The 56031-nt window shown below is 70.0% G+C and carries 59 protein-coding genes and 2 pseudogenes (1 of these 61 only partly in view); 33 read left to right on the plus strand and 28 right to left on the minus strand.

Annotated features, from left to right (window positions below; translation table 11 throughout):
• The first annotated feature begins 1099 nt into the window (after positions 1 to 1099).
• The 6 genes from ACSURM_RS38890 to ACSURM_RS38915 all read left to right on the plus strand — a co-directional run bounded on the left by ACSURM_RS38890 (position 1100) and on the right by ACSURM_RS38915 (position 4489).
• The gene (locus tag ACSURM_RS38890; RefSeq protein ID WP_436961406.1) at positions 1100 to 1858 is read left to right on the plus strand and encodes a hypothetical protein; all 759 of its coding nucleotides are present in this window, start codon (positions 1100 to 1102) and stop codon (positions 1856 to 1858) included.
• Positions 1855 to 2328, plus strand: a complete 474-nt coding sequence (locus tag ACSURM_RS38895; protein ID WP_436961407.1) for a helix-turn-helix domain-containing protein — start codon at positions 1855 to 1857, stop codon at positions 2326 to 2328. Before ACSURM_RS38890 ends, ACSURM_RS38895 begins: the two co-directional genes overlap by 4 nt.
• A 320-nt stretch (positions 2329 to 2648) precedes the next feature.
• Entirely contained in the window at positions 2649 to 3131 is a 483-nt protein-coding gene (locus ACSURM_RS38900) for a hypothetical protein (protein WP_436961408.1), read from the plus strand.
• A 193-nt stretch (positions 3132 to 3324) separates the two neighbouring features.
• Positions 3325 to 3573, plus strand: coding sequence for a hypothetical protein (locus ACSURM_RS38905; protein ID WP_436961409.1), 249 nt, complete (start codon positions 3325 to 3327; stop codon positions 3571 to 3573).
• Positions 3574 to 3616: 43 nt separating this feature from the next.
• Positions 3617 to 4057, plus strand: coding sequence for a RapZ C-terminal domain-containing protein (locus ACSURM_RS38910; RefSeq protein ID WP_436961410.1), 441 nt, complete (start codon positions 3617 to 3619; stop codon positions 4055 to 4057).
• A gap of 51 nt (positions 4058 to 4108) precedes the next feature.
• Positions 4109 to 4489, plus strand: a complete 381-nt coding sequence (locus tag ACSURM_RS38915; RefSeq protein WP_436961411.1) for a hypothetical protein — start codon at positions 4109 to 4111, stop codon at positions 4487 to 4489.
• A gap of 187 nt (positions 4490 to 4676) precedes the next feature.
• Here the strand turns inward: ACSURM_RS38915 and ACSURM_RS38920 are convergent, their stop codons facing one another.
• From ACSURM_RS38920 to tpg (ACSURM_RS38940), 5 genes are all read right to left on the minus strand, one after another.
• Entirely contained in the window at positions 4677 to 4934 is a 258-nt protein-coding gene (locus tag ACSURM_RS38920) for a hypothetical protein (protein ID WP_436961412.1), read from the minus strand.
• Positions 4924 to 5166 carry a hypothetical protein gene (locus ACSURM_RS38925; protein ID WP_436961413.1) on the minus strand — a complete coding sequence of 81 codons (243 nt, stop codon included), beginning with the start codon at positions 5164 to 5166 and terminating at the stop codon, positions 4924 to 4926. Before ACSURM_RS38925 ends, ACSURM_RS38920 begins: the two co-directional genes overlap by 11 nt.
• 189 nt (positions 5167 to 5355) lie before the next feature.
• Entirely contained in the window at positions 5356 to 6183 is an 828-nt protein-coding gene (locus ACSURM_RS38930) for a restriction endonuclease (RefSeq protein WP_436961414.1), read from the minus strand.
• Positions 6184 to 6449: 266 nt separating this feature from the next.
• A complete protein-coding gene (locus tag ACSURM_RS38935; RefSeq protein WP_436961415.1) occupies positions 6450 to 7235 on the minus strand; it encodes a hypothetical protein in 786 nt (261 codons plus the stop codon).
• Positions 7236 to 7338: 103 nt separating this feature from the next.
• Positions 7339 to 8031, minus strand: a complete 693-nt coding sequence (tpg, locus tag ACSURM_RS38940; protein WP_436961416.1) for a telomere-protecting terminal protein Tpg — start codon at positions 8029 to 8031, stop codon at positions 7339 to 7341.
• Between the two features lie 131 nt (positions 8032 to 8162).
• On the opposite strand from tpg (ACSURM_RS38940), the gene ACSURM_RS38945 reads away from it, so the two are divergent.
• Both ACSURM_RS38945 and ACSURM_RS38950 read left to right on the plus strand, forming a co-directional pair.
• Entirely contained in the window at positions 8163 to 9158 is a 996-nt protein-coding gene (locus tag ACSURM_RS38945) for a hypothetical protein (RefSeq protein ID WP_436961417.1), read from the plus strand.
• Between the two features lie 136 nt (positions 9159 to 9294).
• The gene (locus ACSURM_RS38950; protein ID WP_436961418.1) at positions 9295 to 9894 is read left to right on the plus strand and encodes a DinB family protein; all 600 of its coding nucleotides are present in this window, start codon (positions 9295 to 9297) and stop codon (positions 9892 to 9894) included.
• A 410-nt stretch (positions 9895 to 10304) separates the two neighbouring features.
• Here the strand turns inward: ACSURM_RS38950 and ACSURM_RS38955 are convergent, their stop codons facing one another.
• Positions 10305 to 11153 carry a helix-turn-helix domain-containing protein gene (locus ACSURM_RS38955; RefSeq protein WP_436961419.1) on the minus strand — a complete coding sequence of 283 codons (849 nt, stop codon included), beginning with the start codon at positions 11151 to 11153 and terminating at the stop codon, positions 10305 to 10307.
• Positions 11154 to 11162: 9 nt separating this feature from the next.
• Positions 11163 to 11402, minus strand: a complete 240-nt coding sequence (locus tag ACSURM_RS38960) for a hypothetical protein (protein ID WP_436960774.1) — start codon at positions 11400 to 11402, stop codon at positions 11163 to 11165.
• A 691-nt stretch (positions 11403 to 12093) separates the two neighbouring features.
• Between ACSURM_RS38960 and ACSURM_RS38965 the strand changes: the two genes are divergently transcribed.
• Together ACSURM_RS38965 and ACSURM_RS38970 are read left to right on the plus strand one after the other, a co-directional pair.
• Positions 12094 to 12609: a hypothetical protein gene (locus tag ACSURM_RS38965; protein ID WP_436961420.1), complete on the plus strand. Its 516-nt coding sequence runs from the start codon at positions 12094 to 12096 to the stop codon at positions 12607 to 12609.
• Positions 12610 to 12796: 187 nt separating this feature from the next.
• Complete coding sequence (locus tag ACSURM_RS38970; RefSeq protein ID WP_436961421.1) at positions 12797 to 16186, plus strand: tetratricopeptide repeat protein; 3390 nt, start codon at positions 12797 to 12799, stop codon at positions 16184 to 16186.
• Between the two features lie 267 nt (positions 16187 to 16453).
• Here the strand turns inward: ACSURM_RS38970 and tpg (ACSURM_RS38975) are convergent, their stop codons facing one another.
• Complete coding sequence (tpg, locus tag ACSURM_RS38975; RefSeq protein WP_436961422.1) at positions 16454 to 17011, minus strand: telomere-protecting terminal protein Tpg; 558 nt, start codon at positions 17009 to 17011, stop codon at positions 16454 to 16456.
• Between the two features lie 6 nt (positions 17012 to 17017).
• The gene (gene tap, locus ACSURM_RS38980; protein WP_436961423.1) at positions 17018 to 19237 is read right to left on the minus strand and encodes a telomere-associated protein Tap; all 2220 of its coding nucleotides are present in this window, start codon (positions 19235 to 19237) and stop codon (positions 17018 to 17020) included.
• 127 nt (positions 19238 to 19364) lie between these two features.
• Between tap and ACSURM_RS38985 the strand changes: the two genes are divergently transcribed.
• A complete protein-coding gene (locus ACSURM_RS38985; protein WP_436961424.1) occupies positions 19365 to 21197 on the plus strand; it encodes a zeta toxin family protein in 1833 nt (610 codons plus the stop codon).
• Here the strand turns inward: ACSURM_RS38985 and ACSURM_RS38990 are convergent.
• Positions 21161 to 21310, minus strand: coding sequence for a hypothetical protein (locus ACSURM_RS38990; protein WP_436961425.1), 150 nt, complete (start codon positions 21308 to 21310; stop codon positions 21161 to 21163). The genes ACSURM_RS38985 and ACSURM_RS38990 overlap by 37 nt on opposite strands.
• Positions 21311 to 21372: 62 nt before the next feature.
• On the opposite strand from ACSURM_RS38990, the gene ACSURM_RS38995 reads away from it, so the two are divergent.
• Entirely contained in the window at positions 21373 to 21630 is a 258-nt protein-coding gene (locus ACSURM_RS38995) for a hypothetical protein (protein ID WP_436961426.1), read from the plus strand.
• A gap of 7 nt (positions 21631 to 21637) precedes the next feature.
• Here the strand turns inward: ACSURM_RS38995 and ACSURM_RS39000 are convergent, their stop codons facing one another.
• Positions 21638 to 21997, minus strand: a complete 360-nt coding sequence (locus tag ACSURM_RS39000) for a hypothetical protein (protein ID WP_436961427.1) — start codon at positions 21995 to 21997, stop codon at positions 21638 to 21640.
• Between the two features lie 4 nt (positions 21998 to 22001).
• Complete coding sequence (locus ACSURM_RS39005) at positions 22002 to 22211, minus strand: effector-associated constant component EACC1 (protein WP_436961428.1); 210 nt, start codon at positions 22209 to 22211, stop codon at positions 22002 to 22004.
• A 247-nt stretch (positions 22212 to 22458) separates the two neighbouring features.
• Between ACSURM_RS39005 and ACSURM_RS39010 the strand changes: the two genes are divergently transcribed.
• Together ACSURM_RS39010 and ACSURM_RS39015 are read left to right on the plus strand one after the other, a co-directional pair.
• Positions 22459 to 22806 carry a hypothetical protein gene (locus ACSURM_RS39010; RefSeq protein WP_436961429.1) on the plus strand — a complete coding sequence of 116 codons (348 nt, stop codon included), beginning with the start codon at positions 22459 to 22461 and terminating at the stop codon, positions 22804 to 22806.
• 345 nt (positions 22807 to 23151) lie between these two features.
• On the plus strand, positions 23152 to 23886 hold the full coding sequence (locus ACSURM_RS39015) for a hypothetical protein (RefSeq protein ID WP_436961430.1): 735 nt from the start codon (positions 23152 to 23154) through the stop codon (positions 23884 to 23886).
• Positions 23887 to 24087: 201 nt separating this feature from the next.
• Here ACSURM_RS39015 and ACSURM_RS39020 read toward each other — a convergent pair.
• Positions 24088 to 24357, minus strand: a pseudogene (locus ACSURM_RS39020) (DUF523 domain-containing protein); the annotation flags it as partial.
• Positions 24358 to 24393: 36 nt separating this feature from the next.
• Here ACSURM_RS39020 and ACSURM_RS39025 point away from each other — a divergent pair.
• The 3 genes and pseudogenes from ACSURM_RS39025 to ACSURM_RS39035 form a co-directional block, all read left to right on the plus strand.
• Positions 24394 to 24954, plus strand: a pseudogene (locus tag ACSURM_RS39025) (5'-nucleotidase C-terminal domain-containing protein); the annotation flags it as partial.
• A 93-nt stretch (positions 24955 to 25047) separates the two neighbouring features.
• Positions 25048 to 25350: a trypco2 family protein gene (locus ACSURM_RS39030; RefSeq protein WP_436961431.1), complete on the plus strand. Its 303-nt coding sequence runs from the start codon at positions 25048 to 25050 to the stop codon at positions 25348 to 25350.
• Between the two features lie 66 nt (positions 25351 to 25416).
• A complete protein-coding gene (locus ACSURM_RS39035; protein ID WP_436961432.1) occupies positions 25417 to 29985 on the plus strand; it encodes a trypsin-like peptidase domain-containing protein in 4569 nt (1522 codons plus the stop codon).
• A gap of 48 nt (positions 29986 to 30033) precedes the next feature.
• On the opposite strand, the gene ACSURM_RS39040 is transcribed toward ACSURM_RS39035, so the two are convergent.
• Positions 30034 to 30297, minus strand: a complete 264-nt coding sequence (locus ACSURM_RS39040) for a hypothetical protein (RefSeq protein WP_436961433.1) — start codon at positions 30295 to 30297, stop codon at positions 30034 to 30036.
• 745 nt (positions 30298 to 31042) lie between these two features.
• On the opposite strand from ACSURM_RS39040, the gene ACSURM_RS39045 reads away from it, so the two are divergent.
• The 3 genes from ACSURM_RS39045 to ACSURM_RS39055 all read left to right on the plus strand — a co-directional run bounded on the left by ACSURM_RS39045 (position 31043) and on the right by ACSURM_RS39055 (position 32923).
• Positions 31043 to 31537 (plus strand): hypothetical protein, encoded by a 495-nt coding sequence (locus ACSURM_RS39045; protein WP_436961434.1) that lies wholly within the window; start codon positions 31043 to 31045, stop codon positions 31535 to 31537.
• A 620-nt stretch (positions 31538 to 32157) separates the two neighbouring features.
• Positions 32158 to 32529 carry a hypothetical protein gene (locus tag ACSURM_RS39050; protein ID WP_436961435.1) on the plus strand — a complete coding sequence of 124 codons (372 nt, stop codon included), beginning with the start codon at positions 32158 to 32160 and terminating at the stop codon, positions 32527 to 32529.
• 13 nt (positions 32530 to 32542) lie between these two features.
• A complete protein-coding gene (locus tag ACSURM_RS39055; protein ID WP_436961436.1) occupies positions 32543 to 32923 on the plus strand; it encodes a hypothetical protein in 381 nt (126 codons plus the stop codon).
• A 100-nt stretch (positions 32924 to 33023) separates the two neighbouring features.
• On the opposite strand, the gene ACSURM_RS39060 is transcribed toward ACSURM_RS39055, so the two are convergent.
• Positions 33024 to 33398, minus strand: coding sequence for a PIN domain-containing protein (locus ACSURM_RS39060; protein WP_436961437.1), 375 nt, complete (start codon positions 33396 to 33398; stop codon positions 33024 to 33026).
• On the minus strand, positions 33395 to 33649 hold the full coding sequence (locus ACSURM_RS39065) for a hypothetical protein (protein WP_436961438.1): 255 nt from the start codon (positions 33647 to 33649) through the stop codon (positions 33395 to 33397). Before ACSURM_RS39065 ends, ACSURM_RS39060 begins: the two co-directional genes overlap by 4 nt.
• 119 nt (positions 33650 to 33768) lie before the next feature.
• Between ACSURM_RS39065 and ACSURM_RS39070 the strand changes: the two genes are divergently transcribed.
• The 4 genes from ACSURM_RS39070 to ACSURM_RS39085 all read left to right on the plus strand — a co-directional run bounded on the left by ACSURM_RS39070 (position 33769) and on the right by ACSURM_RS39085 (position 35413).
• A complete protein-coding gene (locus tag ACSURM_RS39070; protein WP_436961439.1) occupies positions 33769 to 34221 on the plus strand; it encodes a hypothetical protein in 453 nt (150 codons plus the stop codon).
• Between the two features lie 32 nt (positions 34222 to 34253).
• On the plus strand, positions 34254 to 34631 hold the full coding sequence (locus ACSURM_RS39075) for a hypothetical protein (protein WP_436961440.1): 378 nt from the start codon (positions 34254 to 34256) through the stop codon (positions 34629 to 34631).
• A gap of 44 nt (positions 34632 to 34675) precedes the next feature.
• A complete protein-coding gene (locus ACSURM_RS39080; RefSeq protein ID WP_436961441.1) occupies positions 34676 to 34855 on the plus strand; it encodes a hypothetical protein in 180 nt (59 codons plus the stop codon).
• 81 nt (positions 34856 to 34936) lie between these two features.
• Positions 34937 to 35413 carry a transcriptional regulator gene (locus tag ACSURM_RS39085; protein ID WP_436961442.1) on the plus strand — a complete coding sequence of 159 codons (477 nt, stop codon included), beginning with the start codon at positions 34937 to 34939 and terminating at the stop codon, positions 35411 to 35413.
• A 208-nt stretch (positions 35414 to 35621) separates the two neighbouring features.
• On the opposite strand, the gene ACSURM_RS39090 is transcribed toward ACSURM_RS39085, so the two are convergent.
• Together ACSURM_RS39090 and ACSURM_RS39095 are read right to left on the minus strand one after the other, a co-directional pair.
• On the minus strand, positions 35622 to 36353 hold the full coding sequence (locus ACSURM_RS39090; RefSeq protein WP_436961443.1) for a restriction endonuclease: 732 nt from the start codon (positions 36351 to 36353) through the stop codon (positions 35622 to 35624).
• A complete protein-coding gene (locus tag ACSURM_RS39095; protein ID WP_436961444.1) occupies positions 36350 to 36520 on the minus strand; it encodes a hypothetical protein in 171 nt (56 codons plus the stop codon). Before ACSURM_RS39095 ends, ACSURM_RS39090 begins: the two co-directional genes overlap by 4 nt.
• A 193-nt stretch (positions 36521 to 36713) precedes the next feature.
• Here ACSURM_RS39095 and ACSURM_RS39100 point away from each other — a divergent pair, with 193 nt between their 5' ends.
• Positions 36714 to 37955, plus strand: coding sequence for a hypothetical protein (locus ACSURM_RS39100; protein ID WP_436961445.1), 1242 nt, complete (start codon positions 36714 to 36716; stop codon positions 37953 to 37955).
• Between the two features lie 96 nt (positions 37956 to 38051).
• On the opposite strand, the gene dnaB is transcribed toward ACSURM_RS39100, so the two are convergent.
• A complete protein-coding gene (dnaB, locus tag ACSURM_RS39105) occupies positions 38052 to 39398 on the minus strand; it encodes a replicative DNA helicase (RefSeq protein WP_436961446.1) in 1347 nt (448 codons plus the stop codon).
• 89 nt (positions 39399 to 39487) lie between these two features.
• Entirely contained in the window at positions 39488 to 40168 is a 681-nt protein-coding gene (locus ACSURM_RS39110; protein WP_436961447.1) for a hypothetical protein, read from the minus strand.
• A gap of 194 nt (positions 40169 to 40362) precedes the next feature.
• Between ACSURM_RS39110 and ACSURM_RS39115 the strand changes: the two genes are divergently transcribed.
• Entirely contained in the window at positions 40363 to 41586 is a 1224-nt protein-coding gene (locus ACSURM_RS39115) for a hypothetical protein (protein WP_436961448.1), read from the plus strand.
• Between the two features lie 33 nt (positions 41587 to 41619).
• Here the strand turns inward: ACSURM_RS39115 and ACSURM_RS39120 are convergent, their stop codons facing one another.
• The 8 genes from ACSURM_RS39120 to ACSURM_RS39155 form a co-directional block, all read right to left on the minus strand.
• Positions 41620 to 41844 (minus strand): hypothetical protein, encoded by a 225-nt coding sequence (locus ACSURM_RS39120; protein ID WP_436961449.1) that lies wholly within the window; start codon positions 41842 to 41844, stop codon positions 41620 to 41622.
• 163 nt (positions 41845 to 42007) lie between these two features.
• Complete coding sequence (locus tag ACSURM_RS39125) at positions 42008 to 42580, minus strand: hypothetical protein (RefSeq protein WP_436961450.1); 573 nt, start codon at positions 42578 to 42580, stop codon at positions 42008 to 42010.
• Positions 42581 to 42655: 75 nt separating this feature from the next.
• The gene (locus ACSURM_RS39130) at positions 42656 to 42991 is read right to left on the minus strand and encodes a DUF6083 domain-containing protein (protein ID WP_436961451.1); all 336 of its coding nucleotides are present in this window, start codon (positions 42989 to 42991) and stop codon (positions 42656 to 42658) included.
• 115 nt (positions 42992 to 43106) lie between these two features.
• Complete coding sequence (locus ACSURM_RS39135) at positions 43107 to 45467, minus strand: hypothetical protein (protein WP_436961452.1); 2361 nt, start codon at positions 45465 to 45467, stop codon at positions 43107 to 43109.
• A gap of 1131 nt (positions 45468 to 46598) precedes the next feature.
• Positions 46599 to 47510: an FAD-dependent oxidoreductase gene (locus tag ACSURM_RS39140; RefSeq protein ID WP_436961453.1), complete on the minus strand. Its 912-nt coding sequence runs from the start codon at positions 47508 to 47510 to the stop codon at positions 46599 to 46601.
• Positions 47507 to 48085, minus strand: coding sequence for an isochorismatase family cysteine hydrolase (locus tag ACSURM_RS39145; RefSeq protein WP_436961454.1), 579 nt, complete (start codon positions 48083 to 48085; stop codon positions 47507 to 47509). The genes ACSURM_RS39140 and ACSURM_RS39145 overlap by 4 nt, the downstream gene beginning before the upstream one ends.
• A gap of 4 nt (positions 48086 to 48089) precedes the next feature.
• Entirely contained in the window at positions 48090 to 49106 is a 1017-nt protein-coding gene (locus ACSURM_RS39150) for a helix-turn-helix domain-containing protein (RefSeq protein WP_436961455.1), read from the minus strand.
• Between the two features lie 355 nt (positions 49107 to 49461).
• Positions 49462 to 49809: a GntR family transcriptional regulator gene (locus tag ACSURM_RS39155; RefSeq protein ID WP_436961456.1), complete on the minus strand. Its 348-nt coding sequence runs from the start codon at positions 49807 to 49809 to the stop codon at positions 49462 to 49464.
• Between the two features lie 359 nt (positions 49810 to 50168).
• Between ACSURM_RS39155 and ACSURM_RS39160 the strand changes: the two genes are divergently transcribed.
• The 7 genes from ACSURM_RS39160 to ACSURM_RS39190 all read left to right on the plus strand — a co-directional run.
• Positions 50169 to 50879 carry a hypothetical protein gene (locus ACSURM_RS39160; RefSeq protein ID WP_436961457.1) on the plus strand — a complete coding sequence of 237 codons (711 nt, stop codon included), beginning with the start codon at positions 50169 to 50171 and terminating at the stop codon, positions 50877 to 50879.
• A gap of 188 nt (positions 50880 to 51067) precedes the next feature.
• Positions 51068 to 51355, plus strand: coding sequence for a hypothetical protein (locus ACSURM_RS39165; protein WP_436961458.1), 288 nt, complete (start codon positions 51068 to 51070; stop codon positions 51353 to 51355).
• 163 nt (positions 51356 to 51518) lie between these two features.
• Positions 51519 to 51857: a hypothetical protein gene (locus ACSURM_RS39170; protein WP_436961459.1), complete on the plus strand. Its 339-nt coding sequence runs from the start codon at positions 51519 to 51521 to the stop codon at positions 51855 to 51857.
• Positions 51858 to 52262: 405 nt separating this feature from the next.
• Positions 52263 to 52787 carry a DUF6197 family protein gene (locus ACSURM_RS39175; RefSeq protein WP_436961460.1) on the plus strand — a complete coding sequence of 175 codons (525 nt, stop codon included), beginning with the start codon at positions 52263 to 52265 and terminating at the stop codon, positions 52785 to 52787.
• A gap of 196 nt (positions 52788 to 52983) precedes the next feature.
• Positions 52984 to 53175, plus strand: coding sequence for a DUF5999 family protein (locus tag ACSURM_RS39180; RefSeq protein ID WP_436961544.1), 192 nt, complete (start codon positions 52984 to 52986; stop codon positions 53173 to 53175).
• Positions 53176 to 53281: 106 nt separating this feature from the next.
• Positions 53282 to 53839: a DUF6197 family protein gene (locus ACSURM_RS39185; protein ID WP_436961461.1), complete on the plus strand. Its 558-nt coding sequence runs from the start codon at positions 53282 to 53284 to the stop codon at positions 53837 to 53839.
• 156 nt (positions 53840 to 53995) lie between these two features.
• Positions 53996 to 56031: the 5' portion of a DUF2637 domain-containing protein gene (locus ACSURM_RS39190; protein WP_436961462.1), read on the plus strand. Its footprint extends 175 nt past the window's final position; 2036 of the gene's 2211 nt are visible here — the first part of the coding sequence; it begins with the start codon at positions 53996 to 53998; the stop codon falls past the right edge of the window.

Consider the following 56031-nt stretch of genomic DNA (forward strand, 5'->3'; position numbering starts at 1 on the left):
CCGCGGAGCGGGTCCCTTCGGGCTTCGCCCGAAGAAGCGAGCCAGGGCGCTGCGCGCCCTGGCCGCTCCCGCTCCGCGTGAGCGGATGCGGTTCGCTCCGCTCACCGCCAGGCGGCACGCGCTCCGCGCGCCCCGCCAACCGCAGGGCACCCGGCCCGCATTGCGGGCCGGGGCTGGCCTCCAGCCGGACCGGTGGCCTCCGCTGCGCTCCAGCCACCCACCACCCCACCGCCTGACCCCACGTCACCCGCCGTACCACCAGGTGCGCCACGCTCCGCGCGGCCCACCCACGGGCCTGGCGGCCCGAGCAGCAGCAAGAGGAAGGGGGGTGACAGGTAGTCAGAAGAGTGAAAGGCCGGACTACCGGGACGGGCGTACCTCCATCGGGTGATCGGGGCTAGTTAGCGTGCATCATTTTGTGAGGCTAGATAGAGTTTGGAATCAGCACGGCGCACCATTGCTAGCAAAAAACACCCGCAAATTTGACTTCTGCTTTCACCGAAAGTCAGCACAGATGGAATCGGACAAATTCACCTTCGCTGCATGGACCTTACCCACAGAACGGAACCTCAGAAATGGGGAACTCGGAATTCGGAGTGCGGAGGTACCGGAGCCGAACGGCCCCTCGGGCCGGGCGGCGGAACCCTCGACGGCACCCGCCACGCCCTTTTTGCTGCTGGTCCGTCACGGCCAGTACCGCCCGAGACTCAGAGCCGCTGGTGCCGCCTACGGTCCGCGCGGGCCCAGGGGCCCGCGCGCGAAGCCGTCTCAGCCACGGCTGAGTCCGGCCGGCGCCTGCGGGTCGACCTCAGCCACCTAATACTTACGCAGATCAAGAACCCGCAGGTCAGCGCCCTGCACATCCGGCGATCTGTCACCCCAGGAGGTACACAACGTTTGCGATATGTACCTGCTGAGTAGTCACATCGCCGAGCAAATGTCAGCCACGCCGACATTTTCAGGCTCGAAACGTCAGCCAGACCGACGTTCGCGTCGGTGTCCCATCGAGCGGTCTGCCGTCGCCTGCAGGGGGGAGATCTGTCCCCCCTGGGGGGACACAACACGCCGGAACGTCAGTGAGGCCGACATATTTGTCGGCGTGGCTGACATACTGCTGGCGTCCAAGATCAGCGGAGTGGAGAGCAGCCTCGTGACACCCGAGCCACAGCGCCGTCGTCCCGCACCAAAGCGCGCGGTGCGCCGTACGGAGCTGCCCCTCGGTGATGAGATCCAGGCGTGGTCCAAGCCGGTTCAGCCGGTTGAGGACCTCGACTCGGTCGCTCGCCGTTACCCGCGCCGGAAGCTTTCGCTCAGTAGCGAGCGCAAGCCGATGGAGTTCTACGACACCCCGGAGCGTCCCAAGGCGTTCTCCATGGACTCGCTGGAGTTCTTCTTCCTCATCGCGCAGTACTTCCGCGAGGCCCTGCCGCTGCGGCTGATCCTGCTGCTGATCGCCTGCCAGAAGGCCGGCGGGCAGATCCGGCTGACGCAGGAGGAGATGGCGACGGTCCTGGACGTGCCCCGAGCGAAGATCAATGAGGCGCTGCAGGAGGTCATGAGCCATGGCATCGTCTTCAAGGTGCGCCGCGGTGTCTACCAGTTCAACCCGCCCTACTCGTACCGTGTAGCGGAGTTCATCCCGGGCACGGAGCTGGTGGAAGCCGAGTACGTGCAGGTCGACCAGGACAAGACGATCGCGAAGATCCGTAGGGACGAGAGCCTGCCGGATCTGGTGCGGTTCCCGTCGCTGGAGCACATGCGCGAGGCGATCGAGGAGCTACGGAAGAAGCGGGCCGAGGAACGCGCTGCACGCCGGCTGGCCCGCGCGCAGCGCCAGGAGGAGGGATCAGCCCAGTGAGTACCTTGAAGTGGTCGGCGACCAACGCCGACGGTCTCCTCGCCGACCTGGACCTACCGCCCGCCGCCTACCGGGCGCTGTTGAAGCTCCGGGCACGCAGCGAGGCCGGCGGCCGCATCGCGATGGACCAGGCCACCCTCGGTCAGCTGCTCGGGCTCAGCCGCCCCAGCGTGAACGCCGCACTGCGGGAGCTGGAGCTGGCCAAGCTCGTCAAGAAGGTCCGCAACGGCGTCTACCAGATCAACCCGATGCTGGCCGGCTACAACTCCCCCGAGGACGCGCTGGACGCCGTCAAGGCGATGCCCAAGACAGACCGGCTGGACAGCAAGACCTACGTGGCGGACTACCACCGGGCCGTCGCCGCCTATCAGGACCAGCTCGCCGAGCAGCGCAAGAAGCGGGCTGCGGCCGCAGCTGCGAAGAAGGCCGCGGCCGCCAAGAGGCGCGGTTCGCTGCACGCCGTCAGCTGAGCAGGCCAGCACGCTCGCACGGACATCGGCGCTGCACCCTCCACGGGTGCAGCGCCGATCGCGTTTCCTGTGTCGGTGCCGACACCGAAGGCCCCCGTCCGGGTGGACAAAGGTTCCCTGGTACAGGGCCAAACAGCTCGTCAGCAGCTCGGTCGGCGTAGCGCGGGCAGCGAGTGTCAGATCCGTACGCGCGCTTCCCGTCAGCGGGAAACGCGCAGGTCGGAAGCGGTGCGAAAAGAATCATGAGGTGACCCCTTCCCCTGGCTGTACAGATTCCCATACAGTTCCTGTGTGGGAATCCATACAGTCCGGGGTTCGCCGTGTTACTCACCCTGGTCACCGCCGCCCTCGCCGTCCTCGGCACGCTGCTCGGCTCGATCGTCTCCGGTCGCTTCCAGGAGCGGGCCGCCGAACGCGGCGTCCGCGTCAGCCACGGCGAGACGATCCGGCGGGACCGCCTGGAGGCCGTCACCGCGCTGGCCTGCGCCGCCAGCGACCACCGCCGGACGATGTGGATGCGCGGCGACGCGCTCCTCAAGGGCGCCGACCAGGAGCGGGTCCAGGCCCTGCGCAGTGAGAGCCACCTGACCCGTTCACAGGTCACCCGGCCGCTGGTTGCGATGCGCGTGCTCATCACGGACCCGGCCGTGCGCGCCGCCGCCGACCACATGGTCACGCTGACCTACGCGATCCGGGACCACTTCGGCAGCACCGAGGAACTCACCGCTGCCCGCGAGGCCGCGATGGTCGCGCACGACGAGTTCGTGGACACCGCCGCCCGCTACCTCGCCCAGCACGCCTGACCGTTCCACTGGGCGGCCGGCCCAGGAATGTCATCGCTCTCCGGCCGCCCGGGCGCGCCACCACCGACACCTTCCTCACCGCGTATCAGATCGGAGTCCTCATGGAGCAGCAGGCGAAGGTCCTCGCCCGGATCAGCAGCGTCGAGACGGCGGCGAGCGGGCCGCCGGTACCACGGGCAGTGAGGACCTGGCCGTGCTCGCCCCGGCCGCGGCCGCCGCGCTCAACCTGCTTGCCGACGCCGTCCGGCGCGGCGGCGCCGACGACATCGTCCAGGCGCTCAAGGCCGCCGGTGTCCACGAGGCGTTCGCCGGCGTCTTCGACGCCGCCTCCGAGCGCGTCATGGTGGCCGCCGAGGACCCGTACGACTTCGACGTGCGACTGCACGCCGACAACCTCGCCGTGGCCGCGGACGACGTCCGTCGCGCCTTCGAGTGGCTCTAGAGACCCCCGTCCGCACCCGTCACAGCCCCTGGGAGGGCCTGAGATGACCACCGTGTCGATCACCTCGTTCGGCTACCTGCACGGCCAGGAGCCGGCCGCCCGCGTCTGCTACGACCTGCGCCACCAGTTCAAGGACCCGCACCTGCGCCCGGAGCTGCGCTACCTCACCGCCCGGGACGCCCCCGTGCGCGAGGCGGTGATGGGCACCGACGGCGTCCCGGCGCTGGTGCACGCCATCGCCGCCACCGTGGACGCCTACCTTGCCGGGCCGCGCCAGGACGAGCCGCTGACCGTGGCCGTCGGGTGCGCCGGCGGTCGTCACCGCTCCGCGACGGTGGCCGACGCACTCGCAGTCGTCCTGTCCGGCGACGCCGAGAGGGCCGCCGCGTACCTGGTTGCCGACCTGGCCGAGCGGTACACGGGGCGCGGTCTGGCCGTCGACCTTCACCACCGCGACCTCGACAAGGACGTTGTCGACCGCTGAGAGCAGCACCCCCCGCCCCTGTCCGACCCGCACCACCAGGAGGAGAGCCCGGTGACCACCGAGCCCGAGCACACCGACCCCGTCCCCGACCTCACGATCCCGCTGTCCGCCGCTGACGCCCAGGCGCTGGGCGACGACGTCGGCCAGCTCACCCAGCGGTTCGGTGCCGTTCTGCACGGCCTCGCGCAGCTCCGCGCCGGCGGGGCGAGCCTCGATGACCTCGAGACGACTATCGCGACGTCCGCCGAGCTGCTGGACCGGCTGGGGGGCATCCAGAACGCCGCCGTCCGTCAGCATGCGGCAGAAGGCGGCTCGTACGGCGAGCTGGCGAAGGCCATGAACGTCAAGCGGGCCACCGCGCAGTACCGCCGCGACACCCTGCTGAAAAACGACCCGAGCCCCATGGAGCGGTGGGCCACCGGCAGCAACTGACCGCCGTGCAGCAGACCCTCGGCCGGGTGCTGCACGGATCCGCTGCTGCAGCACCCGGCCCTGCTGCACGAGCAGCACCCGTGTGCCGCCCGGCCGCCGGCCTCCCGGTGCAGCACGCCCTCGCCCGCCGTTCAGCACATGCAGCAGCGCCCCGGATCCGTTGCGGTCCGGGGCGCTGCTTGCTGCTTCAGGCTTCGACGTACGCCACGATCGTGATCTGCCGGAGGGCGGTCACGTAGTAGATCACCCGGACCCCGTCGACGTCGTCCACGTAGTCGCGCAGCAGGGTGCCGGGCACCGGGGTGCCCAGCTCGGGGTTGACGCTGATCGCGACGATCGCGCGGTCCAGGCGGTGTGTCTCGGCCGCCGTCAGCTTCTCCAGCTGGCTCAGCGCGGGCTCCACCAGGACGACCTGGGACCGGCGCGGTGCGTGCTCAGGCGACACGGCGGGACTGCTGCTCGTCGGCGAGGCGCTCCAGGTGGGCGTCGCGGGCTTCCTCCCACAGCACACCGGACTCGGGGCTCGGGTAGCCGTTCTCCGCGATGTCCTCCAGCACCGAGGCGAGGACGTCGACCTTCGCGCGCTGGTCGGCCGCATACGCGCGGATCGACGCGGCGGCGTTCTCATCGAGGGGCTGACGGTCGGGTACGGGCGCGGGGGCCGGCTGCTGGCTCATCCGGGGCTCCTGGACGGGTTGCTGGCGTGTGTCCTCACCGTAGCGCCGGCGCGGGGCGCGCCGGGACGGTACGGACCAAACGCTGCGCCGTCGGCCAGCCTAGCGGCCCAGAAGCCTCGCGGGCCAGGGCTACTGTGAGTAGTGAGTAGAGGGTGGCTGGGAGGTTTTCGAGAACGGCGGAACCATCGCCTACTCGGGTTGCTGGTGAGGAGCAGTTCCCTGAGCCCGCCAGTGGCCTAGCCAGTCGCCAAGTTCCGCGGCGGTGTAGAGGTGTCCCAACCCATCTCTGCTGCGGGGGAGCGGGATGCCACGCCGCTGTGAGCGCAGCAGGTACTGCCGCATCGTGGCTGGCTTCCAGGGCACCAACCCAGCGTTGTAGGCCTCCGCGAGCGAGTAGACGGGTTCGCTCGAACCGTCAAGCGCTTCAGATTCACCATAGGAGAGGGCGGAAGGGGCGGTGCAGCCCTTGAGTCCGAGCAGGTCCCAGGCCGGACGGTCGCCCGCGATCCAGTCCTCCAAGAGTAGGCGGTCGATGATCTCGAGCTTCTGGGACTTGGCGAAACCATGGGCCCGCCTGCTGACTGCGCCGTTAGTCACCAACACGACGACGTTGCCTTTGTGCACTGGGCGGCCGGTCCCGTTGAGGACCTGGAGTTCTTGAACCCCAACCATCTTGCCGCCCAGTCCCTGCTTGCGATGCTTGCACTGAATGATCCAGAGCTGACCGGCAGGATCCGTTGCCATGACGTCTGCCCCGTTGTCTCCTGCTCCACCGACTCTCCGCACGTTGGTCGCGCCATCGCGGATCATGAGGTCGCGAACGAGGTACTCGAACTCTCGGTGGTCCAGCCCATCAACGCGTGCCGGGGAGCAGCACGAACGTTGGCACTGGAAGACGGTGGACTGCTGGCGTCTGTGATGTTTCGTTGCTAGTAGCCAACCAGCAGTTGTTGACGCTAAGAGCACGAGCGGCAGGAACCACAGAATGGCTGGTGAACCAGCGGAGGCGACGTACATACCGACACGGTCTCAGGTACCACTGACAATACCCGCGCGCTTTCGGTGGCCTGCACTTCGTGGCCGCTGCGGTCACGGAGCGCCTGGAGCTGGTCGGCCCCGTCGGCGCCCCAAGCCGCTTCCCGTCGCTGAGCTTCCCGTGCGGCCAGGGCTTCCCGAGCGGTGGTGCCTAGTCGACGTGGACCTGGCCGTCAGCCGTCAAGCCCTCATAGCGAGTGCCGCACCGGTCACCTCCTCCCAGAAGGCCACCACGCGGTCGGCCGCGCTCACCGCGCGCTGCCCGTGTCTGCCGGGTCGGTGGGAGCGAGGGCGCGGTCGAGCCAGGCGGCGAGCGCGTTGGTAGCGGCCGGGTTGGCCTGGGCGAGACGGGCGGCGAACTCCAGCTCGCCGTCGCAGGCTCGGGCGTCGGTGCGGGCGAGTGCGGCGAGCAGGGCGGCGTGGGCGCGCACCGCCGGGGGCAGGGAGCCGACGGCGGCCGTGCGCGCGGCCGGGTCGGCGTAGTGGCCGGAGTGGTCGGCGAGGGCCTGCGCCAGCCAGTTGTCGACCTTCGGGTAGCGGTAGTCGCCGCGCTGGGCCAGGAGGTTGCGGGCGGCCTCGTCTCCTGGCAGGCTTTCCACGGTCCGGTCGAGCCGGCCGGCTCCGGCGAGCGCGGCGAGTTCGTCGGCGCGGGCGGCGAGCTGCTGCTGGGCCTTCAGGCGCTGCTGCTCGGCTTGGGCGGCTCGCCGGTCGGCGGCGAGCTCGTCCTGGACGACGGCGTCGGTCTCGGGGTCGTAGACGCCGCCAGTGGTGGCGAGCAACAGTGCGATGCGCTCCCACTCGGCTACTTCGGCCGGGCCGCGTTCGTTGCCGGCCAGGTCCTCGCGGTCGCGGTCCAGGTGCTGTTGCAGTCGGGCGTCCTCGAGCGCGGCCGCGGCCTCGGTCGCGGTCATCCCGGCGGCGCGGCGGCGCACCGCGCGGCGGCCGACCTTGGCCTGGTCGACCGGCTGGCGGGGTGCGGCCGCGCCGGGCGCCGAGACGTGCCGGCGGCGGGATGGGGGAACAGGGGTGCTCACGGAGCCTCCCAATCGTGGCGGAAACGGGTGACGGAGTTCCCGGCTGTCGGGCGGGTGCGCGGCAGCCGTAGACAGGTTTATAGCAGCCGGGTATTCGGCGCGGTCAGAAATCTATCTGGAGGTAATCGACGTCCCGGAAATCGGCGCGCAGGCCCGCGCGAGCTGTCCCTCCCTCGCGGAAATAGGACTCGGTGATGGCCTCAGCGAGCAGCGGTTGCAGCTCATCGTCCGTCGCTCCGCGCTCCTGCGCCTCCAGGATCCGGGCGGCGTGCGAGGGCGAGACAGCGGTCATGATGTCCCGCACCCGGGCGTCGTCCGAGGTGCCGTTCGCGGTGAAGCCGAAGGTGGCCCGGCAGGTGATGACAAGACCGCCGGAGGTCGCCGCGCGCCGCCTCGCCTGCGCTCTGACCTGCGGTTGCCAGTGCTCCTCGGTCTCCTGCGTCAGAACCTCCCGGAGGCGCTTGTGAGGCTTCGTGGCGGCTCCGGCGAGGTAGCGCTGCACCGTGCGCCGGGACACGCCGAGGCGCTCGGCCAAGGCCTGCGTCGAGCCCTTCACACGTGTGCGAAGGAATTCCATCTGGGCTCGCGGGGATTTCGGGGCGGGGCGGGTGAACACGGCGCGCTCGGCCCGTACAAGCGCGGCGCGGATCGTGCCGGGGCGCGAGGTCGGCGGCGGTGTGGTGTCGTCCATGCCGCCCAGGACACGCCGGGCCGCCTGTGGACAGAGGCCGATGATCTGGCACCCGCGCGGGTGACCGCGCTCGAGGCGGGCGGGGCTGCCTACCGTGGTGGGCATGACGACGACTCCTCCGGACGGCCTGCCGGTGCCGGTGCGGGTGGTCCTGCCGGACGGCACCGCGGCGGGCGGGCAAGCACGACATCGAGGTTGTGCTGGCCGTCAGCGTCGCCTGTCGGCAGAATCTCCCCTTGATGGACTTACAAGGGGTCGGGGCGGTCGCCGCCGCAGCGGTAGCGGTTGTCGGAGTTCTCGCCAGCCTGTTGATCGGCCGATGGCAACTGCGAGCAGCACTGAGATCTGCTCAGGCCACACATCAGGCGGGCCTGGCCCAAGCGGAGGCGACCTATACGGCCGCCTTGGACGCGGTGCGCGCGCAGTCAGACTCGGTCCACGATCACTGGCGTCGGGGGGTGCGGCGGGAGGCATGGTCGTCGTTCCTCCTCGCGTCCGAGGCGGTGACGGCGCATGCGAACGAAATGCTCAACGGAGCCGATGCTGATGACGTAACGCTGAGCGCGGCGTGGCGCGATGTGAAGCGGGCTTTCGTGGTGCTGGAGCTGGAAGGGCCGCTAGTGGTGATCGAGGCAGCGGCGGAACTGATGGCATGCTGCGAGGAGCTGATCTCGCTGGCGACCCAGGATGGTTTTGGGGCTCGTGTATGGAGAAGGTTCTACTCCGCGCTGGATGATGAGCGTCGTGCCGTTGCCCGGATGGAGCAGCTTGCTACTCCCGTGCACGATGCCTTTTCCGCGCTGGGGCAACTACAGCATGCGTTGCAGAGGGTGAGGGAGGCACACACATCCGTCATACGGTCGTCCGCACACGCGCGACCGGGTACGACCGCAGCGCTTAGCAGCTATGTACCCCTCCCTGACGCCCTGATGGCTGACCCTCAGATCGCCTACGAGGCGCTTGAGCGATCTTACGAGTCAGCGGTGAGTTGCCTGCGGGAGGTCCTGGGGATGCCGGCCCAGGAAGTGGAAGTGCTGCTGCGAGACACCATGGACGACGGACGCATCGCGATGCTGGACCTCATGGCCGGCGAGTACACGCGCCTGGATGTGGCGCGCCGAGAGTTCCTGGCGGCCGCCCGTCATGCGCTGGACGATGAGCTGCTGAGCAGCCGTACGCCCTCCTCCGGGCCGGGCACGACAGGCGGCGGGTCGGCGGCCGAACGGATGTGACTGAGCGCTTCAGTCGGCGAGTTGAGCATGACACGCGTGTTGTCACCCAGATCCGGCTGGCGGCGGTTGAACGGTTCGCGGCCAAGGCGCGGTGTGAGGTTGAGCCCCCTAAAGGCAACTGGCAGGCTCGCGTCTCATGATCGATGCCTATGCGAAGAACTACCTGCACAACGACCTTCGTTGGATCCGCGAGGCGATGCTGTCGAAGCTCGACGGGCTCTCCGAATACGACGTCCGTCGCCCGCTGACCTCAACCGGGACCAACCTTCTCGGCCTGGTCAAGCACCTGTCGTTCTGGGAGGCCAGGTACTTCGGGGAGGTCTTCGACCGGCCGTTCCCCGAGCCTCTGCCCCGGTGGGACGATGAAACAGAGCGCGGCGCTGACATGTGGGTGACCGAGCGCGAGAGTCGTGCGGAGATCGTCGACCGATACCGGCGAGTGTGGGAACACGCCGACGCGACGATCGAAGCCCTGGCCATCGACGCCCCTGGCCACGTGCCGTGGTGGCCGCATCCCGAAGTGAAGCTCTTCAACGTCCTGGTCCACATCCTCGCCGAGACCAGTCGGCACGCCGGTCACGCCGACATCCTGCGCGAGCAACTCGATGGCACGGTGGGAGTCGACGGGGCCAGCGCCGCCCAGCGGGAACGGGATGCGGTGTTCTGGGCCAACCGGTGCTTGGAAATTGAGCGCGCTGCCAGGGCCGCGCAACCGGGCACTGATCAAGTCGCGTAGGTCAGCGATTCCAACAGGCCCGAAGAAACTTCCGTTACATGTCACGCTCAGCCCACCAATTCTCGTCGCGGTCAGCTCGGTGTTCTGCGGGGTGGCCTCGGTCGACGACCCGTCGGTGTCGGTGGGACTGCTGGGCGCCGCCGTGACCGGCCTCGGCCGGGCTGGACGACGCTTGATCACCCGGGACCGGCACCCGTGGGGGATGCGCGCGTCCAGCAGATGGCGACGGGCCACAGGACAACCCCGGCAGCCCGTGACCGCACGGACAGCTCGGGCGTTGGACACGGCAGCGCGTGCATGAACATCCGACCCCCCGCGGATACGCGTATGAGGCCCCGCACCGGCGCAGCAGCGCAGGGCGGGGCCTCTCAGCATCCCCAGGCCGTCCGGCACCGGCAGGCCGGTCAACTTCACGGTGGCGGGACTGCGCACTCGCGGCACCCGTTGCCCTGCATGACAGCGGACAGGCGGAACCGGCCGAGCAGACCGCAGGTCACACACTGAGCCGCCCAGGGGGCGGTGACGGAGCCGGGGAAGGGTTCGGTCGGGCGTAGTCCGGCGCCGAGCATGATCTCGGTGGCCTGACGCCGGCCTTCCCACCCGCGCCATCTCCTGCGTTCTTCGCCTTCGGTCGTCTGCTTGACCGTCGCCTCCTGGTGCTCTTTGGCCTTGACGCGGTGATAGGCCCTGATCCAGACGGGGAACCGGCGTTCCTTGACCTGGCAGGCGTACAGGTACGCCCGGAGCTGTTCGACGCTGCTGGGCAGCTGCTGACGGTGGGAGATCCGGTACGCGGCGCTTCGGGACAGGAACGCGAACCGTTTCCGCCCCTCGTCCGCGTCCCGTATGGCGCCCACCCGGTCTTCCATGGTCTGCATGGACGGGCGGTTGTCCTCCTCCCAGGCTCTGGCCAGAGCCCTGCCCAGCTCCTCCGCTGTACTCACCATGCGCGGATGCGGAGCTGGGGTCAGGGGGCGGCGCTGCCGGCCGGGGGACCGCGTGGCGTTCTCGTAGAGCAGTCGCGCTTCTTGGGGATCGAGCCCCAGCTTGGCGACGTATCCGTCGATCACGCACTTCTTGGGGACGACAGCACCGGCTTCAGCTCGCTGAACTGTCGAGGTTGACTTGTCGATGGCGTCGGCCGCCTGCGCTTGAGTGAGTCCCAGCGCGGCGCGGCTGCGCCGCAGAGCGGAAGCGAGCTGACCCACGGGGCCGTCCGGCACCTTCTTGAGGCGCCGGACCTTCCGAACGGTGGACATGGTGATGGGTCAGGCGGTGGTGGCCTGCAGCTCTGCCCAGGTGGGGCGAAGGAGCGCGGGCAGCTTGCTGGTGGTGCAGGCCTGCACGACAGCGGCTCCGAAGAGGCCGGCGCAGCCGACGACCAGCACGGCCTTGACCGGCTCCATCCCCATGATGACCAGGAGGGTCACGAGGAGGACCATGACCGTGATGATGACGGCCTCGGGGAAGTTCGGTCGCGGCCTCGGGCCGACGACGGTGGGCAACATGGAAAGCTCCTGCACTATGTGATCGTGGCCGTTCGTGACGGCAGGGTGGTTCGGGTTCCAACAAGGCTGTGCCGCTGGGCGGTTGGCTCGCCGGTCGCGGTGACGGAAATGCTGCCACCCCGTGACCACACGTCACGACCGATAGCCTGATTTCATTCAGTCTCATCTCACCCAATAATTTGGTAGCCCATAGGCATATGCGCGGGCCTCAAGGCGGATCGGAACGGATCCTTGGCCAAAGGACCGGAACGCTCCGTGACGAAGAAGGCGCCGACCAGGGCGGTTACGGGTTCGCTCGCCAGTACCAATCCGGGGGCACGCCACAGCCGTGCGGATGATCATGTAAACACCCAGACGTAAACCAGTTTGGGTTGCCCCGGACGCTTCAACGCTGCGAGCATCCCGCTACGCCCCTGCACCACGTGGTTCCAACAAGGTTGATCAGGGACATCATGCGGGCCCTGGTTGGCTCCGGGTTCGCAGCAACGAGCCGACAGCACATGCTGTCGGCTCGTCCGCGTTTCCCGGCCCGACGCCGGCGGTGCGGGAACCGGCCGCTGCGGCCGGTGTCAGGGCCGGGAACTCCGCATGGCTGCTGGACGTGTTGTGGGATGACGGTTGTGAGGTCCCTCGGTGTTGCAAAAGCGAGGGCGGTGGGCGGCCCGATCGCGAATACGGGAAGGAACAGGGCATGTTGGCGGAGGCGTTGACGGCGTTGACGGCATTGGCGGCTGCGGGTGGCGGCGCGGTGGTGCAGGCCGCGGGTACGGATGCTTGGAACGAGCTGCGGCGGCGGGTCGGGCTGATCTTCGGCCGTGGTGATGCCGCGCGGGCGCAGGCCGAACTCGAACGGCTCGATCACACCGCCCGGGTCCTGGTTGCAGATGGTGAGGGAGACGCTGCTGTGGAACGGCTGCGGCAGGAGGGCCTGTGGGCCGGGCGGTTCGAGGCCCTGCTGGAGGGTCTCGACGATGCCGGGCGCGACCGCGCGGCCAGGGAACTGCGTGAACTGCTGGCGTTCGTCGCCGCGTCGACCGGTGATACGGCCGTCGCCACGGGGCGGGCGGTGGCGCATGACGGGGGAAGCGCGGTCACCGGTATCAAGAAGAGCGCCGGCGGCCCGGGCCCGACGCGGGCGGTGCACACTGGGGACGCCGAGGCCACCGGGGCGGGCTCCAGCGCCGTCAGCGGCATCGTCAACGAATAGACCGGCCGGGAGCGTCGGAAAGCGACGAGGGAAGTACAGGGGGGGCGGCATGGTCCGTTGGCCGCGGCGCAAGGACAGCACGGGAACAGGCACCATCCCGGCTGTGCGAGCGGATACGGGCGGCAACGGCCAGGCTCCACCGGCTGACGGCAGTATCCGGCCGTCCACGGCTCGCGGGCCTGGGGGGATGTGGCAGGAGGTGCTGCGCAGCGGGGACGCGACGGCCACCGGCGGGGGGATCGCCGTTTCCGGCATCTACAACTCCACCGTGCACCTGCCCCCGGGGGAGCTGCGGCCTCCTGCCGAGGTGGAGGCCTGCGCGGGTCTGGACGACCTGCCCCAGGGGCCGGGTCTGTTCGTGGGACGCGGCAACGAACTCGAGTGGCTCGACGCTGCCCTCGCCGCTCCCGGTGTGGCCCTGGTCCAGGCCGTGCACGGGCTGGGCGGGATCGGTAAGAGCGCCCTGGCCGCCCACTGGGTCGCCACCCGCCCCCACGGCCACGCCCCGGTCCGATGGATCACCGCGGACAGCCCGGCCGCGGTGCGACAGGGCCTGGCCGACCTCGCCACCGCCCTGCAGCCCGTCCTGGCCAGAGTCCTGCCGGTCGAGGCGCTCACCGAGTGGGGCCTGCAGTGGCTGGCCAGCCACACCGGCTGGCTGATCGTCCTGGACAACGTCACCGACCCCGCCCACATCGCCGGCCTGCTCGCCCGCGCCCGAGGCGGCCGGTTCCTGATTACCAGCCGCCTCGCCACCGCCTGGAGCACCGCAGTCACGCTGGTCCGCCTCGACATCCTTCACCCCGACGAATCCCTCGCCCTGCTCACCAGGACCGTCATCACGACGAGCCCTGGGCGTAGCCTGGACGGCGCCGCCGAGCTGTGCGACGAACTCGGCCACCTGCCCCTCGCGGTGGAACAGGCTGCCGCCTACCTTGCGCAGAACCCGCTCACCACCCCGCGCACCTACCTGAAGTTGCTCTCCCGGCACCCGGCGGCGATGTACCGGCAGGGTGCGGTGACGACTCCCGCCGAGCGGACCATCGCCCGGATCTGGAACATTACCCTCGACCGCATCACCCATCTCCAGCCCCAGGCCGCCGACCTGCTGCGCACCCTGGCCTGGTACGCCCCCGACCACATCCCCGCCACCCTGGCGGTCCGCCCCGACAACCCACCCGCCATGCACACAGCGCTCGGCCTACTGACCGCCTACAACCTGGTCACCCCTGACCCCGCTACCCAGACCCTGTCCGTCCACCGCCTCGTCCAGGCCCTCGCCCGCACCCCCGACCCCGACGACCCCCACCGCACCCCCACCCTCATCGCCCAAGCCCGAGACCAAGCCACTGTCAACCTGCACGCCCTCCTGCCCCCCACCTGGGACACCCCCGACACTTGGCCCGTCTGGCGAACCGTGCTCCCCCACATCGACGCCCTCACCGACCACACCACTTCGGACACTGACACCCCTGCCACCGCAGACATCCTCCACCGCACCGCAGTCTTCATTAACGACCAAGGCCAGCCCGCCCGCGCTATCCCACTCCTTCAACGCGCAATCATTTTCATAGACGGGGTGCTGGGTGAAGACGATCCCCTCGCTTTGGCCTCCCACAACAACCTTGCCGGCGTTTATAAGTCGGCGGGGGACTTGGACCGGGCCATCCCACTCTTAGAGAAAACCCTCACTGACCGCGTGCGGGTGCTGGGAAAGGACCACCCTGACACACTTGCCTCGCGTAACAACCTTGCTGCCGCTTATGAGTCAGCGGGTGACCTGGACCGGGCTATCCCCCTGTACGAGGGGACCCTCACTGACACCGAGCGGGTGTTAGGGGAGGACCATCCCACTACGCTGACCCTGCGTAACAACATCGCCAGCGCCTATAAGTCGGCGGGTGACCTGAATCGGGCCATCCCCTTGTTCGAGCAGACCCTCACTGACACCGAGCGGGTGCTGGGCGAAGACCACCCTGGCACCTTGAACTCCCGTAACAACCTGGCCAGCGCCTACCAGTCGGCGGGGGACCTCGACCGCGCCATCCCGCTGTACGAGCAGACCCTCAACGACCGGGTGCGGGTGCTGGGCGAAGACCACCCCGACACCTTGAACTCCCGTAACAACCTGGCCGGCGCCTACGAGGAGGCGGGGGACCTCGACCGCGCCATCCCGCTGTACGAGCAGACCCTCAACGACCGGGTGCGGGTGCTGGGCGAAGACCACCCCGACACCTTGAACTCCCGTAACAACCTGGCCGGCGCCTACGAGGAGGCGGGGGACCTCGACCGCGCCATCCCGCTGTACGAGCAGACCCTCAACGACCGGGTGCGGGTGCTGGGCGAAGACCACCCCGGCACCCTGACATGCAGCCACAACCTGGCCGATGCCTACCAGTCGGCGGGGGACCTCGACCGCGCCATCCCCCTGTACGAGCAGACCCTCAACGACCGGGTGCGGGTGCTGGGCGAAGACCACCCCGGCACCCTGACATGCAGCCACAACCTGGCCGATGCCTACCAGTCGGCGGGGGACCTCGACCGCGCCATCCCGCTGTACGAGCAGACCCTCAACGACCGGGTGCGGGTGCTGGGCGAAGACCACCCCGGCACCCTGACATGCAGCCACAACCTTGCCTACGCCTACCAGTCGGCGGGTGACCTGAATCGGGCCATCCCCTTGTTCGAGCAGACCCTCACTGACACCGAGCGGGTGCTCGGCGAAGACCACCCTGGCACCCTGACATGCCGCCACAACCTTGCCTACGCCTACCAGTCGGCGGGGGACCTCGACCGCGCCATCCCCCTGTACGAGCGGACTCTCACCGAAACCGAACGAGTGCTGGGCGAGAACCATCTATCCACCATCACCTGCCGCGACAACCTGGCCGGCGCCTACCAGTCGGTGGGGGATCTGGGCCGCGCCATCCCGCTGTACGAGCAGACCCTCAACGACCGGGTTCGGGTGCTGGGCCAGAACCACCCTTCAACCCTGGCCTCCCACAACGACTTGGCCTACGCCTACGAGGCGGCGGGGGACTTGGGCCGCGCCATCCCGCTGTACGAGCAGACCCTCAACGACCGGGTGCGGGTGCTGGGCGAAATCCACCCCGACACCCTGGTCTCCCGCCATAACCTCGCTGGCGCCTATCAGTGGGTGGGGGATCTGGGCCGCGCCATCCCGCTGTACGAGCGGACTCTCACCGAAACCGAACGAGTGCTGGGCGAAGACCACCCATCCACCCTGACCTCCCGAAACAGCCTCGCTGGCGCCTATCAGTGGGTGGGGGATCTGGGCCGCGCCATCCCCCTGTACGAGCGGACTCTCACCGAAACCGAACGAGTGCTGGGCGAGAACCACCCATCCACCATCACCTGCCGCAACAACCTGGCCTACGCCTATCAGTCGGCGGGGGACCTCGACCGCGCCATCCCCCTGTACGAGCGGAACCTCACCGAAATCGAATGGGTGCTGGGGGAAGAGCACCCAATCACGGCGATGTTTCGAGGCAATCTCGCTTCGGCTATTGCAAAGCGTGACGGACGCACTAGATGCGTTGATCAGGAGCGTTGTTGACACCTGCGCACCTCGGCAAGCGGTGCGCAGCCAAGCTTTCTGAGATGAACTGGCTCGCCATTGCCGGAAGTTCGGCATGAAAGGACAACGCGCGCCTGTAGGTGTTCGGCCGGAGCGTCAACGCGCCGCCGCGCCGTGGCTGTCCAGGTGGGCACGTCGCCGCGCCGCGCGCACGAGTTGACGCGGCGGGCCTTCCGTAGGATGCGAACCGCCGTGTCCCCGGCAGTTGCAATGCCGGGGACACGGCGCACGTGCCAGGAGCCTGTGCTACAGCTCGATCTCGATGTGCTCCACGTCGGTGAACTCCACGCCCAAGCCGTGCGCGCGGGTGTTGTTGGCGCGGAAGTACATCTGGGCGAGGCCGTCGGCTGCGATCTGCTGGAGCTGCTTCTCGGTGGCGCCCTGGTCCCGGGCGGTGAAGAGGCGGTCCGCGAACTCGGGGGGCAGGGCCTGGGTGATGTCGCGGATCCGGGCGTCGTCGGTGGTGCCCGGCGCGGCGGTGAATCCGAACCGGGCGCGGGTGGAGACGACCAGGCCGTCGGTGGAGGCCGCCTTCTTCTTGGCCTTCGCCCGCACCTGCGGCTGCCAGCGTTTCTTGACCTCGCGCTCGAGGCGGCCGCGCAGGTCCTGGCGGGGCCGCTTGAGCTTGCCGGCGACGTAGCGCTCCACGGTGCGCTGGGAGATCCCGAGCGCCTGCGCGGTGGCCTTGGTGCCCTTGAGCTGCTTGACCAGGTACTTCATCTGCGCCTGGGCGCTTTGCGGGGGGCGGCGGGTGAACGCCGATTCCAGTGCGCGGTCCAGGCTGTCCCCGATCGAGTCGACCATCGTGGGCTACTCCCCTTCTCCGGCGCTCTGGTCGGTCTTGATGAGGTTGGCGATGTTGAAGACCTCGCCGCGTTCCTCGAACTGGGCTTCCGCCCACAGGACGGTCTGGGTGCCCTGGTGCTTGACCATTCCGGGCGAGACGCCGAGCCGGAACGTGCCGGGCGCCGGCGTTCCCTCGGGCGTGTACGGCAGGACGTCCAGGGGGGACGGTCCGGGTGAGGGGTAGACGATGGCGTCGGTGCCGATCGCGACCGGGTAGAGGTCGGCGGCGGCCGCCGTCTTCATCAGCTTGCGGTGCAGGCCGACGCGCTGGGCCGCGAGCACGGCGGCGCGGATGTCGGGGCGCCACGTCCACCGTTCCAACGCCGGGTAGGGCTCGTAGTACGGCACCTGGCCCCGGCTGCGCTGCCTGAGTTTGCCGATGGCGCCCTTCGCGGTCGCCTTGATCGCGGTCTCCAGCAGCGCCATCGTGGGGTCGACCTGCTTGCGCCGCGCCATCGCCTCGAGGAACTCCTGTCCCTGGAGGTCGGTGGTGACGCCCATGTCGGCCATCGTGGCCACGTAGGCGTCGCGCAGCCGCTTGTACCAGGGGTCCAGGTAGCGGCCGGTCTGGGTGCGCACGTACGCCTCGATCGGTGCGACGTCGAAGCCGAGCTCCACCGCGTAGGCGACGGTGGGCGTGGCGTACCAGGCCGGGCCCTCGGGGTGCTCGCCCGACGGGGTGAACGGGCTCGGGAGCCGGGAGCCGTCGACCGTGCGGCCGTTGACCCGTACGCGGGACAGGTCGACGTGGCTGAGGTCGACCAGCCAGGAGCCGGGCAGTGTCGGGTCGAACTTCGGGTTGCCGGTCAGGTGGGTCGGCCCGTTCAGCCCGACCGTGAGCCCGTTCGCGGCCGCGGCGTACGACATGTTGATGTCGATTGCGACCAGGTAAGGGTTGGCGCACTCCTCGTCGGTCAGCGGCCGGCACCAGTCGTATGCCTCCTCCATCAGCATCTCTGCCGGGGTGCGCATGTGGTGCCGGGCGAACTGGCCCTTGAGGATCGGGTGTTCGTCGGGGACCTCGCACGGCACCACCGGGTAGAGCTGGGTGAGCGCGTCCTCGTTGTAGGCCCGCTCGAACTCGCCGGTCGCCGGGTTCTTCTCCGCGCGGGTCGGCGGGCGCAGCGCGGTCATCAGCTCCAGGCCGGTCGTCGCGGTGGAGCCGCGCGGCGTCATCACCCGGGCCGCGTACAGACCGAGGTATTGAACCAGGTCGGCCGGGTGCATCGTCAGCAGCAGCTCCGGGTCGTCCTTGCGCCCCCACTCGCGGGCGTCCAAGGCGTGCCAGGGCAGGATGCACAGCTGGACGCAGCGCCGCCGGGAGCCTTCGGGGTCGCGGTAGAGCCGGGCCCACGGGCCGAAGCCCCGCTGGGTCATCTGCAGGCCCGCGCGCTCGATCTGCTTGGCCACCTTGTGACCGGCCGGGATGCGGCCTGCGCGCCGCTCTTCCTCCGACAGGGCGACCGGCAGGCCGAAGCGCTCCAGCGCGGATGCGGTCAGGACGAGGATCGGGTCGGCGTCGCGGCCGTGGCGGTGCAGCCGGGCCTGACCGAGGCGGGCCTCGGTCAGTGTCCAGTCGACCAGCGCGGGGATGCTCTTGGCGGGCACGTCCAGGACCAGGCCGCCGACGCAGTACGCCGAGACCTGCCCGTCCTCGCAATGGATCACCGCGAGCGGCCCGTTCTCGAAGTGCGGTTCGACGGTGGCCGCCGACGCCGTGGTCTTCTTCGCCACCGCCTTCTTCGCGCCGGGGCGCCGGGACGACGCGGCGGGCTTCGCGGCGGGCGTCGGGCGTGTGGCAGCAGCCGGGGCCGGGGGTGCCGCCGCTTCGGCCGCCGCTTCGGCTGCCGGGGTGGGAACGGGCGCGGGGCCGGTGAACGCCTCCGGCACCGTCGGCGCCGGAGCGGGGGCGGGCGCGTCGGCGGCAGGGGCGGGGAAGCGGGCGGCGAGGCCCTCCAGGAGCCGGGCGTACGCGGCACGTTTCGGCGGCCGCGGTTCGGTGACGCCTGACTCCCAGTTCCCGATGGTCTCCCGCCGGCTCTTCAGAGCCTTGGCGATCTGTTCCTGGCTCAGCCCGGCGGCCTCGCGTAGACGCTTGCGCTCCTCGGGTGCCGGGAGATCGTCCTGAGCGACCTCTTCCAGCAGCGCGTCGACGGCGCTGAACAGCTCGTTCTCAGTGGGCACAGAGCTCACCTCCATGCCGCATACTACCTCAATCACTCGCTGGATTTCTCATTGGATTGCGCATGGATTACTCATTGCGGCTATGGTCTGTCAGGACGATCTCGACCGTAGAAGCGCTGGAGGCCCTGTGGACGACGTGGACGACTGCGCCGTGCTTTCGGCCGGCGAGAGCCGGGACGTCCTGCGGCGGGTGATCCTGCCCGCAGCCGCTGCAAGCGCCGTGCCCCAGGCCCGTCCGGTCGTGGTGTTCGCCGGTGGCCAACCGGGGGCTGGAAAGACGAAGATCGCCGACTTGGTCCAGGCGGCCCTCAGGCAGCGCGGTGGCACTGTGAGAATCGGCCGCGACCTCTACAAGGCCGCCCACCGCCACTACGCTGCGGCGTTGGCCGCCGACGTCCGTACCGCCGGCGCGAAGGTCCGGCCGGACACCAGCTCCTGGCAGGCGGCCGTAGAGGAGTACGTCCGCGACCACGGCCTGGACGCAGTCGTCGAGACCGCCCTCGCCGACCTCGGCGACTTCCGTGCGGCATCGGCGGCGTACCGCCGATCCCGGCACCGGATCGAGGTCGTCGCGCTCGCGACGCCGGAGGCGTGGAGCCAGCTGGGCATCCTCGATCGGTTCCTCACCGAGGCCTGCGAGGGGGCGGGCGGCCGGTTCGTGTCGTGGACCAACCACGACTCCTGCGCGACGAACATGCTCCCGACGCTCGCGGTCATCGAGGCCGAGCAGCTCGCCGACCGCATCACCGTGGTGACCCGCGACGCAACGGTGCTGTACAGCAACGAGCTCATCGACGGCGCGTGGCGGCGACGGCCCGCCGCCGACAGGGCGGTTGCCCGTGGCCGCGCCCGAGCATGGACGGCCCAGGAGACGGCCGCGTTCCACCGCGAGATAGCTCGCGCCGAGGTGCGCGTGCACCGCGACGTACCGGGTGAGGACGAGCGCTTGGCCGTCGTCCGGGACGCGCGGCGGGCCGCCGCGCTCGCCGAGCCGGTCCGCCGCATCGCCCAGCCCCGGCGGCGCGCGCCGGGCGTCGACTACCACCGGCTCTCCACCGCTGAGCACCGGTGGGTCTTCGACGAGCTGATCGTCCCGTCCTACCTGAACGGCATCGTCACCCGGGACGATCCGCGCGCTGTCTACGTCATGGGGCAACCCGGGGCGGGCAAGCTGCTGGCCGCCCGGATGGTCCGCCGCGCGATGCGGCCCGGAACGACCCGGCTGGTCGGCGACGACTTCAAGGCCCAGCACCCCGACTACTTCCCCCTGCTGCGCGACGACCCCCGCAGCGCCGGCGCGGCGATCCGCGCCGACTACCGGGCCTGGTTCACCTGGGCCGAGCAGTACGTCCGTGACCGGCGCGGCGACGTTCTCATCGAGGCCGCCCACGGCAGCGTGGAGGAGTTCCTCGCCAGCGCGCTGCCTTTCGCCGCCGACGGCTACCCGGTCGAACTCGTCGTCCTGGCCGTGCGCGAGGCCGACAGCCGTCTGGCGACCGCGCTGCGCTACGCCCGTGCCCTGCAGCGCGGCGGCACCGGCCGGTTCACCAGCCGCTCCGGACACGACACCTGCTTCCGCGCGCTCGCCGACATCGTCGCCCTCGCCGAGCAGCACCCGCAGATCGCGGCCATCACGGTGATCCGCCGGGACGGCCAGGCCCTGCTGCGCCACGAGAGCGGCGGCGCCGGACGGGCATCGTGGGCACTGGCAGCGGAACGGCTCCGCCCCTACACCGAGCAGGAGGCCGAGGCCTTCCTCCGGCTCCACCAAGGCCTGCGCCGGGCGTTGCCCCGGCACCGGGAGGAGCTGGACGAGATCGCCGCACTCGCCCGGCCGCTGATGCCCGCGCGGGTGCAGCCAGCCCGCCTCGGCCGCCCGCACCCGCCCCTGTGGCCCCTGCCCGTACCGAGCAGGGCCACTGACTACGTCTCCTTGAGCTCCTTCAGCCGGGCGGCGTAGACAGCGGCAATCCGACCGGCCTCCTCCGGATCCGCCGTCGCCAGCTGCGCCCCGTCAGCGAGGGCGGCCTCCCGAGCCACCTTCAACTCCTCCATGCGCTCCTTGTCGGGCACCGGCGCGCGGCGCTCCTCGATGAGCCAAGAGCCCGGATGAGTTCGAGGCCGCCCTCGCCGAGGTGAAGGCGAAGAACGCAGAGCTGGAGCACTCGCTCCTCGTCTCGTCCGTGGCCCGGAAGTACGACCTCCCCGAGGAACTGGCCGGGCGTCTGCGCGGCTCAACTCCCGAGGAGCTGGAGTCGGACGCGAGGGCCCTTCAGGCCCTCGTCCTCCCTGCCGCTCCGGCCGCCCTGGGTGGCGGCCTCACCCCATCCGCCGACGAGGACGACGGGGAGATGGACCCGCGCAGGCTGGCACGGCGCACGCGCCGGTTCTGACCGGGCATCAGAGTCGGTGGGCGATCTTCTCGTCTCGGAGTTGTTTGAGAACCGCTCTCAGCTCATCTCGGCGCGTGAGACTCGTCGTTGGGTCGTCTAGCTCCTCTTGCACGGTCGCCATGGCTCGCTTAATGCCTTGGGCTATCTCACGACGTTCGGCAGCGGCACACACCCAGTTCACCACGACGCTGACCGCGATGGCCAAGACCGGTGCGGCGTACAGGAATGCGTCATGCCAGAACCCTTTCGGGTCCATGTGGTTGCCCAGCGCTGCCGTGCCAAGTCCCGACCCGGCGCCACCGATTGCTGCGCTGAGCTGGTCGTAGTTGAAAACTCTTCGTGGTTGTACCTGGGCCGCAGTCGTCACGAGATTACCGCGCCTCTCGGTCAGAGTCAGCGAGCTTCTGCAAGTACCGCAGGGCCTCGCGCCTGTTCGAGAGATCGAAACTCACCTCGCCGTCCCCATCCTTGACGACCACGTGCTTCGGGTGCCGCGACCGCATCCAAAGCACGAGTGTCCGAACCAGTGTGGCCACGGCTGTCGAGCTGCCGAGCGCCGCAATCAGCGGCTCAAGCTCCATGTCCCCCCCTTACAGCCACCTGTTCAGCAGATGGTGTCGGTCGCAGGCGCCGGCGGGCCAGCTCTCGTCCGGCGGTATCCACCCATCATCTCAATCCGGAGGTCACTCTGCCCACCGTTCAGCACCAGGTAGTCAAGCCGCAGAAGCTCGTGAACGCTGCGGTCGGCATGCTGGAGCAGGAACTCGTCATTCCGACCACCGCCACGAGCCCGCGCCGGATGCCGGGGAGCGGGAGGAGATCGCAGAGATGTCCCTCCACTCCCCCACCGGCACCCTCCAGGTCACCCCCCTCATGACCGACCTGGACGAAGACCTCCCCTCCCTCGCGGCAACCGGCCCCGGCACCTACCGGCTCCGCGTCCACGCCCGCGGCCGCGACCAAGCCGTCGACCTCGCCCCCGACACCATCACCGAGCACTACCTCCTCCAGTGCTGGCCCGCCCCGCCCACACCCGCCCAACTCCTGCGCGCCACAGACGACTACGGCAGCCAGCTACGCGCCGAACAGCCCCACCAGACCCGCGTCACCACCCACACCCCGCGCGGGCAGCACCGCCAAGAGCACGACATCCTCCGCCGCTCCCTGGGCGGGTAAGCACCCGGCACGATGTGGCAGGTCCACGCGCTGCCCGCGGTAGTGCGGTACATCGGTGGCGCTACGGTGCCAGCGTGACCGAGTTGCTCGCACCTCCAGCCGGCGCCGTCTACGAGTCGTTGAGACCGTGTGGCCCAGACCGTCGTCCGACCCGTGTGATGGTCACCGAGCCAGAACCGCACGAGACCGTCGTTGTCGACGCCTATACGGGCCGGCGGCCCCGCACGATGCCTTCCACCCGGCTGCACGAGACGTCCTACATCGTGGGCAGCCGCCGGCACGTGAAGTCCGGATACGCCAGGACACATGGCGGGCGTCATGCGGACGGCTCTGAGGGCCCGCAAGATGAGCGAGGACTTGGTCGACGGGGCGAACTTCGCCGACGACCCCGTGCTCGGAGGCACGCTCGCCCTGCTCTGCCCACCGGAGCACCCCGCGGTCCGCATCGCCATGACGGCGCTCGCCGCGCTCGGACGGTCAGCGGTCGTCAGTCCGGAACGGGACCAGCGTACGGTCCTGCGTGTGCGCTACGGGCCCGGTGGGACGCTCTGCCCTGTGCGGTGGATGACCCGCGACAACTGGACCATCCACTACTGCGGCAAGCCATTGGGCCACACCGACGGTGAACACGAGGAGCCGCGCACCTACGAGCTGTTCCTGGACGGCGATGACGACGCCCTGGAATGGCCGGGCCGGCGCACCCCGCCGGCGAAGGACCCACTGCCGCTGGAACCGCCCGCTCCCACGGCATCTGGTCTGCCCGCCTTGCACGACCAGGTCCTCGATGCCGCCGAGTCCGAGCGGATCTTTCACCAGCGCCGGTACTTCACCGCTCAGCTCCGCACGGCGGCCCTCCGGCGCTCGAGGCGGCCCGAGCTGGTGACGCACGGTCCGCTCAACCAGGAGGAGCCCGACGGCACCGTGGCAGTGGTGACCGACGGTGCGGGCAGGCCGTGGCACCGGGGCGCCGACGGTAACTGGCGCCGGACCGGACCCGGCGCGGCCGAGCAGGAGTCCGGTCTGCCGTGGTACCTCCTGGCCTTCCGCTACGCACCCCTCACAGAGCTGGCGGTGCACTGATTCACACGCGGCTCCGGCGCGGCAGCGCGCCCGCCGTGGCCTGCCCGAGGTACCAGCTGATCTTCATGGGCGAGCCGTCGGCGAAGGCCAGGAGCGGGCGCAGGACTCTTGATCCAGTGGATCCGTCACCTCGCGGCCGAACTCGGTGAGACACCCGGCCCACACCCCATAGGAGACGGCACCCCGGCAGGGGTGACGGGTTCATGCTCCGGGCGCGGGCCGGACTGTGATGCCGTTCCGTTCGAGCAGGGCCGCGGTGACCCCGTCGCCCGCCGTCAGTCGGCCGGTGAACGAGCCGTCGTGGACCGTGCCGCAGCCGCACGAGGGGCTGCGCGGCATCAGCAGGGTCTCCTGGCAGCCACTGCGCCGGGCCGCCGCGAGCGCGAGGCGGGCTCCGGCGACGAACTCCGCCGTCACGTCGCAACCCATGTCGTCGACCACGCGTGCCGTGCCGTCGAGCACGGCGTGCCCTGCGACGCGCCGGGCGCGGGCGACGGCATCTCCGGGCCGATCGCCGACGCGCGGCTCGCGTACGGCCGTCAGCTCGACCCTGACACCGACCTCGCCCTGATGAACCCCGGCAGTGTACGGGCCGGGTTCACCTTCGCGGCCAAGGGTGCCGAGGGCGACGGTGTGGTGACGTACGCGGAGGGCTTCACCGTCCAGCCGTTTGCCAACACCGTCAACCTCCAGAACTTCACCGGCGCGCAGGTCGTCCAGGTGCTGAAGGAGCAGGTCACCGGTACGAACGCGGCCTCCCCGAAGATCCTCCAGCCGTCCGCGAACCTCACCTACACCCTCGACCTGACGAAGTCGGGCGCGGACCGCGTGGTCACGGACAGCATCCGCCTGAACGGCGCTCCTATCGACCCGGCCGCCACGTACCGCGTCGCGACGAACAGCTTCCTCGCGGGCGGCGGCGACGGCTTCCCCACGCTCGGCCTCGGCACGGGAGACCTCTGCGGCACGGACGACCTGTCGGCGCTCGCGCAGTACCTCACGGCGAACTCCTCGGTGTCGGCTCCGCTGACTCCGCCGGTGGCGAACCGGATCACGATCGTGCAGTGATGATGAACTCATGAGGAAAGAGCGGGTCGTCAGGGCTACCGACGACCCACTGTGCTTCTACGATCGGATGACCGTCGAAGGGGGGAGCCAGGAATGGAGATCGGGCTCGCGGACGCCTTGCGGGCGTTGCGCGCCGAGCTGGCCGAAGCCACGCTGGAAGCGGCCGGCGACACCGTGCGGCTACATGTCGAACAGGTCGACCTGAACCTGGAGGTGAGCGTCCAGCGGGCCACGGAGGGTGGCGGAGGCGTGCGGTTCTGGGTGCTGTCGGCCGACGCGAAGGCCGCCAGGGAGACCACCATCACCCACACCGTGTCTCTGCGACTGACCGCCGAGACGGCCGGCGGCGGACGGGTGCTGACCGGTGACGGCAGAGTCGGACTCGGGGACCGGTGACGCGCGGTGCACGGGGGTGGAAGCCGTGCGGTGCAGGTGGTAGAGCGGGCAGGCCGACCGTACTTCGTGGCGTCGGGTTTTCTGCTCGCCCCTGGGCTGGTGATCACCGCCGCGCACGCGGTACGAGGGCCGGGCCCGTACGAGGTCCGCTCGGCGGGCGAACGAGCGCTGGTACGAGAGGTGGTGGCGGCCACCGACCGGGACATCGCCCTGCTGACGCTGGAGACCCCCGCCCCGGACCCCGGGGCAGCGTCGAAGAAGGCTGCCCCGGGGCCTGAGCCGGTGCGGTTCGCGGTGCTGCCCGAGGGCGCCGGACAGGTTGCTGTGCACGCGGTCGGATTCCCGCGTTTCGCCCTGGAGGACGGCCTGCCGCGCAGCCATCAACTGAACGGAACCGTCCAGTTGGGCTCGGACCGCTCGGACCATCAGATACAGCTCTCCCTGACGAGCAGTGACCCGCCACCGGGCCCGCCGGGACGGTCTCCCTGGGAGGGCTGTTCGGGGGCGGGTCTGCGCACGGTGTACGAAGGGCTGCTCGTCGGCGTCGTCACCAGTCATCGTCCGGATGGCGACCGGCGCGGGCTGACCGGCACCACCTTGACCGGCCTCACCGACGACCGGTTCCTTTCCGCGCTCGCCGGACACGGCGTCGAGGCCGAGCCGTTGCCCGTGCGCCTGGTGGTGGAGCCGTCGTCCGCGCGTGTGCCGGCGGAATCCGGGACGGGCGACACGCACTGGCTACCGAAGGCCGTACGGGAGGTGCTGGCCCGGCAACGGGAGCAGGCCGCCGAACTGCCGTACCGGTTCCGTGAGGACCGGCGGGCGCGGCGGTTGACGGACGTGTACGTGCGGCAGGTGCTGAGCCCGGGCCCACCGCCTGACGCCGCCAGGACACCGGAGGGCCCGGAGTCGTTCGACGGGTCCGCGCCGGTCGGAGCCGCGGGCTTGCTCCGCCACCACGAGTACGCCCCGCCGCCCTCCGGACCGTCCCGCCCCCTGCGCGAGATCCTTACGGAGTCGTTCCGTTCCGGAACGGCCGGCCACCTCCTGATCGAGGCGCCCCCCGGCGCCGGCAAGACGACGCTGCTGCACATGTGCGGCCTGGAATTCGGCGACGCGGCGCTCGCGGCGTCCCCCGCGCCGGAAACGCTCGTACCGCTGTGGGTGCCCGCGGCCCAGCTCGGCATGGCCAGCCACTCGTTGGTGAGCGCGGTCGCCGAGGCCGTCGGCCTGGACACGCTGCCGCCACTGCCGGGCGGCGCCCGCTGGCTGGTGCTGATCGACGCCCTCGACGAAGTCCCCCACGATCACCGTAGCCGCCTCATCCACCGCCTCGCCGACCGGGCCGGACAGAACGGTACGGACGACGGTCCGTATCTGCTCCTCACCACCCGCCCCGACCCAGACGCCGCCTCACAGCTCACCGAGTCTGGTTTCCACCGCTACGTCCTCGACCTCTTCGACCGGCGCCGCCTGGAGGAGTTCGCGCACGGCTGGTTCGCCGACTCGGGCCACCCAGAGCGCACCGAGGACTTCCTCGCCCAGGTCGACGCCACTGGCCTCGGCGAATTGCTCGGCGTCCCCCTGCTCGCGACCGTCGCCGCCGTCGTCCACGGCAGCAGGCCCGACGCCCCGCTCCCCGACAACTCCTGGGACCTGTACGAGCAGTTCCGCCTCCACCTGCGCGCGGTCAAGCACGAGCAGGCCCGGCGGCTGTGGGCAGATCTGGAGGAACGCGCGGCACCGACACCGGACGGCACCAGGGTGATCGTCCACCTGCGGGAGCACGCCGGTGAGCTGCTCAGGGAAGTGGCGTACGCGCAGGTGACGGAGGGGGAGCGGGATCTGGTGGGGGTCGCGGGACGCTGGTGGGCGAAGTTCGCCGGCCCGCCGCTGGACGGCTGGTCCGCCGTCCTCACCGAAACCCTCCTGACCACCGGGCTGTTCATCCGCCGGGGCCGGGGCCTGGAGTTTTTGCACACGACCTTCGCCGAGCACCTTGCCGCAGAGTGGCTCGCGACACGCCTGGCACCCAGCTTCGACCCTGCCGATCCCCTCTGGCGGACGACGCTCCTGGCCGCCTCCGGCATCACCGGTCACCCACTGACCGCCCTGTACCGCAAGGCGCTCGTCCACCACGCCCGCCGCAACTCGGGCGGGAGCCTGCTCGAACGGTTGCAGAACGGCGCGTTCGATGGCCACGTTCTCGCCGCCGAACTGATGGCGGACCGGTACCCGGCGGACGAGGTGCACTACCGGCGGTTCCTGGAGGCGCTGAGGGAACGTGGGGGAGACGCGGACCACCTGCTCGCGAGGCTGCGTCATCCGCTGGTGACGGAGTACCTGCGCGAGCAACTGGTGACGGGCTCTCCGCCGGAACGGCTGTCCGCCGCCCGAGTGCTGGCGCCGGCCGACGGAGAGGCGGTGGCCAGGGAACTGCCGGACATCGCGGCCTCGTACGGGGTGGACCCGTGGGAGGTGCACGCCATCGGACAGTTCCTGAAGGACGACTGGCCCGAGCAGACGACGGCTGCGCTGGCGGTGATCTGGCGTGGTCCTGGGCCCTTGCCCTGGGACCGGATCAGGACGGCGGAGCAACTGGGTGCCGGGCACGAAGAGACTCAGGCCGAGATGCTGAGGGCGGCGCTGCGGGGGCAAAAAGGCGGTCCGTACGCCTTGGGACAGATCGCCGCCGCCCGGACCCTCGCGGAACTGGGGGAGGCGTACGAGCGGGAGGCGATCGAGTGGCTGGCATGGACGGCGCTGAACCCGCTGTCCCTTTCCCTCGTGTCCTATGCCATGGTCGCCGTCGACACCCTGAGCACCATCGGCGGCGGACGCCACCGGAAGACCGCCGTGCGGGTGATGCGCCGCTACATCACACGAAGCACGGGAAACGACCGGTCCACCTCCTACCTGCGGGGCCGGGCCGCGAGCCGACTGCTTCGCTTCGGCGAGCCGTACGCGTCCGAGGCCGTCCCGCTGATGCGGGCGCACACCACGCGACACGAGTACCTGCGATGGGCGGCCCGGGAGCTGAACGGCCACGAGCCCCGGGAACCGGCGGGAGGGACCGTTGAGGACGCTCTGGACAGAGCGGTCCGGGCGGGTGAGGCATGGTCACGTGGTGAGCCGGCCGCCGTTGACACCTCCTTGGAAGAGGCGGTACGGCAGATGCTCGCGGCGGACGGCGCTGCGGCCGTACCCGTCCTGGTGGACGGCGTGTGCGCTCTCGACTCCGTGGGCAACTACGGGCGCTTCAGGCCCGACGTCATGGCCGCGCTGGGCGCGATGTACGAGACGTTCCCCGCCGAGACGGCCCGTGAACTGCGTGCCCTCTACGGGTACGAAGGCCCGGCCGACGACCTGTACGACACCTCCCTGCGGAACCGGGGGCTGCGGGAAGCGGTCCTCGACGCCCTGCTCACGCTGGGTGTCCTCCAGCCGCCCGGCGACTCTCCGCTCCTCCTGCGTCTCGCGGGGCAGAACTGGAAGACGGAACACCGGACGGCGGCGAACGACGCGCTGTGCCGGGCGACCCCGGCCCACAAGGCGGAGCTGGCCGCCACACTGCGTCGCACGCTCACCCGACTGGACCGCTCGTACGTCCGTACCGTGGCCGATACTCTGAGACAGCTTGGGGACGGACACGTACGCCAGGTCGGCAACGCCCTGCGCGTCTCGGTCGGCAGCCCCGACCCTGCCGTACGCCTGGGCGCGCTGCAAGGGTTGCTCGCCCTCGGTGCGGAGTGGGTGCCCACCGACGCCGCTTTGCTCGAAGAACTCGCCGTCTGCCGCCGGGCCTCCGCCACCGAGCGGCTGCGCGCGATCCGGGCCCTGGCCTTCCTGGAAGGGCGGCTGTCGCGCCGCACGATCCGTGCCCTGTACGACGTCGTCGAGCCCGCCGGAGAGGTGGGGGCGCTGTACTCGATCAGGCCGCTGGTGTCGTCCGGGCCGTTCGTCGCACCGGGACTGCTGTCCGGCGGGCTCAGGGCTCGGGCGCGGCGGATTCTGGGCCGGCACGCCGTCAGGATGCACCCCTCCTTCCCCAGTTACCTGCCCCGGATCAGCCGTGAGGTGCCCGCAGCCGAGCTCGGGCGCGCGGTCAGAGCCAGGCTGCGCGTGCTCGGACCGGGCCGACACAGGCGACGGCTGGAGCTGGCAAAGATTCTGATCGCCCTCGGTGACAACCGCTCGATCACCGTTGCCGCACGGGCGTTGCGGCGGATGCTCGTCAGCGAGCGACACTGGTCGTTCCAGCGGCGTGAGATCGCCGAGAGCCTTGTCCTTCTCGGCGACGCGCACGCGCGGCGCCTTCCGGCGCGTCTCGGACGGTGGCCGATGTTCTGGCGCACTCCGGTCCGGGACTGGGGAGAGGACACGCTGAGCGCAATCGCGTCCGGGGGCGGGCGGTGGGAGACATGGGCGGTGGACGCGCTGTGCGCGACAGTGGTCTCGGACCCCGGCGCATATGACGTGGAGCGCTCACTGTCCGTACTGGTCGATCTACATCGGTCCTCCCGCCCCCAAGTGCTGCGCGCCCTGCGCGCCGTCGCCTCCAGTGGCTCCCCGGTGGCACCGCGCGCTTTCGAAGCGCTCGAACTACTGGGAGCCGAGCGGGTGGACTCTTCATGAGCGCACCCCTGGTTCCGGGCGCTCGGCACATCGCCGAACTGTTCACGCTCACCGAGCGTGAACACGCACCTGCGGGTTGATCGTGCTGCGGGCCGAGTGCAGAGCGGCACGCAGGCGGCGTCCGTCGGCCGTGTCCGGGATCCTGACTCGGTCGGGGTCCATGGCGGCGAGGCGGGCCAGGGCCGTCTTCTGCCGCTGTGGTCCGTCCCGATAGGCGGTCTCCAGCCGGTACAGGGCTTTTTGCAGGGACTGAGAGAGCCCTCCGGCGTGGCCGGCCACGAAGGGTGCCATGGCCTGGATCAGCTCGGCCACGGGGTCGTGGGCGGGTGTCGTGCGGCGGGCGGCGGCGCGGCGCCGGTACGCCTTCTGTCGGCACGGTGGCCCGCAGTACGACGAATCCGCACGCCCAGCCGTAACGGGCGCCCCGCACGCGCCGCACGGCCGCCCCGATCCCCTGCCGCCGTTACGGATCCGCGTGAGAGAAGTACGGCACGCCCTCGAGCACGTCACCCCGGCCAGCAGCTTCTCCGCCCGCCGAACGACGGCCAGATGGCAGGCGGCGCACGGCGTGGGCGGCAGTACCTCTCCCCGGCCGACCAGGTCCTCCCACCGGGCCGCCGCCGTCTGCCGTGCGGCAGCCGGGCGGGACAGCCCCGTGACCGGGTCGGGACACCCTTTTTCGTAACAGCACGCGCAGATCAGAAAGCGGCCGGCCACCCACCCCCGGCCCTGGCGGACGGCACCGACGACGAGATACGCCGGTCCGTCCGACACATCGGCGGCACACAGGAAACAGGGACGACATCCATCACGCGTAGCCATAACGAGCACAACGACCCGCACGCACATCCGTAACGGCACCCCACCGGCTCCCGGCCCGCGCACGGAGAACAACCCGCACACACAGCCGTAACGGCGTCCTTCCGGTGGCGGAGGCGGGACCTGCCTCGAAGTGAGAGTTGGGTCACGCCCCTTGTGCACAGCGGAGTGCACACGGCAGGCCCGGTCACGACCATGCTCGGCCGGACCAGTAACCGAGAGAAGGGGAGGGGCGGCCATGCCCGTGCTCCGCCAGATCGCCACGTGTACCGCGCCGTCGACGATGGTCGTTGTGCGCCGGTCGCGTCGCAAGGAGTGGGACGTCGACTACCGGGTAGCGGTGTGCGCGCGGCACCGGTGGCTGGCGGAACGGGACTGGGGCAAGTCGTTCACGGGAGAGGGCGTCGGCGGGACGTGCGGCACGGTCATCGACTACCGCGGCTACGACCAGGTCGTGCAGTCCCACTCCGACCTGTGGCTGCGGTCGCTGGCGATGCACGGCCCGGAGGACCGCGGTGGGGACGTCGCGCTCGCCCTGGCGGCCGCCGCCGCGTTTCTGGCGGAGTCACGGGCGTACCGGGAGGCCGGCGGGGTGACGGCCGCGCTCGGACACGCGGCGCGGGTGGCCGAGGCCCTCGTCGCCGGGGTCCTCGGCGCTGAGGAGGGCCAGGCGCAGGTGCTGGCGGCGCTGAGCGCGGCCGAGACCGTGGTCGTCGCCGACCGGGGTACGTAAGAGCGCCGGCCTGGCGACTGGGGTGGCAACGAGCGTGAGCTGCGCGTTGTCCACCCTGTAGCCGGGCGGCCTGCTGAGCTGTCCGGCGGGCCACGGCCGGGTCGACGGAGGTGAACGGCCGCACCCGGAGGTGTCCGCCGACGCCCGGGTCGGGGCCGCCCGGCGGCAGGAGTGCGGAAAAGGACCAAAGACCCTGAGTATGAGGTCCATTTGCCAGAGCCATGCCGAGATAAACCCGCATATATTGCTGACTAATTCATGAGAGCTGCTTCAGTCGGCAGTTCTGGCTGCCCGTCACGCACGGAGTGAGGCAGGTGTCATGGAGTGCTCAATGTGAGAAGCAGCAGGGGTTGCGGCGCTGCGGAATTCGAAGACCGCAAATTGTCGGAGAGTTCCTGCTGCGTCACCGAAGGGAAGTGCAAGTGAACCGTACCCGTCTTCGGATCGCCTTAGTGTCCACTGTTTGTGCCGCTGCTGTCGGAGTGTCCGGCATTGGCATCGCTAACGCTGCCGTAATAGGCGGTGATCACTCTGTGGCTTCCGCCGCTGCGGAGAAATCCACGACAGCGGCTCGTACCCAGGGCGCCTCGGGGGCAGTCGTATCCAGCGGCGATGGGAAGTTGTCCGACGAGGAGTTCTACGCGCTCGCCGATGCCGAGATAGAGAAGTACCTGGAGAAGCTCGCCGCTGTACCTGACAGCGTTCTCGACCAGGGCGGCGAGGCGACTCTCGCCTATCTGAAAGGTCAGAACGAGCGAGGCATCTTCGATCTCAAGTGCATGGGGCTTATTGCCGCCGCTGTCGGCGGCGCTCTCATTCCGGCCGCCAAGGTCGTGAAGGTCGCGAAGATTGTCAAGAAGTACGGGGTCAAGCGTGTCATCAATGCCATCAAGGGAGTACGAAAGGGGCAAGGGCAGTCACTCGCCAGTGACCTGAAGGAGGTTGCCCTCATCTTCCTGGGTGTCGACGAGATCAAGGATGCCTGCACCTGATAGGGGAACAGCCATGGTTGCTGCACGGATTGTGCTGGTCAGCGAGATCGCTCTGGTCGTCGCGGGTATTGCGTGGATGCTGCTCACCGTGCGGCGCAGTGTCCGCGTCTCAGGTGTCCGTCGGACGCGCCACGAACTCCTGCAACCGACCCGGGAACTGCTGACAGCAGCAGCGCTCAGTCTTGCCGCCGGATGGTCGGTCTCCCGGCACGAGGTCCCGAATCTGCTGACGCTGGCGATCCTCGGCGTCCTGCTGCCCGCTACCGCGGGCATGGGGCTGGCCCTGCTGGTCCGGCAGGAAGGAGCGCTGACCGGCAACGTCCGCGGCTGGCTCGTCCTGGCCGTGCCGGTCGTCGGCGGAGGGGCTGCCGGCCTGGCACCCCACATGTTCTGACCAGAGGGCCAGCAGGAAACAGCCGCCTAATCCGCGAGCAAGGGCCTTCGCCTCCTCAGAGGCGAAGGCCCTTGTGTATGCGGTCCGCGGCTGAACGGGTTCAGGTCGGGTTGAGCGGGATGATGCCGGTGCCCGCGTACAGCCCGGGTTCCAGCGACAGGACGGTCAGCGGCTCGCCGGCCTTCGCCGCCTGCCAGGCGATCGCCGCGGCGTGGGCCACCGGCCAGTCGGTGTTCTTCCAGTCCATCGCGTCCACCGCGTGCGCGGCGGTGAACGGCATGTTTTCCGCGAACCGCAGGGTGGCCGCGTGCCTGCCCGCGCCGGCGACCTGGCGTTCGGCGGCCAGCACGGACAGGGATGGGATGATCACCCGGCCGGTGCCGCGTGAGGCCTCGATGTACAGGCCGGTGAAGAAAGGGTCCGCGCGGAACAGAGCGGCCAGGGCGGTGTGGTCCAGGACTGCGGTCAGGTTCATGCGGCGGCGCCGCCCTGATGGGCGCGGATCTTCGCCCAGGCGTCCCGGCCGGCCTGCTTCACCTGCTCGGTGTATTCGATACCGAGCTCACGGGCGGCTTGGGCAGCGCGCTGCTCGCGCTCGGCCGCGGTGAGCTCGCGGGTGGCGAGCTCTTCCAGCAGCTCGGTGATGGTGGTGCCGCGCTCGTCAGCGAGGATGCGCAGCCGGTCGCGGACTTCCTCGCTGGTCTTGATGCTGGTCGGCTTGCTCATACCGTCGATTCTACCGCCGGTAGAACTCAAACCGACAAGTGCTTGCGCAATGCGCAAGCCGTGTGCCACAGTCGACTTGCACAAAGCGCAAGACTGAAGAGTGGACCGAGGGAGGGCACATGATCACGACGCTGATCGCCGTGGTGGGAACGCTGCTGGGCGCCGCCCTGACGGGCGCTTGGCAGCACCTGACCACCGTGTCGGGCCGCCGGGACCGTGACCGCCAGGCGCAGCGGGCCGCCGTCGCCCAGCTCCTCGGCGCGGCGACCGCGCACCGGGCAGCCCAGTTCCTCAAGCACGTCGCCCGCCGCGAAGGCGAGCCCGAGCCGGAGACGGGTGAGGCCCGGGCCTCCCGGTACGCGGCCCGGACCGCCGTGACACAGGCCCTGACCGCTGTCCGGCTCTCCGGAGTCCCGGCTCACCTGCAGGCCCTGGCCGTCGACCTGGTCGCCGCCTCCGTGGCGGTCGGTGACGCGCCGTCCGACGACCGCCAGGCCGTCGACGCGGCCGGCGCCGCCGCCCGGGTCGCGCACGAGGCGCTGGAGACGGCCGCCGCCCAGCACCTCGCCTGACCCACCCATCCACCTCACGAAGGAGAACCCCTGTGAGCGTCAACGTCACCAAGACCGCCGGCTACAAGGCCGAAATCACCTGGGCACCGAAGGACGACCCCCGCGGATACATCGCCGCCGCCGTCGAGGGCGACCAGCTCGAGGCCGCGCTCGCCGTCCTCGGCACCACCGAGGACCTGGCCCCCGACGGCGCCTCCCTCGCCGAGGTCGCCCGGCACACCACCGACCTGGTCCGGCTGCTGGAGCGCCGCGCGGCCGTCCTGGTCGTGCAACTGCGCGACGACCACGAGGCCCGCGGCGAGAAGCAGATGTCCTGGCCGCAGATCGCGAACCGGATCCTCGGCGACCCGGACAAGCACAGCTCCGTGCGCCGGATGTACGACAGCGGCCGACGCCACCTCGGCCGCTGAACCACCACCCCGACCCGACCAACCCGACCAGACAGGAGATCACCATGGCGAACGACGACTACCAGGCGTGGGTCAAGGCGCAGGCGGGCGCGCTGTACGACGACCTCCGCGCCAGGGAGGCGGCGGAGACCGAGGCCGCGCAGCCGACCGTCATCGAGGGCGACCACTACGGCGTCTCCGGCGGCACCCACATCGGCGACATCACGTTCACCTTCAAGCGCTGACCGGGCAGGGCGGCCGACTCACTGCCAGGCGACCGGCCGCCCCGCCCACCCCCAGCCCCTCACAGACCAGGGAGCCTCATCATGCCCGACTCCGCCAGCGTCTTCGGCGCCGTGTTCGCCGCGCTGTTCATCGCCCACTCGGTCGGGGACCACTGGGTCCAGACCCACGGCCAGGCCAAGGACAAGGGCATGCCCGGCTGGCCGGGCCGCCTCGCGTGCGGCCGGCACGTCCTGACCCTGACCCTCACCAAGCTCCTGGTCCTGGTCCCGGTCGTCGTCGCGCTCGACCTGCCGGTGACCGGTCCGGGACTGGCCGCCGGGCTCGGTCTGGACGCGGCCTCGCACTACTGGGCTGACCGGCGCACCACCCTCGCCGCCCTGGCCCGCCGATGCCGGAGGGGCGAGTTCCTCGCCCTCGGCACCTCGGCGCACCCCGAGCATCCCGTCACGGCCGACGGGACGTACGCGCCGACCCTGGGCACCGGGGCCTACGCCCTGGACCAGTCCTGGCACCACCTGTGGCTCGGAATCACAGCCCTGCTTATCGCCGTCATCTGACCACCAGAAGAGGAGCACGTTCATGGCCGAGAACGAGAAGAAGGCCGCCGCCGTCATCGGCGGTGGCACCGTCAAGGGCCCGGTCACCATCGGCGGGATCACCATCACCGGCACCAGGAAGGACACGAAGAAGAAGTAGCCGGTCCTGTCCCGTCGAAGCCCTGCACCGACCGGTGCAGGGCTTCGACACGTCATACACCCGCGCAGCTCAGGAGAGGGCGGTCGGCCTGCGGGGTGGCGGGATGGCGCGCAGCAGCTCCCACAGGGGGCGTGAGCCGGCCGCCCACGTGCCGAGGGTGTGGCGGTCGACGACGTGAAGGTGCTGCTGCTTGGCGAAGTTCACGGCGGGGGCGGTGACGCGTCCGTTGGTGACGATGACCGCGACGTCGGCGCCGTGGACCTGGCGGGCCGTGCCGTTGAGGATCTGGAGGTCCGGTGTGCCCACGGCGGAGCCGGCGAGGCCGTCGCGGCGGTGTTTGCACTGGATGACCCAGCGCCTGCCGTAGGGGTCCGTGGCCTTGACGTCGGCGCCCAGGTCACCACGGCCTCCGACGCGGACCGCGTCCTGGCAGCCGTCGCGACGCATCAAGTCGCGTACCGCGTACTCGAACCGGGTGTGGTGCAGGACGTCCAGCTGGGCGAGCCCGTAGCGCAGGCCCTGCGCGCGGACCGTGTCCCACCGCGCTTGCTGCTGCCTGTGGTGGATCCAGGCGCCACCGGCCAGCACCGCGAGCGCACCGGCAACGGCCAGGACCCACCAGTGGACGAGCAGCCAGTTGACGACGGTCACCACCAGGGCGACGGCGAAGACGGCGGCCGCCAAGAGGCCGATCAGCCGGTCCTCGGCGCGCTGCCGCCCCCGGCCTGGCCCGCGGGAGCGCCGCCGGACCGGCTGGCGCCTGATCGTCGCCGCCCGGCCCTTGGGTGTGCGGGGGCTCACCGGCTGGCCTGCGTGACGCCGCTCGCGAGCTCCTCGAGAACGTTGAGGATGCCCTGGCCCGCCGGTGTCGGGGCGATGAGGATGCCCAGCGCCAGGACGATCACGACGGTCATCTTCTCGTCGTTCCGGCTGCGGGCCTCGGTGCGCCGCCGCAGCCGGAAGAACACGATGACCGCGAGGGCGAGGCGGCTGTGTCGCTGCGGCAGCGAAAAGCAGGTTGCACACGAACGTCCCGAGCGTCGTCGCCGACAAGCGCCTGCGGGACTACGGACGGGTTGATCAGCCCATAATCTGAGTCAGTGCCGAGCGACCGGCGCATCGCACCCGCCCCGGGTGCACTCACCGCGATCGGAGAGCACCGTGAAGAACAGCGCGTTGTGGCGTGTAGTTGACAACGAGAGTGGTAGCCAGTCCATCGTCAGCACGCCCTCCGAGGCGGTCGCGTTCGTCAACAGCCGGTTCGACACTGATGACGACGACGAGCCGTTCAGCATCACCGAGGTCGGTCCTCTCCTTCCGAAGCCGCTCGGGGTCATCACCGCATGGGCCGCCGAGAAGGACGGCGAGCGAACCGACGGGCGTACTGCCCCGATCACCATCAGGCCCGTTGTGACGGACAACGCCAGCGAGTGCGATGACGTCGTGCTCTGGGGCGACGTGTACGTCTCCTGGGACCACGACATGTACACCGTCGAGGGGCCGGACGGCTCCGAGTACAGCGAGGCTTACAGCGCAACCGAGCTGAGCGCGATCCTCGACGAGTACGCCGACGACTACGAGTACGCGCCCGAAGGGCCTGACAGCCACAGGTGGCCGAAACCGGAAGAGTTGATCACCTATGGCGCCCAGGAGTGTGCCAGGCGGTTCGGGCACCTCGACGACGACGCCCTGCTGTGGCTCGCTGCCACCCGCATCACGCTCGCCGTGTGGCGCAACACACCCGTCGAGAACTGGCATGCCGGGAAGAGTCCGCTGCACGACGGCACGATGATGCGGATCAACACGGCAACCACCCGACTCGTGCGCTCGATGCTGTCGTTCGACCATGTCGACTGGATCGGTCTCGGTCTCGCGATCGTCAACCCGTCCCGGGTTCTACCGACCGGGCAGTCCGTGCTCGAGCTCGGGCTGGCCTGCTACAACCCTGACGACCCGGCGCACGAGGTTCATCCGCGCGAAGAACTCGCGGAGATGGCCCAGGACGCGATCGCTTGGGGGCGAACGTACCGCCTTCGCGAGAAGGAGTTCGGTCTGCGAACCCTGATCGAATCCTTCTGCGCGTCCGACAACGGCTGGTTCGGAACACCGAGTTGGGGGCGCATCGTCGATCGGTTTCTTACGGCTGTCGACGACCGGGAGAATGCGCACTGGGGCATACAGCGGGACAAGCCTTGGTTCGACGAGTGGTTCACCAACCGCCCGGCCGACATTGCGGACACCATGGAACTTCGTCGGCTGCTCCTTGCCGGGCCCGACCTGCTGTCCGAGGAGGCCGCCGAATGGTGCGTGGATGGTGCCATCGGCTACATCTGCCATGACGACCACGCGAACGGCTGCTGGCGGTGCGGTATCCCGCTGGCAACGGAGTCCTCAAACGAGTGACGGCGCCAGCGATCCTTAATCTCGTGTCAGTTCGGCCAGTCACATGACATCGCGACTGAGAAAATGACACGGAATTTGAGAACCTACAGCCCTGAGTTACTCCTGTGCCATGTCGACGAAGCGCCCGTAGTGTCCTTGGAAGGCCGTGGTGATGGTTGCGGTGGGTCCGTACCTGTGCTTCGCGACGATCAGGTCGGCTTCGCCGGCGCGGGGTGAGTCCTTCTCGTACATCTCTTCGCGGTGGATGAGGATGACGAGGTCGGCGTTGTCCTCCAGGGCGCCGGAGTCGCGGAGGTCGCTGAGGAAGGGCACCTTGTCGGTGCGCTGTTCGGGGCCGCGGTTGAGGGTGGAAACGGCGATGACGGGGATCTGGAGTTCCTTTGCCAGGTACTTGAGGCTGCGGGCGATCTCGGAGACCTCTTCGTAGCGGGATCCGAGAGGGCGGGTGCCGTAGTTGAGCAGCTGCAGGTCGTCGACGGCGATGAGCTTCAGGCCGTGCTGTCGGTGGAGACGTCGGCAGTGCGCGCGGAGCTCGGTGAAGTTGGCGTAGGGGTCGTCCTGGAGGTAGAGCGGCGCGCTGGATACATGGGGCATCCGTTTGGCGAGGCGGGTCCAGTCGTCGTCGGTCATGGTGCCGGAGCGCATGTGGAGCAGCGGGACGCGAGCCTCGGCGGCCAGGAGCCGCATGGTGATGTCGGTGCGGCGGGACTCCAGTGCGAAGAAGGCTGCGGGCAGGTTGTGCTTGACGGCCGCGGAGCGCAGCAGGTTCAGGGCGAGGGTGGAGGTTCCCATGGAGGGGCGGCCGGCGATGACGATGAGCTGGCCGGGGTAGAGGCCGCCGGTGAGGGTGTCGAGGTCGCTGAAGCCGGTGGGGATGCCCGCGATCTGGCCGGGATGCCTGCCGATGCCTTCGATCTCGTCCAGTGCGCCTTCCATGACCTCGGCCAGCGGGTGGGACTGCGGGATCCGGAAGCGGCTGCGGTTGGTGGCGGCGAAGATCTCGGTCTCGGCGGTGTCGATGAGGCGGTCGACGGTCTCTGCGGTGACATCGGTGGTGAGGTCGTCGATGCGGGCGGCTGCCACCATCATGCGGCGCAGTACAGCCATGCCCTGGATAGTGCTGGCCGCCTTCACCCAGGAGTCCTTGGACGTGGGTGTGCCGGCCAGCCGCTGCAGGTATACGTGGCCGCCGACGTCGGCGAGCTCGTCGTGCTTGGCGAGCTGGTCGGCGACGCTGCGCATGTCAGGATCCTCGTCGCGGGCGTAGACGTCCAGGATCGCCAGGTAGATCCGGCCGTGGGCGTGGCGGTAGAAGTCGTCGGGGTGGAGGAGTTCGACAACGTCGGCGATGGCTTCGGTGGAGCGCAGCATCGCGCGCAGGACGGTCTTCTCCGCTTCCAGGTCGTGGGGAGGTTGCGTGGTCGGGGTGTCGTCCTGGGTCACGGGTCTCCTCCACGTCGGCCCGATTAGCGCGGATTCTGATGCTCAGCGGCGTCCAGCGTAGCGACGGCGGGAGGGATGGCTGTGCGAGTTCAGGTCAGCCGGTCGCGGTCGGCTCGGGCCCTTGCCGCCGCCTTGGCCCGCGCGGCGTCGGCCGGGGACGGAGCGGCCGGCCGTTCGGTGCCGGAGGGAAAGCGATGCGTGGGCTCGTGCGGAGCCAGTTCGGCCTGCGAACGGAGGATGTCGGCGAGCCGCGCGTCCTCGTGCGGCACCCGGGCAGCTGCCGCGAAGGCGTACGGCACCCAGGCCGGGGCCGGCACCGGAGCTGGCGAGCCTGCTGGCTCGGGCGGCAGGATGGCGATCCTGGACACGAGGTTGCGTCCGAGGGCCTTGTTCACGTCCTGCACGATCCGGTCCGCGGTCAGGCGGCCGTGGGCGGACCAGGCCACAGACTTCCCGCGCAGGCTCAGAGTGCCGGTGGCCAGGTCGAAGCTCACGGCGATCAGCTTGTCGGAGAGGTTTCCGCCGAGTGCGGGCCACTGCTCGACCACCGTGGTGTCCTCGGGGGTCGGCCAGCCGAAATACTCGGCCACCTCCACCATCGCGACGGCGAGGGAGACGGGGCGCGGACTTCCCGGCTGCAGCTGAGGCCGCCGCCCTCTGCGGGCAGTGCGGCCCCGGTGCCCCCGAGCGGTGCGCTTGGCATGGTGCAACGCGATCAGCGCCAGATCGTCCCCGCTCGATCCGGCCCCGTACGGCGTCTGCTCGATCACCGAAGCCCTCCTTCGTCCCAGCACTACACCCACTCTGGCCCAGTCCCAGGCGCAGAGATCACGCCGTTTGCGAGGCCAGCCGTCGTCATTGGGCCAGATGCGTAATCACGCCCTGTTTCCGCAGTTCAGCCCGCATTGTCAGACCCTCCTCGTAACGTTGTGGTTCCTACTCGTGGCGACTGCGGGGAGCATCAATGGACGACGACCTTCCGATCGACAACGACGAAGACCTCTTCCGTAACCCCGTCTACTACGAACCGGCTGGCTGCAACCTCGACCTTGACCGCCCCGACCTCGGCGTCCCACAGGGCCAGGATCTCCTGAACAGGCTCCTGCGCATGCGACGACGTGTCCCTGTCGAACAGCGCGGGCTCGTCTGCCCCGACTGCCGGGACCTCCGCGGCCGACGCGTCCCCATGTATCTCGTCCAACGTGACGGCGTATGGCTTGCCTCGCACTACCGCAAACCCGGGGAAAAGCCCATCAGTCACGAGTCCGACGAGCACCTCGCCCGCAAGGAACGCGTTGCCAAGGACTCTGAAGACCACGGCTTCCCGGCCGACATCGAGTCGCAGACCGAAGACGGGCACGCCCGTCTCGATGTACGCATCAACGGCGCCAACGGGATCGTCCTGGGTTATGAGCCTCAGCTGAGCGCCCAGACAACCCGCGGGATGCGTGCACGGGAGGGGGCCCGGCGTCGCGGCGGTATCCAATCGGTCTGGGACTTTGCCGACCCCGACCACGCAGGCATCGGCACCGTCCCTTACGTCCGCACACCCAACCTGCCGGCTTCCGTCATCCGCGTGCAGAAGAATCCCATCGCGGTCCAGGACGGCAACTTCGTCCTGGAGGAGGGTCAGTGCAGCCAGAACGGCGCACTCACCCGGTGCCCTGAGAAGCCCTATGACCCGGAGAATCCCACCGACACCGGGTACTGCGGGGGCTGGCACCGCGTCCTCGTACCTGCCCATCAGTCGAGCACCTACACAGGGGAGGGCGGCCTGACCCTCACCCAATTCATCGTGGAGGCTGCGGCCGGTGAGCGGATCCCGTTCCAGCGGGGCGGGCACCACGGTTGGCTCCCCGCGCAACAGTGGCAGAAGTACCTCGAGGCGAACGGGCCCGCTCTGGACGACAAGGGGCGCCAGCCATCCGTACGGCAGGGGGACCGGCGCGACAGGTGTACCGAGGACCGTCCGGCTTCGGAGGTGCGGACGGTGCCGAAGCAGAAGCGCGGCAGCCGCGCGATCGTCCTTGAGTCCCGCCCCCGGGAAACCGAGGTCGCCAGGGTTCCGGTCGACGCGTCGGGTCAGGCGATTCCGCTTTGCCGCTTCGGTTGCGGTCAGCCCGCAAGCCTTCCCGGACCAGAAGGGCTGCCCGAGCACTTCTCGTGCCGCACGAAGCATGAGGCGTGATCTATCGGCTACCGCGGACCGTTCCTTGCGGCGTCACCTGTTGCGCCACATCTTGGCCTGGAACTCCTCGCGCGTGATGAGTCCGTCTCGGTATGCCGACTCGTAGTACTCCTCCGTAGAGTCGCCTATGAGGTCGTCCACGGTCTCCGCTTCCGATGAGTCGCTGACAGGGGTGTCGGGGAAAGGCTCGTACTCCAGCCCGTATCCGTAGTCGGCCCGTCGGTCCCAGCCTTCATCCTGCTCATTCTCATTTGTCATGGTGGTGCATTCCCCCCTGTGATGAGTAACTACGCATGCCATTCCCTGTTGTTGGTTCTCGCTGCCCGTATCGCTGGCTCGACGTGTCGGTCGTTCACGCTGCTGCCCGCCTGGCGCGAGCGGCTCGTTCCGCTCGGACGCGGGCCAGGGCTCGGCGGTGGGGTCACAGTTCGACCTGCGGACGTGGACTCGGAGTCCCCCAGACCCGGACCACCTCGTGGTCGGTGAACGCGTACACCAGCCGGTAAGCCGGTGCCGGGTCCGGGCCTCGGCGCAGCTCGGCGAGGTACTGCTCGGCTTCCTGTTCGCTACGCCGCGGTGTGCCGCACACCTGCCACGCCTGTCCGTTCCACATCTCCGGGATCCAGCGCTTCCTGGGCTCCGGCTGGTGGGCCCGCAGCCGGTGACGGGACTGTACGCGCGCCGGCGACTCGTCATCGGGAGCGGGCGCGGCGGAACGCGGCCGGGGCGTGGTCTTCTGTCCGGTTCGGCGGCGGGTCTCGCACAGCAGGCACAGGTCGGTGGCGTCCGGGTCGACCGGCCCGGCGGGGTGCTCGGGGCAGCGGGTGATCGGCTTGGGGCCGCTGATTGCTTCGTCCAGCAGGCCAAGGGCCCGCTCGAGGTCGCGGCGGATCTCCTCGGTATCGGGAGTCGCCTCACTGTCGGTGAGGCGCTGGCCGTGTTCGCCGGCGACCCGCAAGGAGCGTCCCAGGGCGATGAGTTGTGCGTGGTTCATCGGCGTCTTCCTAGTCTCGTCGCTGGGTGTGCCCAGGCTGCGCCGCGGCGCACAGGTGGTATGGGGGTCAGGGTGTCAGGGCCGGGACCGTGGTCTGCGGGCCAGCCTGAGGCGCATCGCCCTCCACAGCTCATCGGCTCCCCGGCTGGTGTCGGGCGGGGTGCGGTGCCGACCAGGGCAGCAGGCATCGTGGGCGACCTTGGCGATGCCGTAATCGCGGTGGTGGGGGCCGGGCCAGGCGATCCCGCCGGCGAGGTGGTAGACCTCGGTGTCGGCGAAGAGTCGGGCGGGGTAGTCCCCCGGCATCAGCGCGATCCAGGCCACTTCGTGGTCGGGCTCTTCACCGTCGACCGCGCGGGCGGGGGCCGGGCCCGCCTGGGGACGGTAGATGCTGACCCCGTCGTAGTCCATCGTCCGGTGACGGTGCGTCGGCAAAGTGCACGCCGGGCACGGCACCGTGAGCCTGCGTCCCCAGGCGGGAACAAGATCGTCCTCGGGCCTGTACGGAGAGGGAACAGTCACTCGATCAGCCTCCGGGTGGGCAGGTCGGCCATCGACGGGCACGTGGAACGTCAACTACCAGGCTAGCGGCGGCCGCTGACAGACTCGGCCGAGTCCAGGCGGTCCGCTGCGGCAGTCGGCCCGCCGCGGCACGGATACGCAACACGCGGAGCTGGCCGAGCCGTTGCTGCAGAAGGTACTGGGCGGTGCGGTGCCGGGCCTGCTCGGCCGCTTCCTCCGCAGCGCGGTGAGCGGTGGGGTGGCGGCGCAGCACCATCTCGTACACCGCGTCCGCTTCCGCGTCGGCTTCCTCGCTGCGCAGCAGCCGCTTGAGGGCGCTGGTGCGGCGTTCGGCCAGGATGCGGTCGGCCACTTCCCGTTCGGTGAGGGACTGAAGCTCCGGCCGGCTGTCGTCGTGCCGGCTGGCCTTGGTGAGCAGGGCCTGGGTGTCGGCCTGGCACCGGTCGGTGAGCCGGGCGACGTCGTCGGGGTCGTCGAGATCCGCGCGGACGGCGACGGCCAGGTCGACCGCTTCGTGCAGCAGGTCCTGGATGCGTTGCCGGTGGGTGCACTGCGGGCACAGCCCGGCCGCGTCCGGCAGACCGCACTCCGCGCAGGGCGCAGACCGGCGCGCCTGCGCAGCGGCCTCCTGCTGGGCACGGCGGCGGGCCGCCACCGCCCGCCGCGCCTGGACCGCGACGGCCTCCCGCGCACGACGCGCCTCGGCCCGCGCCGCTTCTCGGAGCGTGTGCTCGCGCAGCTGCCGCTCGTAGACCGCGCGCCGCTGGGCTGTACCGGCGCCGGCGAGCTGCTCGTCGACCAGGGCCCGCAGCCGGGCTCGCTGACCGCGCCGGTCGGCGATGACGGTGGTGCAGGTGGGACAGTCGGCGCGAGTGTCGAGGCGGATCCCGTCGTCGCAGCGCGGGTCCGCGCAGGCCTGCCGCTGGACCAGGCCCCGCCCGAGGAGCCAGCCCATCGGATCGCGCACCAGGGCCTGCCCGCCAACTTCCTCCAGGCGGTCGGTCAACCGGTCGGCCAGCAGCCGAGGCGCGGTGCTGTCATCGGCGATCTCAGCCACCTGCTGCAGGGCCTGCAGCGCGGCCTGGCAGGCCACAGCCTGCTGACCCGGGTTCAGCCGCTCCCACAACTGGGCTACCGGGGCCAGTGCCACCCGCAAACGCAGGTCATCCAGGTCCGGCACACTCCGGCGCCCATGCCGTGGACGCTCGTCCACGGCGAACAGCCAACGAGGTCGTACACCGGCCGTCGCCGACTTCGCTCTGCCCTCGCGGACCTCACCCGGCTTTTCCCCGCGAAGCGGGCCAGCCTTCGCCACCGGCAAGGCCGCGTCACGAGTCGGGTCCTCGCCGTCGGCGGCCCGCTCCTCGCGCACGCACGCGCGCTCCGGCCGACGGCGGACCCCACCACGGCCGTCGCCGGAAAAACCACGGGAAACAGCGGGGGAAGAGACGGGAGCACCCAGGTGAGGGTGATCAGTGTGAAGGGCTGCCGTATCCGCGAGGTCTCCCGTGTCCGAATCGCCACGCTCACGCAACCCGTTGACCTGCGGCTTCTCCGACGGCAGCGAGCCCGGACCAGGCCATGCCGTACCCGCGAGGTCTCCAACACCGCGATCAGACCCACCGGAGCCTGCCTGACGGCCCCCGCTCCCGGCGCCAGCGCGGCTGCTGTCGTGCGCGGCCGCCACCGCCGGCACCACCAGCCGCGACTCCTGCTGCAACCCGGATGCGGTCCGCTTCCGCGGACGCTCCACCAGCCCGGCGTCCTCCAGACGAGCCAGCGCCCGCTCCGCCCGCGACAGCGAGCACCCCAGCAGCCGCGCCAACGTCGCCGCCGGCCGCCCGTACCGCTTGTCGACCCGGCCACCGCACAACCGCACCCGACCGGTCTCCCGCGCCTCAAGCACCAGCACCAGCAGCGCCAGCCGGTCCGTCGCCGCACTCCGCCCCGTATGCTCCCCGAGCAGCCCGGCCGGCGTCAGACGGCCATCCCGGTGCGCCCAGCCCGGCGCCATCACGGCCTCCATCAGCCGCAGCAGCGTCGCCAGCTCGCTCTTTTTCAGGTTGAGCGGGTGCCCGACCACGCCGCGGGCCTTCCACATCGGCAGCAGCCGGCATCGCAGCGCATCGTCCTGACCGAACGCGCCCGGCTCCGTCTCCACCTCGACCATCCTCGACCGGCGCAGACCCGGCACCACCGAACTCGCGGTACGCGACGCCGACAGACCGATCCACCGGCCCAGCTCACCCGTACGGATCACCACCTCCCCGGTCTCCGACGGCGTCCTCGACGCCAGCACGATCACCGCCAGCCGCACCGTGTCCAGCGCACTGTCCAGGCCCGGCATCTCCAGGAGTGCGTACACGGCGTTCCTCAGCCGCGCCCCAGTAATGTCCCCGAGCGCCAGCGGATGCCCCGCCTCGCGCCTCAGCGCCGGTACACCCTGGACCGGAACAGGCCCAAGACGCGTCCGTCGGCGCCGTGGAGCGGGCACCCGGAACCCGACAGCGGCCGACACCGCCACGGCGCTCACCGGCCTGCCCGGACAGAGAACGTGATCGCAGTCATCCAGCGACCGTGGACCAAGTCGCCTGTGGGCAGACCCCGATCAGAGGCGAAAGCCCTGCACGCTCCCGTCAGACGACTAAAGATCTTGGAACCGGTCCCGTCACACGGAACACGACGCCTGAAGGCACCGAGCACGAGCGGCCGCCCTCCAGGTCGCTGCTTTTCAGCCGCGGCGATCGAGCCCACGGGACCCGCGCACGACGTGATGTCAGCCACGGTCACAGGGCGATGTGGCTGGTCTGCGCGGTATGGCAGGTATGTGCGGGCATGCCGAAGCTGGCGGCCCGCAGGATGGTCATGCACAATGACTCCTGTGTCGAGGGGCTCGCCTCACGGCATGACGAAGCCCCTGATGGTGCTTCGCGTTCGGGTGGAATCGAACGGATGTTGAACTGCTCAACCGGCTCCCAACCAGTTGGCAGAACCCTCGGAGGGCCTCCCAAGCTCTCCGGTGGCAGATGGGCGCTGAGCCGAGGTGACTCCCAATCACCAGTAGCTGAGCGACCCGGGGGCGGCACGAAGACCCGTACGGGCGCCGCCCCGCGACGACTACGTCATCCCGGCCCCCTCACCAGAGGCGCGGACCGGGACGTGTACGGACAACACGAACGCCCCGTCGACGGACCAGCAACCGGCATGGCTGCTGACCCCACGGCGGGGTGCGGTGTGTCGAGTGTCGGGTACGGGTACCCTGATCACGTCGGCACCTTCCTTCTCGCGAAAAGGGTGCTCGGCAGGCTTCCGGACCCCCATCACAAGGTCCGTTGGCCACGTGGCCCCTCTCGCCTTGCTCAAGGGCGATCGACGGGGCCACTCTTCTTTTTGATCAACGATCGGGATCACTCTACCGTTCCACGAGCAGTCGGCATGCGCCCCAGGACCACGTGTCGGGTCCTGCAGCGGCGCCATCGTCGCGACCTGCACCGGTTCAGACCCGCTCAAGCGCGGTGGAGTAGTAGTACGCCAGGGCCGCTTCAGCTCCTGAGCCCTGTGCCGTGGTGATGCGCTGGAACCGACCCGACCGCAGATCCCCGGCGATGAAGACCCGAGGGTGCTGAATGTCTGGAGGGCAGTATCCGTCCTGGTCCACCGCGAGCCCTTCAAGAGCCGCCGGCCGATTGCCGAGATTGCTCAGCACGGCCGTTGCGACATAGGTGCTGCGCTCACCTCCGCGATTCTCGACCTCCACGATGAAGTCGGTTCCATGAAGGGCCTGTGAAATGGCGACGTGAGAAACCGGAACTACCCGGACTCGATCGTCCCCTGACACCTCCGCCAGTTTGTAGTCGTCCGCTGCCGGGGCGAGGACATGGAGTGTGACGGAGGACTGAGGATGAGCCCGCAGCCAGGTGCCCAGCGGTCTGTCACCTCCAAGAACGTACGTCCGCGGCCCGATCTGCTCGGGCGTCGCACGCCACAGCGGAGGCGTGGACAGCGATGGCGCGGCGCTGATCCAATCGGTGTCGGAGGGCGTCATCGCCGCCACGCCCGTGCCGACCACGACGGCCTGCGCGGTGAGCACCTGGGCGTTCGCGAGGAGGACTTCTGCTCGGTCGGAGTGCCCCTTGACCCTGACGGCGCGCGATCGGACCAGTGAGCATCGACCCGCCTCCTCAAGGCGTGCCAGATCCGTGGTCAGGGCCTCGGCCAGCTGGGGGCCGGTTGTCCAGTTGCCGGAGACGTTCTCCAGTGCACCGATGGTCTGGAGCTTGCCGCCGACGCTGGCGGACTCTACGACGAGCACCTTCATGTTGAGGCTGGTGGCCATGAGGGCGGCCGCTACGCCAGCGGGGCCGGCCCCGACTACCAGGACGTCGGCGTCGAGCGAAGGTGTACTCACTGGATCTCCCCAGTTCCGCTGATTCGAGATAGGGCGATGTCGCTGGTGACGAGCTGATCGGCGCCCAGGTTCCGGGCCGCGAGTAGCAGGGCGGCCTCGTGGTACTGGGAGCCGCCGCTGGAGGCGCACGCGTCGGTGACGATCCACGGCCGGTAGCCCCGTTGATAGGCAGCCGTGGCGGAGTCGTACACGCAGGCGTCGGTGTCGATGCCGCACAGCACCAGGTCACGCCAGCCGGCATCCTGGATGAGCTGCGATCCCTCGGACGTGAAGACTGATGCCTGAGCTTTGTCGATGACCAGGGTCGAGTCGTTGATGAAGGGAGCCAGATCCTGCACGAACGCCTGTTCCTCGGCGGTACGCAGCCGCTTCCAGCCGGAAATCGTTTCGTAGGGCGAGCCCGGCGCATTGTGAAACCGGGTGAAGACCACCGGAGCACCGGCTGCTCGCCAGCCGTCCACCAGCCGTATGACCGTCGGGACAACATCGCGGCTGTGCTGGTTGACGAAGCCCTGCTGTACGTCGATGACCAGAAGCGCTGTCGATCGCGGGTTCAACCCGTCCACCTTTCCCATGCCATCACGGCCTGCTGTCTCGGAGGGCGTCCTGAGCGGCGCGCAGCCGATCGGGGAGTTCACTCGTGGTCAAAATCGCTTCGCGCATCACACGGTGCTGAGCCGTCTCGGTGGGACGCGCGGTTGTGAGCCTGTAGTACGCACTCCGTAGGAAACGCCAGCCATACTCGGGGGGCATCACCGGGTCGTGGCCGTCCTCGACGGTGTGCAAGACGTGGGAGGAAAGAGCCCACAATGCCTGGACATCCAGTTCCAGAGCGACGATCTGACTCGTCGTGAGGGCGCGCTCATCCGGCTGAGGGTGATAGGAGACCCCGGACCATCCGGCGACACCCTTCGAGACGCCGCCTCCGAAGGGGACAGCCTCGGCGTGAGCCCAGCCTTCGCTGAACTTGGCGGCCTCGACGTCTGGTCCCAGCGAGACGACGTTCTCCGGGTCCTGGCGATTGACCAGGACAGAGGGCGTGGCCAAGAGCTGCAGCGCGGTGTCCAGACCCGCGCTCGTCCAGGAGTGCTCGCGGAGTTCGTAGACCGACAGCACGTACTGCGGCGCAGGCACCTCGCGACTGGGCGTTCCCTCGGCAGCGTGGAGCTTCATGAGCTGCGTGATCCGCTCACCCGCCCAGGCGGGTTCCTGCAGATACGTGCGGTATCGCCACACCGCCAGATCGGTCAGCGATTCGACGCGATGATGCTCCTCTAGGTGCACTACGGCGACGCCGCACCCGTAGACGTGGACCGTCGACGACTGAGCCGAGTGGTGTCCCGCCGGAAGCGTCCGTCGCTCTAAGCCCCCAGGGCCGGAAGGCGAGGGAGCGCCGACGGCGTACAGGGAGGCGATCTGCTCGCCCACGTAGGCCGGCAGGAACTTGTGGGAGACAACGGTGCAAGGCGCTGGCCGCGGAGTATCGGCGCCCGAGGCCGCGACTGCGGAGCCGCGAAGGGTAGCCAGACGCAGACGGAACGCCTCCTGCTCCTCCGGGGTGCACTGGTTGAGCGCCGTATCGAGGATCTGTGCCATCTGCGGACGGCACACGCTGCTTCTGTTCCTCTGCCAGTGGGAAACCGTTCGCGGGCTGATCCCGAGGCGATCGGCGAACCCCCGCACCGACGCGCGCATTACTGATCGCAACAGCAGTGCCTCCTCGCCTGTCCACTGCTCAACTGCGATCACTACACACCTCTATGACGGTCTGTTGCCAGGCGGGAAGAGCCCTGTTGCGACGCTATTGCGACACCCCTTCCACGCCGGGACATCTCGCCGAGACGCCCGCAACCCCGAAGCTGATCTCCGTCGAAGTGAATGTCGATGACGAACGGGAGACGCCGTGGTTGCCACTACAGGAGAACGAGGCAGCACTGCGTCATGGTCGGGCTCAGGGCTGTGCCGACCCGCTGCTCTGGTTCTGCTCGACACGTTCGAGTCGCGTAGTCAGATTGGCGACCTGCTCCTCGAGGCGTCTGATGGCCTGCGTGGTTGGGTCGGCAAGTGCCTCCAGGGCGTTTTCGCGAATGAAGCTCCCGCGGCCTTTGTGGGAGTAGATGACCCCGTCCCGTCGAAGCTCGGCGAAGGCGCGCTGCACTGTGCCGGGCGCGACGGCGTACTTGCTCGCCAACTCCCTGGTGCTCGGCAGTTTGTCGCTGGGCTTGAGTTGCCCGAGTCGAACCTGTTCGCGCACATCCTGCGCGATGCGCTCAAAGGGCTGCATGGCCTCGTCCGTCATGGGCCACATCGTAGTGCCACCTCGCTCGAATAGATAGCCTTCCCAACCTGGTTGACACGGCAGCGAGTGTGCTGATTAGGTTATCCACGTCGACACGGTTGGTCGTCTATCAGGCGCCAACAGCGGAGACGCAAGACCGCACCACCGCAGAACAGCGGGAATCTCCGCCCCTCAACTCCATACGTCTGGCTGTCCGCCGCTTGCAGGCGCGGCCGGGGTGACGAGTACGACGCGGTCCCCCGAGAGCAGCAGCCAGTTGCGCCACCCGCAGCCGTTGCGCTGCCCGCCTGCCGCAGCCCGCCCGCCTCCATGGGGGTGAACTGCCGCGGTCGGAGAACGCAACAGCAAGGGAGACGAACATGCGTCACAACGGACGTGTCCCGCTCAAGGCCAGCCAGATGCGGCCCGAGCACCTCAATCTCCGCGAGAACGAGCCGACCCTGGTGGTCTGCCCGGATTGCGACACCTGGCACCGCCTCAAAAGGTCGATGATCCTGCCCCACCGCGACGGCACCCCCGTCGAGAAGACCGAGCGCCGCTACTTCGGCGACAAGCCGGCCGGTGGCCGCCGCTGCCCCGGAAGTGCCCAGCGCGTCATCATCGACATCACCGCCGAGGAGTGGGGCCGGCGCCTCCTCGAGGCGGACAGCACGGCAACCGGACGCCGCTCCGCCCGCCAGCACTCCAAGCCGCTCCCGGCCCCGGCCACACCCGTGCACCGCCTGGCCTCCATCCCCGGCCCCAGCGCGCGTCTGCTGGCGGCGCGCCTTCGGGCCCGCACCGCCGTCAACGAACACCGCGGCGAGTGCGCGGTGTGCCGGACCGGGCGGACCCGCTGCCCCGTCGGCCGCGAGCTGGAGATCCGCATGGGGCACACCGACGCCTCCGTGCGACTGGCATACGAAGAGCACGAGATGGTGCTCCGGGCCGCGGCCGCGCCAGCCATCCCGCGTGCTCAGCAGTGGCGTCGCCTGGACCGTGCCGCGCACCGGGTCGACGGGCGACGCGAGCAGCAACTCGTTGGCGATGCCCCGCAGGAGAGTCGGCCTGTCCCGCTGGGCGACGCCTGACCGAGTTCCCTGTTCTCCCCGTTCCGCAGCCTGCGCTGCCCATCGTCGATCGCGCCCGTGAAGGGTGTGGTCGACGGTGGAGTGCGCAGGACGCACTGCCCCGCCGAGGGGCCCGCACGCGATGAACCCCCAGGGATGCGCCCCTGGGGGTTCTTGTCGCGGTCATCCCATGAGAGAGGACAGACCACGTGCACAGCATCGCATCCCGCCAGACCCGCCCGAGTGTCCAGGACGAGATCGGCCCCCGCCAGCCCGGCGCCATCTACCAGAACGTGGACGGGAGGTTCGAGGTTCTCGTGCTCGTCACCGACCCGGTCGACGCCGCGCAGTTGCTGCGACGGAAGTCAGCGCGGTGGGCGGTCATCGTCCGCGACACCCTCCGCCCGGACGCGCAGCCGGTCGCTGTTGGCACGGTGTGGACGAACAGTGACTACCTGATCCGCCCCGCCAAGCGGACTTACGTCTCGGCTGCCTGACGGCCCGCCACGGTCCGTCTCCCGCCCGCCAGAGCGTGCAGGGGGCGGGAGACGGGTCGTGGCAGGCCGACCGGCCAGCCGAAACGAAAAGTGGACGGCCCCGAAACTCTGACCTCCCGGGACCGTCCGTGATCAAGAAAGCGAGACTCTCTTGAACACGACGATGATCACACGCGCCGGGGACCAGGCGCCACAGGGCGACGACATGTTCAACCGGGTCCTGACCGCCGTCAACTCCCACCGCCCTGACCGCACCCGTCCGGCTCGCCGTACGCGCGGTGTCGAGCCCGAGGCGGCGCTCGGCGAGCACCTCCTGGCCGTCGTCCGCGCCCAGGACGCCGCGATCCCGGCCAGCCGGCGCGTCCCGCGCACGGCCGCCGAGATGCGGGCCCGGCTGACCGCGCTGACGGAGGACGAGTCGGACGCCTGCCCGGTGTGCGGCTACTGGCAGTGCCGCTGTGCCCAGGGCCGGGCCCACACGGTTGGGACGGCGGTGGCCTGATGTGCACCCGCCTGACCACAGGCACCTGGTCACTGCGGCACCTGTGGCAGTGCGCCGTGTGCGGCCTGTGGTCCGACACCCCGGAGTGCCAGCACTGCTGACTGCCATAGACGCGGCCCGGACGGCGCAGCAGCGCGCCGCCCGCGCCGCCTCCGCGGTCGGTCCCGGGCACCCCCTTGCACGCCTGCTGCTCACGGCCGCCGCGCTGGCGGCCGCCACGGCGTGGGATGCCGGGCACCGCGTCACCGACCTTCACCCCCCCGGCCGGCACCACCACGAGAGGCGGATCCCGGCTGGCCCGCCGCTTCGGGCGGATCCGCCCGAAGCGGCACCTCGTCGCCGCAGCTCTCACTGGGGCGGCACCTCGACCGACAGAAGCAGCGGCAACGCTGAAGGAGATTGACCGTGAACGGTTTCGCCCATGACATCGTCCTGCGCCGCCAGGCTGAGGAGCGCGGCGAGATGGCGCTTGCGCAGGACGTGGAGACGTACCTGACCGGCGTGGCCGCGCCGGTGCTCAGCGCGGAGGCGGTGACTGCGTGGATCGAGCAGGCCCGGCGGCTCGCACGGGGCATCGACTGGATGGCCTGGGGCGGCAGCGGGATGCCGCTGACCGGGCGGGCGCTGGCCGCGCACGCCGAGAGCGCCGCGCAGATCTTGCGGACCGCCGGCTGGAAGCCCGGCCCGGCCTCCGGACGCTCCCTGCGGGACGCCCTCATCTACGCCGAGCGCATCGACACCGACGGCCTGCTCAGCATCGACACCCGTCTGACCGTCGCTGAGATCATCGCGCTCCTGGTCCGTGCTGCCACCGGCGCCCCGTACGCCTACTACGAGAGCTGGGACGCCCACCCCGGCCGCACCGTCGACCAGGTCCTGAACGTCCTCGCCGCCGCGGCCGCGTTCGCCCGCCGCTACGGCCCCGCCTGACCGCCCGCCCCCAGGGACGGAAGGCCACTTCCCCTCCCGCACTCTGCTGCTCCACGGGGCCGGCCGCCCGCAGGACGGGCGGCCCGTCTTTCGCACGTCTCCAGCCCGGGAAAGCCTCGGGATCCCTTCCTCTCCGGGAGAGCTCATGGACCGCACCATGCCGATCGTCACCGGCACCACCCGGCTGCCGGACTTGCTGTGCACGCACACCCCGAAGTGCCCGGCCGCCGAGAGCTCCGACCGGGAGGCCGCGCACGTTGTGGCCGCCCACCCGGAACAGGGCTGGAGCCTGCTCTGCAACGGCCTCGTGCTCTTCGAGGACACCGGCGAGCTGCTCCCCGACGGCCGGGTCATCGATCCGCACCGTCCCGTTGCCGCGCTGGCCTGACGGCTGCCTGATCCGCCCGCACCGGCCTCCGACCCCACGGCGGTCGGGTCGGGCGGTGACGGGGAGCCGGACAGCCCGGACCCAACGACCCCTGAGAGGGGCTCACATGCCCGAGACGATCAACTCCGCTGCCGTGTTCACCGAGGCCACGCTGCGCAAGGCGCAGGAGATCACGGCCGACTCCTACCTGCCGATGTGGATCGGCCCGTCCGGGGAGGAGTCCTCCGGCGAGGCCGTGGCCCGCCACCTGGAGGCCACCGTCGTCCTGCTCGACAAGGACGGCTGGATCCGCGCCTACAACTACAGCAAGGACTGGTCGGCCGGCGCGGACCTCGCCGACGACGACTCCATGACGGTCAAGGCGATGGTCCGGGCGCTGCTCCGGTACGTCCGCGACGAGAGCGGCACCGGCCCGCAGCGGACCCTGCCCACCGCGCTGCGCCACGTCGGCGAGGACGGCGAGCACGGTGACACGGACACCGCCTGCGTGGCCGGCCACGTCCTGGACCGGCTGATCCAGGCCCACACCGGATCGGCTACCGCCCGCGCAACGCCGTGGTCGGAGCGGCAGCACCGCACCCACGCGGACATCACCGCCCTGCTGTCCGCGGGCGCCCGGTTCGCGCGCACCTACGGGCCCAGCCAGGAAACGGCGGCCGCCTGACCCGACCCGCGCTGACCGCACCAGCACAACGGCCCTCCGAGCCCCCGGCATTGGCACTGCCGGGGCCCCGGAGGGCCTGGTGCCGACCCTACCGACCCGACGCCGACCGCGGTGACCTCTTGCACGGAGGCGCCGGAAGTAAGAGAGGACAACACCGTGGCCCCCAAGACCGCCACCCGCCGCAGGCGCCAGAACGCCGCGGCCGCGAAGCCCCGGGCCAACGGGCGGACCAAGGCGCCGGCGCTGGCTGTCGTTCCCGCGCAGCCCGCCGGCCCCGAGGGCACGACGCCGCTGGTGTTCGTGGAGGCCGACCCGGTCCTGGCTGATGCCGCCGACCGTGCCGCCGACCTCCGGGACCTGGCCGCCGACGACGCCGCGCGCATCCTCGCCGTCAGCGAGGCCCGCGCCACCGAGCTGCTGGCCGGCGCGCGCACCGAGGCCGCCTCGATCACCGAGGCCGCCACTGCGGAGCAGTCCCGCCTCCTGGCCGTCGCGGCGACGGACGCCGACCGGGTCCGCACCCAGGCTGCCACCACGGCGGCCGCCGACGCGGAGCAAATCCGCGCCGCCGCCGAAGCGACGGCCAAGAAGCTGCTCGCTGACGCGCGCGCGGAGGCCGGCACCGTCACGGCGACGGCGGCCAGTGAGGCCGAACAGGTCCTCACCGACACCAAGGCGGCTGCCGAGCAGCTGCGCGTCGACGCGCGCCGCCAGGCGGATGAGGTCGCCACCACGGCGGCCGCGCAGGCCGACGAGGTGCAGGCGGAGGCTGCGAAAGCCGCCGCGCAGGTGCTCGCGGACGCGGAAACGAAACGCACCGAGCTGCTCGCGGCGGCGGAGCGCACCGTGGTGGAGGCCCGCACCCGCGCCGCCACCGACGCCGAACAACTCGTGGAGCGGGCACGGGGCGAAGCCGGCCGGATCCGCGAGAGCGCGGATGACCAGGCCGCGCAGGTGCGGGCTGGAGCCGAGAAGGCCGCGGCTGGCCTACGTGCTGATGCCGACCGCGCCCTGGCCGACGCCCGTACCTCCGCCGAGGAACTGCGGACGGCCACCGAAAGGGACGTCACCCGGCTGCGTGAGCAGGCGGAGAAGGACGCGGTGACGGCCCGGGAGGCGGCGGCCAAGGCCACGGCCGACCAGGCCGCCGCCGCACAGGCCCTCGCTGAGGCCGAACGGATCCTTGAGGCGGCGACGCAGCGCACCGTGCAACGGGCCCGCCGCCGGCAGATCCGGACCGAGTCACGCGCCGCGCGCCGCAAGGCACGGGCCGACGCCCGGCCCGCCGGCGGTGTCCCGCCGCTGTCCGGGCAGGAGCTGGTCCTAGTCGTCGCGATCGTCCTGGCGGCCGCCGTCGTCTCCACCCTCGGACTGCTCTCCTCCTACACCGCGCTGGAGACCAAGGCGACCGGATGGGGCTGGGAGTGGCCGTGGCTGCTGCCGGTCGGTATCGACGTCGCCATCCCCGCGTTCACCGGCGCCAACCTTGTCCTGATCCGCATGGGCATGGAGCTGCGCTGGATCCGCTGGGTGCCGAGGGTGTTGACGGCGGTGACCGTCTACCTGAACTGGAACGCCTCGGACAGCGCCTCGGGGCGCCTGGGGCACGCCGCCCTCACCCTGCTGTGGGTCGTCTTCTCGGAGATCGCCTCCCACGTGTACGCCACGCGGATCGGCGCGGTCACCGGCAAGAAGCGGATGGAGGCGGTGCGCCGCTCGCGCTGGATCCTCGCTCCGATCCCCACCGCTCGCCTGCGCCGCCGGATGATCCTGTGGGAGATCACCTCCTACGACGAGGCGCTCACCCGCCTCCAGCAGGAGACCTGGCTGCGAGCGCGACTGCGCGAGGAGCACGGTCTGCTGTGGCGGTGGAAGGCTCCGTTGGAGCAGCGGATGACGCTCAAGCTCGGCTCGGCGCCCGCCGCGCTCGCCGACACGCTCACCCCCGACGACGCTCACACCGTCGAGCGGGTGGAGGAGAGCGGCGACGCTCACGACGCTCACCCGGAGGTGAGCGCGCTCACCTCCGGCGATGCCGAGGGCGAGCGTGCGCGGCTGGCGCTCACCCAGGACGCTCGCACCGGTGAGCGCCCCGATGGGGACAGCGACGCTCACCGAGCGGACAGCCCTCGGACGCGCAGCGAGACCGACGCGCTCACCGAGCGCCGCCGTGAACGCGTCCGGCTCCTCTA

It is taken from the genome of Streptomyces sp. SudanB182_2057 (genome assembly GCF_964272715.1).
Taxonomy (GTDB): Bacteria; Actinomycetota; Actinomycetes; order Streptomycetales; family Streptomycetaceae; genus Streptomyces; species Streptomyces rubradiris.

Coding starts and splice junctions, on each gene's coding strand:
- ACSURM_RS38910 (WP_436961410.1), top strand. CDS start 3,617: ATGACCACCGTGTCGATCACCTCGTTCGGCTACCTGCACGGCCAGGAG.
- ACSURM_RS39145 (WP_436961454.1), bottom strand. CDS start 48,085: ATGGGAAAGGTGGACGGGTTGAACCCGCGATCGACAGCGCTTCTGGTC.
- ACSURM_RS39150 (WP_436961455.1), bottom strand. CDS start 49,106: ATGGCACAGATCCTCGATACGGCGCTCAACCAGTGCACCCCGGAGGAG.
- ACSURM_RS39085 (WP_436961442.1), top strand. CDS start 34,937: ATGCCCGACTCCGCCAGCGTCTTCGGCGCCGTGTTCGCCGCGCTGTTC.
- ACSURM_RS39065 (WP_436961438.1), bottom strand. CDS start 33,649: ATGAGCAAGCCGACCAGCATCAAGACCAGCGAGGAAGTCCGCGACCGG.
- ACSURM_RS39080 (WP_436961441.1), top strand. CDS start 34,676: ATGGCGAACGACGACTACCAGGCGTGGGTCAAGGCGCAGGCGGGCGCG.
- ACSURM_RS39115 (WP_436961448.1), top strand. CDS start 40,363: ATGGACGACGACCTTCCGATCGACAACGACGAAGACCTCTTCCGTAAC.
- ACSURM_RS39015 (WP_436961430.1), top strand. CDS start 23,152: ATGAGCGAGGACTTGGTCGACGGGGCGAACTTCGCCGACGACCCCGTG.
- ACSURM_RS39155 (WP_436961456.1), bottom strand. CDS start 49,809: ATGACGGACGAGGCCATGCAGCCCTTTGAGCGCATCGCGCAGGATGTG.
- ACSURM_RS39030 (WP_436961431.1), top strand. CDS start 25,048: ATGGAGATCGGGCTCGCGGACGCCTTGCGGGCGTTGCGCGCCGAGCTG.
- ACSURM_RS39005 (WP_436961428.1), bottom strand. CDS start 22,211: ATGGAGCTTGAGCCGCTGATTGCGGCGCTCGGCAGCTCGACAGCCGTG.
- ACSURM_RS39160 (WP_436961457.1), top strand. CDS start 50,169: ATGCGTCACAACGGACGTGTCCCGCTCAAGGCCAGCCAGATGCGGCCC.
- tpg (WP_436961422.1), bottom strand. CDS start 17,011: ATGGTCGACTCGATCGGGGACAGCCTGGACCGCGCACTGGAATCGGCG.
- ACSURM_RS39125 (WP_436961450.1), bottom strand. CDS start 42,580: ATGAACCACGCACAACTCATCGCCCTGGGACGCTCCTTGCGGGTCGCC.
- ACSURM_RS39060 (WP_436961437.1), bottom strand. CDS start 33,398: ATGAACCTGACCGCAGTCCTGGACCACACCGCCCTGGCCGCTCTGTTC.
- ACSURM_RS38955 (WP_436961419.1), bottom strand. CDS start 11,153: ATGTCCACCGTTCGGAAGGTCCGGCGCCTCAAGAAGGTGCCGGACGGC.
- ACSURM_RS38925 (WP_436961413.1), bottom strand. CDS start 5,166: ATGAGCCAGCAGCCGGCCCCCGCGCCCGTACCCGACCGTCAGCCCCTC.
- ACSURM_RS38930 (WP_436961414.1), bottom strand. CDS start 6,183: ATGTACGTCGCCTCCGCTGGTTCACCAGCCATTCTGTGGTTCCTGCCG.
- ACSURM_RS38970 (WP_436961421.1), top strand. CDS start 12,797: ATGTGGCAGGAGGTGCTGCGCAGCGGGGACGCGACGGCCACCGGCGGG.
- tpg (WP_436961416.1), bottom strand. CDS start 8,031: ATGCCCACCACGGTAGGCAGCCCCGCCCGCCTCGAGCGCGGTCACCCG.
- ACSURM_RS38950 (WP_436961418.1), top strand. CDS start 9,295: ATGATCGATGCCTATGCGAAGAACTACCTGCACAACGACCTTCGTTGG.
- ACSURM_RS39070 (WP_436961439.1), top strand. CDS start 33,769: ATGATCACGACGCTGATCGCCGTGGTGGGAACGCTGCTGGGCGCCGCC.
- ACSURM_RS39120 (WP_436961449.1), bottom strand. CDS start 41,844: ATGACAAATGAGAATGAGCAGGATGAAGGCTGGGACCGACGGGCCGAC.
- ACSURM_RS39185 (WP_436961461.1), top strand. CDS start 53,282: ATGCCCGAGACGATCAACTCCGCTGCCGTGTTCACCGAGGCCACGCTG.
- ACSURM_RS39055 (WP_436961436.1), top strand. CDS start 32,543: ATGGTTGCTGCACGGATTGTGCTGGTCAGCGAGATCGCTCTGGTCGTC.
- ACSURM_RS39170 (WP_436961459.1), top strand. CDS start 51,519: ATGATCACACGCGCCGGGGACCAGGCGCCACAGGGCGACGACATGTTC.
- ACSURM_RS38965 (WP_436961420.1), top strand. CDS start 12,094: ATGTTGGCGGAGGCGTTGACGGCGTTGACGGCATTGGCGGCTGCGGGT.
- ACSURM_RS38960 (WP_436960774.1), bottom strand. CDS start 11,402: ATGTTGCCCACCGTCGTCGGCCCGAGGCCGCGACCGAACTTCCCCGAG.
- ACSURM_RS39045 (WP_436961434.1), top strand. CDS start 31,043: ATGCCCGTGCTCCGCCAGATCGCCACGTGTACCGCGCCGTCGACGATG.
- ACSURM_RS39130 (WP_436961451.1), bottom strand. CDS start 42,991: ATGGACTACGACGGGGTCAGCATCTACCGTCCCCAGGCGGGCCCGGCC.
- ACSURM_RS39010 (WP_436961429.1), top strand. CDS start 22,459: ATGTCCCTCCACTCCCCCACCGGCACCCTCCAGGTCACCCCCCTCATG.